Genomic DNA, 57,671 nt, shown 5'->3' on the forward strand with positions numbered 1-57,671 from the left:
GACCATCGGCTCGATGGCCGCGATGGTGCGCAAGGCGCCGGACATACGCGACGCGGCCGTGGCGGCCGCGCTGCTCTCCAGCGTGGCCACGTTCGTGCAGATGCTGCTGTTGCTGGCGGCGACCAGCGCGGCAGCGTTCCGGGCATTGGCATTGCCCCTCGCGGCCGGACTGACGGCAATGGGCCTCTATGCCGGCTTCTGGTTCTGGCTGGCAGCGCGCAGGCCAGCCGCACAGGACGGCGCACAACTGGCAGGTCGCTCGCTGGACTGGCGCGTGGCGGCGGGGTTCGTGCTGCTCATGGCCTTGCTCTTGCTGGTTAACGGCGCTACCCGGGCATGGTCCGGCCCCGGGATGCTGATGGTGGTTGCCGTGGCCGGCGGGTTTGCCGATGCACATGCCGCAACCGTGTCGGTTGCCGCGCAGGTGGCGGCGGGACGCATGTCGGCGGAGGCGGCGGTGTGGCCGGCGCTGGCGGCTTTTTCCGCCAACACCGCTACCAAGATCGTGCTGGCTGCCGCCGGCGGGCGCGCCTTTGCCTTGCGTGTCGGTGCGGGGCTCGTGCTGGCTGCCGCAGTGACCTGGGCCGCGGCGCTCGCGTTGGTGTCGTTGCGCTGATGCAGGCCTGGGCACACTGTACAGCGCGTGTACAGCGCGCAGTTCGTCAGGCGTCCCCCAGCGCGTGATACAGCTCGTCCTCCTGCGCGAAATGCAGGCGCAGGATCGCATTGAGCTCGTAGAGCAGGCGCCGGACTTCCTGTGCGCTTTCCAGGTCGATGCCGTCCGCGGGCTGGTCCGCGGCGATGCGCTCCAGCATGCCCACCAGGTGGAAGATCTCGCGATGCCCGCCGCTGAGCGCAGCCAGCGGGTCCTTGCCGCCGAGGCGCCGCGCGAGTTCCGGATAGAGGTCGGCGTCGTCGTGGAGCTCGTGCGCAAGCAATTGCGCGCGCAGTGCCTCGTTGAGCGCCGCCAGTTCGGCGGCGGCGGCTTCGCCGGGGAGGCTGGCTACGCGATCCGCCATCGATCGTACCTGGTCGAGCACCTGCCCCAGCTCGCTATGCTCGGTCTTCAGTTTGGCGGCCTCGGCCGCCGTGATTTGCGCGGGCTGCCATTCGGGCCCCGGCTTGCGTGCCCGCAGCGCGTTGAGAATCACAACGACGTCGATCAGTTCTTGCAGCAGCGCGCCCGCCAGCGGCGGCAGGTAGCCGAATGCGGCCGCGATCATGGCCGCCAGCGACAGTGCCATGCCCGCCACCACGCTTTGCACGGCGATGCGGCGCGTGCGCAGGGCGATCTGCATCGCCTCGGCCAGGCGGTCCAGGCGGTCGACCAGCAGTACCACGTCCGCAGCCTGCGCCGACGCGGCCGCGCCTGCCGCGCCCATTGCCACGCCGACGTCGGCGGCGGCCAGCGCGGGCGCGTCGTTGACGCCATCGCCAACCATGATGACCGTGTCGTTGCGCTGCGCCTCGCGGATCGCCGCGAGCTTTTGCGCGGGCGTCTGCTGGGCGCGCACTTGCGTCACGCCCAGCATCGCGCCTGTCATCTGCGCCACGTCGTCGCGGTCGCCGGTCAGCATCACCATGCGCTGGATGCCGGCCTGCCTGAGCAGCCTGAGCGCGCGGGGCGTGTCAAGCCGGATCTGGTCCGCGAGCTGCAGCGCGCCACGCATGGCGCCATCGACGCCAAGAAAGACAGCCGATGCGCCTTCATGGCCCATGCGCCGTACCCATGCCGTCATCCACGGCATGGGCGCGGTTGCGCTGGCCACGTGCGCCAGGGAGCCGATGGTGACCACATGCCCGCCGATCCTGCCGCGCAGGCCGGCGCCGGGATCCTCCGCGACCTCGCCCGGCAACGCGAGCGCCAGGCCGCGCTCGCGCGCCGCGGCGACCAGCGCGCGGGAACTGGCATGCACCGAGGCTTGTGCCAGCGAAGCCGCGAGGCGAAGCACTTCGTCCTGCGCGTGTCCCGGCGCCGCCTCGATGGCCGAAACGCGGGCCTGGCCCGTGGTCAGGGTTCCGGTCTTGTCGAAAAACAGCACGCGGCACTGCGCCAGCCGCTCCAGCGCACCGCCGCTCTTGACCAGGATGCCCCGGCTGGCAGCGCGCGACATGCCGCAGACGATGGCCACCGGCACCGCCAGGATCAGCGGGCAGGGGGTGGCTACCACCAGCACCGCGAGCGCCCGGTGCGCGTCGCCGGTCATGATCCAGGCCGCGCCGGCCACGGCCAGCGCCAGCGGCACCAGCAGCAGGGCGTAGCGGTCGGCCAGGCGCATGGACGGGCTGCGGCTTTGCTGCGCCTCCATCACCAGGCGGACAATGCCCGAGTAGGTACTTTGCGCCGCCGTGGCGCCAGCAAGCATCTCGAACGGCGCGCCGGCGTTGACCACGCCGCTGCGCAGTGGCTCGCCCGGCGCGCGGCGCAGCGGCATGGCCTCGCCGGTCAGGGTGGATTCATCCAGTTCGGCAGCCTGGAGCAACGTCCCATCGGCAGGCACCACTTCGCCCGTGCGTACCAGCAGCCGGTCGCCGGGGCGCACACGGTCCAGCGGTACGGGGTGCCATTCGCCGTTTTCGATACGGCTGGCTTCGCGCGGCGCGTGGCGCAGCAGCGCGCTCATCTCGCTGGCGGCGCGCGCTTGCGCGTAGCTTTCCAGCGCGCGTCCGCTGGCCAGCATCAGGGCGATCACGGCGGCGGCAAAGTGCTCGCCCAGCCACCATGCGAAGCCGATGGCCAGCAGAGCCAGGACATCCACGCCGGCATTGCGGCGCCACGCCGCGAGCACGGTGCTGGCGGCCAGGACAATCAGTACCGGCAGGACGCCGATCAGCCACACGGTGCGCGCGAGCGCCGCCGATTCGAACCAGTACAGCAGCGATCCCGCGCTCAGCGTGAGCGCGCAGATCGCCAGAAGCCCGAGGTTGAGCCAGCGGTGGTAGCGAGGCTGCGCGGGCGCCATGTTGCGGTCATCAATCGCGGCGCGCGACCAACATGGCGACAAGCCCCCCGCATACGGCGGCAACCGCCGCGGCCGCGCCAAGCGCGCGCCATGGGTGCGCATGCACGTACGCTTCGCCCGCATCGGCCAGATCGCGCACCTGGCCGCGGCCTTGCGCCTGCAACTCGCGCAGGCGCAGCTGCAGCGCCTCCAGCCGCGCCTTGAACTGCTCGCGGGCCTGGCCGGCTTGCTCGCCGGTCAAGGCGGCAGCGTCGCGCAGCAATGCCTGCACATCGGCTAGCAGGACGTTGACATCGCGCTGTAGCGTGGCGCGGTGTACGGAAAATGCGGATCTGACGTCGTTCATGGCGCACTCCTGGCGGGTGGAAACGATCAAGCTACGGCGGGATGAAGCTAGGCCAAATACCACTATAGATACGGCACCGTCCCGGCGGTTGATCGACATCAAGCCGACGTCAAGCCGGCAGCAAGCAAGCGGATCCGGGGGCCAGCCGCTAGTGCCGGGCCCGGGCTGCGGCCCGCTGCGGCATCAGCAGCAGGCAAAGCGCCATGAAGCCCAGCAGCGCTGCCGAAGCACTGAAGCGACCCAGTGCCAGCCCGCCGGATTGCAGGGGTTTGTCGAGGAAGTCGCCCACCACCGCCCCGAGCGGGCGCGTCAGGATGAAGGCCGCCCAGAACAGCAGCGTGCGTGAGATCCGCGTGCGGTAGTAGGCCAGGGCTAGCAATGCCAGTAGCGAGCCGAAGATCGCCATGCCGCCCACGTAGCCCATCCCGGCCGTGTCGGCAGTCCAGTCTCCCAGCGCCGTGCCAAGCGTCTGCGAGAACATGATGGTGACCCAGTAGCACAGCTCGGCGCGCGGCGAATGCACGCTGTCGACCGAGACCGTGCCAAGCCAGCGATACCACAACGCCAGCGACAGCAGCAACAGCAGCGCCAGCAACGTGGATCCCCCGGCGTAGCCGATGCCAAGCGAGCGGTCCGCGAAGTCCGCCAGGGTCGTGCCGACCGTGGTGGTGGCCACGATGGTGGCCCAGTACAGCAGCGGCTGGAAGCGCCTGGCGCGCACCTGGGCGCAGACCACCACCAGGAACACCGCCGCAAAAATCGCAGTGCTGACCAGGTAGCCCAGTCCCATCGTCATGGACAGCGCATCGCCGCCGGTCTCTCCGAGCGTGGTCGCGGCGATCTTGATCAGCCAGAATGCCAGTGTGACTTCCGGCACTTTGCTGGCCGCTGCGGCGCTGGCCTCGTAGCTGGGGCGTGCTGTCATGTTGAACTCCTTCGACGTTAGGCTTGGCGCGGCGGACTCCTGCCACCGCAAGGATTGCCAGATACTAGTTCGTGCGGGATTAAGGCAGCATTAAGGCCGTGCTGCGGTGCAACAGGCGCAACAGGCGGGACGGAGGAAGAAAGTTGACTATCAGTCGCAGGCGCGTGGTGGCGGGAGGCTTATCGCGCCAAGCCCGAACGTGACGGGATTCGACGTCAAAAGACGCCAAGCGCAAGACCCGCCGCCAAGCCAGCGCCCAGCTCGGCACAGCGCGCCAGGTCCTCGGCGCCGATCTCCTTGGGTGCCAGAATGCGTTCGGGTGTCTGTGCATGGGTACAGACGATCAGGCCCGGCGCCACACACTTGAGCCGCCAGCCGGTAGCGATGCGTTCGACCTGACGCAGCGCGTTCTGCCCGTCGCTGCCGGCGCAGATCATGGCCGCGTACGGGCGGCCGTTCAAGCGGTCAAGCGCCGCGTAGTAGCAGCGATCAAAGAAGTCCTTCATCAGCCCGGACATCGCAGCCAGGTTCTCCGGCGTCGCGAACAGATAGCCGTCGGCCGCCAGCACATCGTCCGGACCGGTCTCGGCCGCCCGCTGCAGCCTGACCGCGACGTCAGGCTGCATACGCGCCGCGTCGGCTGCCGCCTCGGCCATCTGCTTTGTTCCCCCGGTCATCGTGTGGTAGACGATCAGCAGCGTCTTCATTGGTTCCTACTCGCCATCCGCCGGTACCCTGCGAACTCTATCACGCCCCAAACACCGGCTCGCCGACCCACATGGGGGCTGTGAATGCCAATTCCCTAGCTCAGGATCCGTCAGCGCTTGCACGAGAAGAGCGGCCCCATCGTTCTCGACATAGGACTCTGTCGCCCACTTTGGCAGTCTACCGGCCATGCCGCCTCACACCTATGCTCTAGCCGCGACGACACTTCGTGATGATCAGCCAGCAAGACATCTTCCAGGCCTATGCCGACTTCAACAGTAGGCGCTTTGGTCAGATGGTTAAGTCGTTCCTGTTCTGCCGGCACATGGTGGCAGAACATTCAAAACTTGGTGCAGATGCACCTTCACCCCCAAGGAGAAGCACGATGAGCACACCTGCTAACTTCAATGGCCAGCGCCCGATTATTGACCCCAGCGATTCGGCCATGCTGCTGATCGACCATCAGAGCGGTTTGTTCCAGACGGTGGGCGATATGCCCATGCCTGAACTGCGCGCCCGTGCCGCAGCCTTGGCAAGGATGGCTACGCTTTCCAAGCTGCCGGTCATCACCACGGCCTCCGTGCCGCAAGGGCCCAATGGTCCGTTGATCCCGGAGATTCACGAAAACGCGCCGCACGCCCAGTATGTCGCCCGCAAAGGCGAAATCAATGCTTGGGACAATCCGGATTTCGTGGCGGCGGTGAAGGCCACCGGCCGCAAGACGCTGATCATCGCGGGCACCATTACGAGCGTGTGCATGGCCTTTCCCTCGATTAGCGCTGCCGCGGATGGCTACAGGGTTTTCGCCGTAGTCGATGCGTCTGGCACGTACTCGAAGATGGCTCAAGAGATTACGCTTGCCCGTGTTGTACAGGCTGGTGTGGTACCGATGGACACTGCCGCGGTCGCCTCAGAACTGCAGAAGACCTGGCACAGGGATGATGCCATGCAGTGGGCCGAGATCTATACCAAGATCTTCCCGGCGTACCAGTTGCTGATCGAGAGCTACACCAAGGCCCAGAACGTGCTGAAGGACAGCGAGGTGCTGGACTCGGCGCGCTGATGCTTCGCGCCGCCTGTCTTTCGTCATGCTTAGATCTGTCTTCTCCGTCGTCCTGATTTCCAGTGAGGTGACCTGGAGGACTACGCGGCGGCAGTTGTCAATGAAGGCATCGCGGCCCTGACGTTCGATTTCCGGCGGCTGGGCCGCAGCGGCGGGCAGCCCCGGCAAGAGATCGGTCCTGCCTGGCAGATCGAGGATGTCCGCGCGACGATCTCCTACGTGCGCAGCCGGGCCGAGCTCGAGCCCGAGGCGCCGGTCGCCTATCAGGAGGCCGACAGGAACATCGCACGGCGAAGCGCATTCAGGGTGCCGCAAGCAGGCTAAGCACGGCCAGGCTCATGGCGGTGACACCGGTCTTGATCGACGGCTCGGGCACCGGGGCGAAGTAGGGCGAGTGATTGAACACCAGGGGCTTGCCGCCGCTCTTGCTTGCGGCCGAGACGTCTTCAGGGTCAAGCACTCCCACAAGGAAGAACATCGAAGGCACCCCCTCGCCGCCGTATTCCGCGAAATCCTCGCTGGTCGTGAGCGGCAGCGTACGGGCCACCTTGTCCTTGCCCAGGCCCGTCTGCAGCGCGGCCTCGACGCGTGCGACCACAGTCTCGCTGTTCACCACACCGAGGCCATTGTCCGTAATCGTGATCTCCGGCTCGGGGGCAGCGGCCGCGCTTGCCGATGCCTGCGCAACGCGCCGCACCCCGTCGACAAGCAGTGCCCGGACCCCGGAATCATAAGCGCGGATTGTGCCTCGCAAGACCGCGCTGTCGGGAATGATGTTGCCCGAGCTTCCTGCCTGGAGCGCGCCGACGGTGATCACGCCGAATGCCATCGGATCTTTTTCCCGGCTCGTAACGGCCTGCACATCCGTGACGAATCGCGCGGCAATGATGATCGGGTCCAGCGCCTTGTTGGGTGCGGAGCCGTGTCCGCCACGGCCTTTGAAGAGGATCTCGAATGCGCTGGCGGCAGACGTCATCGGGCCCACGCTGTAACTGACCGTGCCGTAAGGCCGGGGATCCGTGTGCAAGGCGAGCGCCGTGTCAGGCTTGGGAAAGCGCGTGAACAGTCCGTCGGCCAGCATGGCCCTGGCGCCGGCGCCGATCTCTTCGGCCGGCTGCGCCACGAACATCAAGGTGCCGCGCCACTGGCCTTTCATGGCGACCAGGGCACGCGCGGCGCCTACCCAGGTCGCCATGTGCAAGTCGTGGCCGCAACTATGCGCAACGAAGCTCTCGCGCCCGTTCCACGTGGTGACTGTCTTGCTAGCATAGGGCAGCGAGGTCTTCTCTTCCATGGGGAGGCCATCCATGTCGGTGCGCACCATGATGGTTGGGCCCGGGCCGTTGCGGTACAGGGCCACCACGCCAGTCTTTCCCACATTCTCGGTCACCTCGAACCCGAGCGTGCGCATCTCCCTGGCGAGCCGCGATGCCGTGCGGGTCTCGGCGAATGCAAGCTCGGGGTGCGCGTGCAGATCCTTGTACAAGGCGTCCAGCTCGGGATACATGGTTGCCACCAGGCCGCTCAGCTGGGTGGCCCGCCCGTCGTCAAGCTCGCTGGGTTGTGCCGACGTTGCGGCACCGGCATTGACGGCGGCAAGCAGCAGGGCGGCGGCCGCCGCACGGCGAGCCAGCGCGCGTTTTTGTTGCACTATGTTTTGCAATTTTCCTTGCGCTTTTTCCTGCATTTGGGATTCTCCTTTCTTCCTGATGTCAGAGTCGGGGATACGAAACCTCACGAAACCTCACGAAGCCTCACAAAACCACGCGCAGCCATAGGCAACCGCGCGTTGGCGTCCTGATTCGATATGGGCGGCTTGGGCCTGGGTGCGGGGCTGTGGTCACCAGCTGTACCTGTAGCCCATGCTGACCGCCCACGGCTTGTCCAGCCTGGTGCCGCTTGCGTACCCGTAGTCGGCGTACAGGTGGTGGTTCGTGCCCAGTGACGCGGCAACGCCCACGCCCAGCTCGGCAAGGCTGCCGGAGAGATCGGTCCGGGTAGCCACGCCGTTGGTGCGTACCGTGCTCCTGCCGTCGAGTTCCTGCGACAGGCTCAGCTTGACGTAGGGCTGCACGGCGTTGCCATTGGCCAATGCAATGCGGCGGCCGAGCAGGGAGCCAACGCGCAAGCGCATCGAATTGCCGCTGCCGGCATCAACCTGCAGGCCGTTGCTGGCGCGGTAGCTGGCGCCGCTGGCGCGCAGCAGCGACAGCTCCACCTGAGGCTCGATGAACCAGCCGACGCCGAACGGCATCTGGCGGCCGGCTTCCACCGACACGCCGATGGCGTTCTGGTGCGAATCGGCCTTCACCGACTGGCCGTCGGTCGCCACCACCGCGAAGTTCTGCTGGATGCTGTTAGCCTTGAACACACTGTCGACGTACCAGCCGGCATCAGCCAGCCAGGTGGCATAGCCGCCGAGGTGGTAACTATCGGCGCCGCCCGTGCCTTTGTCACGAAAGCGACGGTCGGTCGAGCTGTATCCGGTCATGCCGCCGACATACCAGCGCCCGCCTTCGACCGGCAGGTACTTGTCGGCGCCGACCTCCAGGCCGCCCACGGTCTGCTCGAACGAGCGGCCGCCGCGGTTGTCGAGCTTCTGGCGCTCGCCGAAACCCCGCACCCAGACGCCACCTTCGTTCTTGCCCTGGCGCAACTCGCCCAAGCGCTTGGCCAGCGTGCCCTTTTCGGCATACCAGATCGCGTGCGCGGTGCTGGCGCTGGACGTATTGATCGCGGCGTTGGCGGCCGTGGACAGGTCGCTGGGGCCGGGTGGCGCAATCTGGGACAGGTCCGGCGGCGTCACCGCTTCCGGCGACAGCTCGCTGTTATTGACGAGGCTCCAGTCGGTGGGGCGCCCGCCCACCGTGTCGCTGGATTTCAGCGCGTAGCGATAGGTGCCGGCATCTACCAATTGATCGCGGTTGGCGAGCACGAAAGAACCCGGGCCGCCCTCGCTCTGAATGATCCTCAGGGACCCGCCCCCGGCCAGCGGCTCGGCGCCGCTGTTGGCGACCAGCACGCGGTGGTTGCCCGCCACGGTACCGGCGATGCGCAGCAGGTCGCCCTGGCCGGCGCCCAGGTCGGTGCGCATTTCGAACAGGCCGCCGCCGCTGAGGTTGCCGGTCACGTCCAGCACCTTGAACGCGCTGCCCGGGGTGGCGAATGACACCGTGCCGGCATTGTCCAGGCGCGCCACCGTCGAGTTGCCGCGCACGCGCCAGGTGCTGCTGTCGTCGATGCTCATCGTATCCACCGTCCGCCCGGCGTTGTTGAGCAGGGCGCCGGTCAGCACGGAGTGGTCGCGCAGGGTCACGCTGGCCGACCCGCTGTCGAGCACCACGTCACCCTCCAGGTGGCTGCGCTGCGCGTTGAGCTGCACATGGCGTGCGGCAACCACATCGCCGCCCGGCGAGGAGGGGTGCCGTTCGTCCACGTACAACAAGGCGCCATCGCCGCTGCTGGATCTGCCGATGATCGTGGTGTCGACCAGGTTAGCGACGAGGCCGCTGCCTTCGACCGAGATGCCATTGCCGTTCTCGGTCTCGATATGGCTGTTGCGGATCGATATCGCGTTGTCGACGCCGGGCGTGTTCGAGTAGGCCAGGATGCCATTGGCGCCTGTGCCGCCGGTGCGTATGTCGACGCCGTCCAGGCTGGCCTGCGCGCCCTGGTTGCCCATCATCAGCCCGTGGGAGCCGGCGCCAGCGGTGCGCACGATGGTACCTGTTGCGTCCAGGCGCGCGCCGTTGGCGAGCATGCCGTAGGCAGTGTGGCCGTGGGTGGTGACCGAGCCACCTTCCAGCTCGACGTTGGACCCGGACAGGCGCGAGACCACACCGATGGCAGCGTTGCCGAAGGTCTCGATAGCGACGCCGCGCGCGGTGGTCGTCGCGCTGCTGCCGCTGCCGCTATAGAGTTCGGAGACGTAGATGCCGTGCCCGCTTTCGCCACGCGTCGTGATCGAGCCGCCGTCCATGGTGACTGTGCCCGCCCGGTTTTCCACGCCCACGCCTTTTTCCCCGGTCATCTTGATGGAGACGTCCTTGGTCACCACAACGCTCTCGCTCGGAACCCGGATGCCAGCGACGTTCGAACCATTGCTGCTGATCTGCACGCGTTCCAGCCTGGCACGGACGCCATCAGCGTTTGCGTCGATGCCGGAACCCGTCTCGGCATGCACCACCACATCGCGCAAATCGGCTTCGGACGGGGTGAATTCCGCTCCGCCGGCCCTGGTGAGATACACGCCGTCGCGATACGCGTCGATGGTGCCATTGGAGAACGAGACGCTGCCGCCGGACGCGTGAATGCCGGTGCCGCGGACCGAGACGATGTCGGTGTTGGTTGCGGTCACGGTACCACGGTCGACACTGATGCCTTTGCCGCCCCATTGCGTGGTGGCAGTGGCATTGAGCTTTGCCTGATCCAGGACGACGCTGGCACCATCCGCCGCGTGGACTGCCGAGGCGCCCTCGCCAAGGACGGTGATTTGCGTTTTGTGGGCGGTAATCATGGCGTCCGTGCCCGCCGCGTTCAGGCCATGGGCTTCGCTACCCTGGGTGGAAACCGAGCCCCCGGTCATCTCGACGCGCCCGCCGTCGATGGCTTGCACGCCGTGGGAGTATTGACCCTCGGTCTTTATCCGCGTGTCGTTCAGGGTTGCCTTGCTGCCCGCATCGCGAACGACCAAGGCATTGGCATCGAAGCTGCCCAGTGCGGTGATGTTGCTGTCGGACAGTGCCAGTGTGCCGCCGGCGCTGACGGTGACGCCCCGCGCGCTGGCGCTCGTGCCTGCGATGCCGGACTGGATGCTTACGCCGTTGCCCGAGAGGGCATTGTTGGCGCCACGGATATTGACCGCTGCGCCGGCGTCCGCATGCGTGACCGTGTCACCGGGCATGAGCACACGGGTTTCCCCATCGGGTGTGGAAAGATCGATGCCGGGGTAAGCCGTTGCTGCCGTGGCCAGCGGAATGACCGGGAACAGCACCATCAGGATGGCGATGGAAATTGGAGTCGGTTGCAGTTTCATGGCGGAGTGCCTGGCCTATTCCGCCACAGGCCAAATGCACCGGATCTCGATCCGCTACTGAAAATAATGACGTATGTGGAGGCGTTGACGGGTAGCGTTGGGAGTGATTGAACAGCAGGCCATTCTAAATACGCATTCGCCAGATTTGAATCAGACAAGTACGAAAAGCATGGTGCTCAACGACACAGCGCGGCCTCCAGGCACGGGGCATTGCTTAACCGACAGAGAAATCGAAAGCGAAATCGAAGCGGGCGCTTGGAAAAGCCGATGTCGGGATGCTGGCCGGGAGCGACGCGCGTTTCGCTTGGTTCGCGGCGAGTCTCTCTGCCACGGCGACCGGGATCGAGCCGATGAAATCGGCTCGCGTGGAAGGCGGCAGCCTTACTCGTCAATCAGCCGGGGGTGCTCATGCAACGTGATATGCGAGTCGGGCGGCAGATAGGCCACGGCGCTCGGGCGCGAGCTGGCATCGTATGCCGGCACAGCCAACCTGTAGCCGGCGCTATAGCCCGGGTGATCGTCAGCGCTATCGCCCGCGTCATAGGCAGCCGGCGCCCTGGCGCTGCGCGCGGCCGTTTGCCTGGCAGGAACCGGCGCGGCATACGCGTGCCCGCGGGCTACGGCGTACTGGACCGGAGCGGCGATGGGGCTGGTGCTTGCGTGGGTGGCTGTGCTGTTGGCTGTGTTGCTGGTTGCGCTGGGGCTTGCGTTCTCCGCCTGCAAAGGGGCGGGCAGAGGAGCCGCGGGCGCGGGCGAGCCAACCGCGGCCGCCACGGCTTCGGGCTGCTCGGCCACCGCGGCCTGCAGCCCGGCATCCGGCGCGGACGATCGCTCAGGCGGGGACACGGGCGAGGGCACAGGCATGGACACCGGCTTGAATGCGGGCAAGGGCGCGGGCAAGGGCGCAGGCGCGGGGCCCGTCAACCAGGTCGCCACCAGCCACGCCGCCACCGCCGCCGTGCCACAGCCCACCGCGCCGGCGGCCAGCCCGCGCAGCCGCTCGCGGCGCAATGCCCGCATCTGGGTGGGGCGCGTGGCGGCAAGATGGACTTTAACGGCCTCGGCACGGTACGCAGCGAGCGTATCGCGTATATCGAAGCGCGTGCCCCATGGTGGCGGCACATCGAGTTGGGAAGGAATAACGGAATTAGACAAGGCTTACCTCCGAAGCGCAAAAGCGACGCAACGCTGCCGGCCTATCCGGGCGAAGCTGATCAGTGGAACGATATTAGCATCGCTAACATGAGATGAAAATCGGACAAATCCGATTCTGCATCACGGCAGGATCGGCTCTTGATTTCCTCCTTTTTGGCGTCAATGCGCGCCTGGACTGAGGAGAAAGGCAATCGCACTGGCTTGATCAATTCGGACTTATCCGATTACGAGCGCCATAAAAATCAGACTTATCCGATTTCCTGCACCGTGAAATCTCGTTAGACTTTTGTTTGTCGGCATACCCCTATGTGTCGATGATCTACCTTTGCAGAGTGGGTGACCCCCTCCAACCCGCAATCGCGCCCCAGGCTGTTATCCCCGTGACAGTCTGGGTTTTTTTGCTGGCGCCGCGAAGGTCAGCCAAGTCAACGGTCGCATCGAAGCATGCCGACCTGCTTCGGCTCTTGGCCACAACGCAGCGGATGCCTGCGTGCATGCCATTTCTGAATTTCTGAATTCCTCAATCTCTGAATTTCTGATCGAGATCCGACGAGGGCGCGGCAGAAGGTCGCCGCCCTGAGCGGCAGCGTTCGAATGAACGGGCAGCAAGGCTGACATGCGATCTGCCCCGAAAGGCGGGCGTCGTGTCGGCGCCCGCCTTGCCTTGGGTCATCCGTGCCGCGTCATGCGGCGGATGCCTTCAGCACCTCTTTGCGCACCTCAATACCAGCGCGTGTTCCAGCTGACGGGCGTCGCTGGCCACCAGGGGTTAGCGACCGGCGCCGGCGCGGCCCACTGCTGCGCAGGTGCGGTCCACTGTTGCGCAGGCGCGGAGGCCCACTGCTGCGTAGGCGCGGTCCACTGCTGCGCAGGCCAGACCTGCTGGACGGGCCACTGCTGTGCGGGCCAGACCTGCTGAGCGGACCACTGCTGCTGTCCGGGCCAGACCTGTGCCGGCAAGACCTGCGCGGGCTTGGCTTGCTCCACCGGCTTGGCTTGCTCGACAGGCTTCGCCGGCTCCACAGGCTTGGCTTGCTCCACGGGCTTGACCTGCTCCACAGGCTTCGCCGGCTCCACGGGCTTGGCCGGCTCCACAGGCTTGGCCGGCTCCACAGGCTTGACCTGCGCCACCACCTGGGCCTGCTCGATGGTCCCGGCGTTGGAGTAGATCATCGACTGCACCTTCACCTTGCCCTCTTTGGCGGACAAACTGTTGACGTTGGTGAACGTGAGGCTGGAGAAGTCGAGGTTGCCGTGCTCGCTGGACAGCGTGCCTTCGTTCCTGGCGGTCGTGGTATTGACCGAAAGGTCCCGGCTCGCGGTGATCTTGCCGGCGTTCGTGAACGTCGTCGCCTTCACCTTGGTGGTGCCAGTCGCGCTAGCGAGCGTACCCTTGTTATTGGTGGCGGTGGCATCTACGTTGAGGTTCCCGGCGTTGGTGCGGATCACGCCATCGTTGATCAGGGTTGCGCTCTTGACCGAAAGATCCTGCTCCGATTCGATCGTGCCGTCGGCGCTATTGCCCATGGTGGACGTATTGGCCGTGAGCGCGCCGCCGGCCTTGATGGTCTTCTTGTTCTGCAGCGTGGCCGTGTTCAGCGTGACGTTGCCGTCCGAGGCGATGGTCCCGTCATTGATCAGCACCGCCGACTTGACCGAGACGCCGGATTTGCCGCTGATGGCACCGGCATTGTCCACGCTGTTCGAACGGATATCGGTGGCGCCCGCCGCCAGCAGTTGCGCGCCGGACTGTACGCTGATCTTGTCCTCGGTGGCCTTCTCGGCTACGACGAAGCCGGGCGCGACTTCGGTGTTGACCGTCTCGCCGCTGGCCTTGTCGTCGCTGACCTTCTCACCGCTGACCTTCTCACCGTTCTGGTCCGGCGTCGTGATGACCAGGCCGGTCTTCTCGATCTTCAGGTCACCCGTGAGCGCCTGCACCTTGCCCGCGATGTTCACGCCGGCGCCACCTTCGGTGCTTCGCAACGAAATGGCGTTCGCGTACATGCCGCCAAGCGCGGCCACGTCGATCGCGTGCACGGGCACGTGATCGGTCCCCTTGGTTTCCACGGCATCGATACGGTCGCCGTCATAGGCGATATCGTTGCGGCCCGCCACGGCGCGGATCAGGTCCTTGGCACGGACCGCCGCGTCGATCTTCATGGAACGCGACAGCAGGTCCACCTTGTCCACCGTGCTGGCATCGAAGCCCCTGCCGGTGATGGCGATGTCGCCGCCATCCACCACGAAGCCGGACACGGAGCCGCCGCTGGTCAGCGTCGGGGTGCCCGTGGTCAGCGTGACGCGGGAGGCGTTCAGCACGCTGCCGCCATCGACGGAGATGCCGTTCGGGTTGGCGACGATCAGCGCGGCGCGCTGCCCGGCAATTTCCGTGGCGCCGTTCAACATGGTGCGGGAGCTGCCGACCACCTCGTTCAGGATGACGCTGGCGGCGCCATTGGCGAGCGCGGCATTGCCCGCGACGTTGCCGCCGATCTGCGTGGCAGCGCCGTTGGCGCTGTTGTTGAGCACCAGGCCATTGGCGCCCACGTTGTAGTTCTGGAACTGGTTGTGCGATACGCCGGCGGCGTTTGGCGCGTTGATCTGCACGAGCGGCACACCATTGGCGGTCGCGCCGATTGCCGGGCCACCAGGTGCCGCGCTGATCTGTGCGGAAGCGATGGAGGCGTGAAGTGCCGGGACGGCCAGCAACAGGGCGCGCAGCAGGGTGCTGCAGCTGGGCGGGCGGGCAATCATGGATGTCTTTTTCATCATTTGGGCCATGGTAAGTAGAGTGAGAGACGGCAGGCCGCCGGCATACGGAGATCCGTGCCGATTGGGGGCGGGCATGCCGGGTCAGGGTGCTGGAGATTCAGTGATGGCTGTGGTTGGCTTCCTCCGTCAGGTTGTGGATCAATGCAATTTCGGTTCGTCCGGTTTTGGCGTGGGTCGATGCATCGCTGGGCTAAATCCAGCGCTGTCGCGGCTCCCCTCTCCCATTTCATGGGAGAGGGGAGCAAAACAGCGTTCTGCTTCCGGCAACGCGTGCTCGCATGCAGTACCCACACGAAACACGACACGCAACACGCAACACCCGAAACCCGGACGAACCCAATATCAAAGCTTCATCGATAGCTGCACGGCCACCGTCACCCGGGCGGCCTCGAACCCGGCCGGCTTGGCCACCGGCATGCCGACCGACACGTCGTAGCCAACCTTGCCGTACGCGCCCCGGATCCCGAGCGCCGCGCCAACGAGCGTTCGCCCGGCGAGTTCGCGCGTCACGCTGCCGCCCACGGCGCCCGCGTCGGCCGCGGCATAGGCTTCCTGCCCGGTGTTTCCGATCGCCAGCGCGACTTCATTGCGCAGCACCCATCCGCTTTGCCCCACCAGGGTGCGCGAGCCATCGAAGCCGCGCACGCTGTACCGGCTGCCGATCGAGAGCATTTCGGTTGCTGGAATCGCATTGGGCGCAGCCTGCGCATTCATGCTGGCGCGATAGCCCAGCCGTTGCCGGCCGACAGAGAAGGGCACGTCGACGCCAGCGTTGGCGCTGAGGATGCTGTAGCGGCCGTTCCATTGCGTTCTGCCGCTTACATAGCCGCTGTTGGCCGACCACGCGGGAATGCTCCCGCGCAGGCTAAGGCCGCCGGTGAACGTCATGCGGCGCGCGCGTTGATAGTGGGCGTAGCTGAGCGTGTAGCTGGTGATGTCGCGCGTCTGCACGCCGATCGGCCATTCGCCAAGCCGGACGTCGTCCGAGCGCCGCGACAGCTTGGCGCGCACCGTGCCCTTCATGGTGCCGGTGCGGTAAGCCACGTGGCTGGCGCCCACCTCGAACGTGCGCGTGCGGCCCGTGTAGGGCAGGTTGCCGGCGGTCGTGGCGATCGTCTGCAGAAAATCATACTGGTTCGCGCCCAGCCAGAAAGAGCCATAGCCATACGGCACCGTCCATTGCAGGCCCATCGCGCGCGATCCCACGGTATGGTTGCGCAAGTGCGCGTCGTTGTTGTAGGTGGCGATGAGCTGGTCGTACAGTCCCAGGGGCGAGTCGACCACCAGCACGCCGCCGAGCTGGTTCTTGCCTGTCGCGTCGATGCCGGAGTTGTCGGCGGTGACGACGGCGCGCCAGCGGCGCACCGCTGGCGCATGGTGAATGGCGAGATCGGTCTGGCCAAATTCCTTGCCGGGCTCCATCACCATCCGTACCGATGCGTCGCCGGCCACGGTGCGGATGTTCTCCAGCGTCTGGTCGAGATCGCGCAGATTGAGCACGTCGCCCTCGGCCATCGGCATCGCCATCTGGCGGCGGCCCGGCGCATCGCCGGTCTCGGCGATGCTGCCGATGCGCCCTGGCACAAGCTCGATCTCCAGCTTGCCGGCGCGCAAGTCTTGCTGGCCGATCAGCACCTGTGTGGTGACATAGCCGCGCTCGATGAGCAGGTAGCGCAGATGGTCGCGCAGGCGCGTGATGCCCTCGGACCCGACGCACACGTCCTGTACCTGGACGGCGCGCACCAGCCATGCGAACGCCTCGGCGTTCTTCCATTCAAGCTGCGAGATATGGAAGCAGGGCGACTCCGCAGGAAAGACGAGTGTCGCGTGCGCGGACGCCTCGCCGCCCGACAGCACCGGCGCCGCGGACGAGGCGCGCGTCAGCGCCTCGTCGACCTGCTGCGCCTGGCGGCGTGTCGTTTCTGTGGTCCCGGCAGCCGCATGTGGCGTCAGTGACTGTGCGGTGGCCGCGGGGGACCGAAGCAGGAGCAGCGCCACTGCGCCGCCGATCATACGGATGGATTTCATGCTGCCCATGCTGCGCGCGTTGCCTGGAACGCAGGCGCAGGTTTGTTGCGGAAACGCTAGCCCGCCAATGCCTGAGCCGCTTGATGGGCCAGGGTGGCAGTCGCTGTGTGTTGCGTTTGGTGTCTTGTGCCGCGCGTGCGGGTCGTGCATCGCGCGTCGCTGCTGTCGTTAGCGAAGTGACAAGATTCTGAGTGTCTTGGGCAGGGAAGACAATCGGACAAGTTTGAAAATGCGGCGGAATTTGCAAGAAAACCCGGCGCGGCAGGCGATGCGTGCTGCCGCATCGCCGGGTGAGGGCGGCGGCAGCGGGGGCGGCAGGGCAGACCGGGCCGAAAGCGGTTGATGCCGGTTAATGCCGGTTGAGGCCGGTTGAGGCCGGTTGAGGCCGGTTGAGGCCGGTTGAGGCCGGTGGATGTTACTGATACGAAAACGTGATCGTGCTGAGCGCGCTCATGGCACCCGGCTTGATCGTTTCCTCCGTCTTGATATAGCGCGCTTCGAAGGGCACCGAGATCACACTGCCAGATGCCGCCGATGTACCGACCAGCCACTGATTCTTATTGCCCTTGGCCGATGAATCCGGCCCAAAATTCAACGGACTGGTCGTACCCTTCTTCATTATTTGAATACCCAAGCCAGTTGCCGTCGAATTCTTCGCCAGGCTAAGGATATTGCCGGTATTGGCGGGATTGGTTGCATCCGTCAAGGTTGCATAGACACTGACGCCCGCATCGCATTTGAGTCCCAACGAAAACGGCGCCGACTTGGCGGCAGAGACATCTCCTACCGCTTTCAGGCTATACGTCACCAACTGCGGCATGACCACCGTGTTGGTCGCGCCGGACGTGATCGTGCATGCTCTTGCCGTAACGGTGATGCTCAATGCAGGTATACCTATCGACAGTCGATTCGACACGACAGTTCCATTCAGCATGGCGCCTAGGGTCGAGGTGGTTTGAGCCGGGACACGATAGTTTCCCGTTGGGACAGACCCCGTTACGACGAGCGTCGCTTGCTGGTGGTAACCCCAACCGCCAGAGCCATATGGCCCGGCCGGAAACACAGTTGGCCCAGCCCCAATAGGCACCCATGACTCGTTTTGATTTCTTGTTTCCAGTGCGTAACCTATGCCGGGAATTCCGGTTTCAAATACAGCCGCGCGGCCGTTTTTTCCCTGATACGTCACACCCGGAACCACTCTGCCGAGCGGCGTTACGACGATTTGATCGATCTGGCAGCTGGCCATTTCGATTGATGCAACATATGCGCTTCCGGCAGTCGATGACGGAAACTGAATCCCTGGGGCCAACGAATCTCGAATATGGCTGATCGTGGTCGGAAGCGCCGGCGACGGAGTAAGACGCTGATTTACCGTACAACCAGCAAACGCTGATTCAGACACAAACATGACGCCCAGGATTAGAGCGCTCGAAGTAATTTTAAATAGCATAAGAAGTCCATTTACCATATACGTGTCGGATCCATCAAAGTTCCCAATGCCATCCGAACGCCGCAATGCACCATCGGGTGCATGTTCCCATCTCTGCCTGGGCTAGATGCCCGCGTTGGTGTCACATCCCGTGCGACGCAGCGGCACGACTCGACACGGTCGGCGCATCGTCGTACGCACGGCAGATCGAGGCTCTGGGGCGGCGCCTGCTTCGCCGTGCGTTTGCGCACCGGCAGCGAATACATTAGCAAGGCAGCGGGCCGGTGTGATTAAGCTGGCGATAGGCAAATTGCAGGCTCCAGGGCGCGTAGACGTAGTGCAGCGCTCGCCCCACGGCTGTGCTGGCGGCTCGCGGGCGGCCCGCATCGCGCACCTTATCGCCCGGCTCGTCGCCCAGCTCCATCGCGACAAGGACCAAGAGCGCCGCCTTGACGTCGGAGTAACGGTCGCGTGGCAAGAGCCTGGCCGCGATGGTCTGGGCCATGTCCTGCTGTTGCGGCGGCAGGCTTGCTAGGGATGCGGTAGCCAGCGCGCAGTATCCGCTGCCCTTCGAGGCAAGCTGCCATAACTGCCATTTTCTCGGGGAATTCATCTTCATCTTCATTGGAGAGTCCTTATGTCTTCAAGTCGTTGTCAACGGAGCGGCAGGGCTGACGCTATTGATACGAGAACGTGATCGTGCTGCGCGCGCTAACCGAGCCTGGCTTGATGGTCGGCTCGGTCTTCACATATTTTGCGTCCATGGGAATGTTGAAGGTGTCGCCCGACGCCGACGAGCGGCCGACATACCATTGGTTGGTGTTTCCCTTTGCCGACGAATCCGGACCGAGCGCCAGCGGCTTGGTTTCGCCAGACCGGAACATTTGAATGCCCACGCCGGCTGCGGTGGAATTGCCGGCTAGCGTCAGCGTATTGCTGGTATTGGCGGGGGCCGAGGCGTCCGTGACTGTCGCGTACAACCGCACGTTGGCGTCGCACTTCACCGCGATGGAGAAGGATGCCGATGCATCCGACACCGCGCCGACCGCCTTCAGGCTATGGGATAGCAAGGTGGGCAACACCACGGCATTGGTCGCTCCGGATGTCACCTTGCATCCACTTGTCGCCACGTTGAGCGTCCCTGAGCCGATAAAGAGGGCATTCTTGGGAAAGCTGGTGCCATCTCCAAGGGTCGCCGTCAGGGTGGACAGCGTCTGTCTTGACAGGGTGTAATTGCCCGCCACAAGGCGTCCTGTTGCAACCAGGCTAACCCGATGGTAGACAGTCAGCGCCCTCGAAGCGCCGGAAAATATCTCCGTTATCCCGGGCTTGACCGCGTTCCATGGGCCGTTGTATTGAAAACTCCAGCCAAAGGCATAACCGATTCCGGGTACGTTTGTTTCATAGACAGGATAAGTCTGGCCCCCATCCGTATAGGTTACCCCGCTGACCACTTGCCCAAGCGGCTCAATCGTTAAATTCTGGAGATCCTTCTGGGCGCACTGGGAAGTGTAGTCGTACATGATGACGTATCCTGAAACAGGGCTCGTCGATGGAAATAGCATTCCCGGCAGGAGGTTGTCAGCCGAACCGCTGAGGGTGGCCGGTAAAGCCATGCTGAGTGCGCTGGTAGTTTGTATGCCACAACCGGCATTGGCTATCGCCGGGAACATGGTCACCAATGGCAAAAGCCATTTCAACAACCGCTTCGCGCGCGCATACGATCCAGCGATGCGCATTAGTGTTCCCGGATCACTCATCCCGTTTCCCCTATATTCTTTTCATCTCATCGATTTTGCGTTGCTCAAACGTTGCTCAAACGTTGCTCAAACGTTGCTCAAACGTTGCGCGGCGTCCCGCGCGTCCTATCCTTTTTTTCCAGCGACGCACTTGCATGGCCTTGCGGCGGCAAGCGGTGCTCCTCTGATCAAGTCAGGGTTTCCTGCGCCGCTCGAAAAGCCAGCGCATCCCTTTCAAGCACCGTCACCGGTTGGCGTCATGGATACGAGAACGTGATCGTGCTGCGCGCTAACCGTGCCTGGCTTGATGGTCGCTTCGGTCTTCACATATGTTGCTGCCAGGGGGGTGGGCAACACGACGGCATGGGTGCTCCGGATGTCGCCTTGCATCCACGCGTCGTCACCTTGATCGTCCCTGGGGCTGAAAGATGGATGGGTTCTTCAGTGCGCTGCTTACCGTCTGCATCCCGCGGCCTTGCGACGGCCATAGGCCGAAGCGGCATGGTGCAGGTGCCAGCGACAAGGCGTCCTGAAGCAACAAGGATATCGAGATTGCACGTCGTTTAAAATAGGACGAGTACTAAAATGCGTGCCATCGGCGAGGCTACGCTTCGTCGTTGGCGCATCGAGGGCGGGTCGATGCCGCCGGCGGGCAAGGCGCCCTCGATCGGTGGGTTTTCAAGGAGACATTAAGGCATTGTGGGCGGCAGGGTGGTCGGACACCAGGGCGGTAAGGCGGGACCGTTGGCAGAGCCACCATCAACGGCCGCTTGCCGTGATCACTGGTAATTCATCGTGAACGTGGCGAGAGCATCCACCACTCCCGGTGTCACGTGCGCTGCGGTCTGGTAGTACCGTGCCTTGAGCGGGATCGTCACCGCGGTATTGCCGTACTCGCCAATGAACCACTGATTTTGATTGTTGCTCTGGGAGGAATCGGCGCCAAACCAGACCAGGCTATCGTTGGCGCGAAGAATCTGAATGCCGATGCCGGTCGCCTTGGACTTCGACGACAGGGACAGCAAGGTGGATCGATTCGACGGCTCGCTGGCGTCCGTCATCGTCATATACATCCGCGTGGCCGTGCCTTGCGAGCCGCCCGAGCACTGCAGCCGGATCTCGAACGGCCGGCTTTCGGTCTTCGGGCCAACGGCGGTGAGTGTGTAGATCGAAAGCGAGCCGAGCGGCACGGTCACGGAAGGCGTGGTCACCCTGCATGTCGGCACCGTCGGCCTGATGGGAAGCGAGCCGGTGATGAAGATGCGCCGGATTACCTGGTTCTGTTGATCGACCAGCGTCGTTGTGCCGATTTCGCCAGTCAGTAACCCCGCCGCTGTAATCCGGCCGGTTTTGACCAGTTCCACGGTGAAGCCGCCGCCGCCGCCGAATTCGATCCTGTTTTTCTCCCAGCTGGATTTTTGTGGCCACCACTGGTCGACGTTAACGCCGCCTTTGATGCGCACACCGATACCATTAACCGACGTGGCATAGGTGCTAAAGGCCCCCACGGGCCCCTTCCCCTCATAGCTGCCTGTGCCCAGATTGCCAGGACAGCTGATCCAGCTGCCTTTTCCCGTTGCTTGCCCCGAACGGGAAAAGATAACCGTCCCGTCGGGAACGTTAGGATCAAACGCGTCGGAGTCCCAAGCGGGAAGATCGACCCTCAGGTAGTCGCCGCCGGATTCGATCGTACAAGGCCCCGCCTGCGCCGCCGAAAAATGAAAAAATAGGAAACTGGCTGCTGCGAAGCCAAGCAGGGCCTTGCGGCGGGAAACGGTGCGTTTCTTGTGATCCATGTCTGGATCGTTCGGGTTACTCATCTTGTTTGCTCCTGTTCTCTGTCGCAGATTCTGAAGTGCTCAAGCGCTGCATGTCCGGTCCGTTTCTTAGGTGCATCCGATTTTCGTGTGGGTCGATGCATCGCTGGGCTGAATCCACCGCTGCCGTAGCTCGCAGGGGTGGGGGAGAGGGCGGGCCTGCGCAAGAGCGAGGCGCATCACGTTGAGCGAGCGCCCGCCCTCTCCCCCGGCTCCTCTGCCGTTTCGTGGGAGAGGGGAGCAAACCGGCGTTTTGCCAGGCGCTTTGTTGACCGCCACTTGCATCCGCGTGCGGTACCCCTACGAAAGTCCGAAGCCTCGTTTTTAGCGACGCGGCTGATTCGATGCGTAGTTCGGACGAGACGCGCCATCCGCGCAGGCTGCGTCGATGCGCTGCAGCGGTTGCAGCCCTGCTTTTTTCTTTCGCTCCGGCAGGGTGTAGGGGACGTGGCATACCGACGATTCGTCCTTGCCCCACCTGACGGTGAGTTCGCCCTGCGACTCCAGGCCGCGCGCGAAGATCTTGCCCATCTGGCCGACGGAGCCGACTTCCTTGCCTTTCTCGTTGACCACGGTGGCGCCAAACGGGAGCGGCTTGCCATTCGGCCGGCGGGGCTGGATCAGCGCGGAGCGTCCGGACTCGGTGGCAAATTTCAGCATCGGGACGGATCCCGCCAGCGGCGCCACGCGCTGGCTCGTTTCCTTGAGTTCCACATCGGTCGACAAGCCCTTCGGGTCCAGCTCGACCATATTCATGTTGAACGGCGTGAGATACGGCACGATCGCGTAGCCCCGGCTATCGATCCGCACGCCCGACGCGTTCGTCACGCGCGCGCCTTCCGCGCCAGGTGCTTCGACAATCGCAAACGTTTCCGAAAGCGGCTGGGACAGCGTGACGCCGCCCGGATGCGCCACCATGGCGCCGCGTGCGGACACGGAGGCCTGCTGGTAATCCGCGCCGCCGCTGACGCTGGCGCTGAGTTCGCCATTCGGGGCGCGATACATCACGTTGGCGCCGCCATTGGTCGTCGCACTGCCGTTGCCGCTCGCGTGATTGGCGTTCAGGCCGTAGGAGAAATTGTTGTCCACCCCGGCCGCGCCGGAGACCGACGTTTGCAGCTGGGTGCGCCCGGCGGTATCGTGCAGCATGTTCCCGGTCATCGTCACCGGCGCCTTGCGGCCCAGCGGAATCGTCAGGCCGACGTAGTACAGCGTGCTCATCTGCCCGCCCGAGTTGCGCTGGCGGGTGGCGGATACGCTGTAGCCAAGATTCTTGTAGGCGTTGCTGTAGCCCACCGAATAGCTGACGTCCGAGCCGCTGCGGTTCCAGTACGTTGCCGTGGATGCGGTGGCATTGATGTTGCCGCCGCGCTCGCCGAGCCGCTGGTTGAGCGTGAGCGAGGCGCGATTGCGTTGCCGGTAGACCGTGTCGATGGACAGCCCGCGCTCGGCCTGCTCGCGGGCGAGCATGGCGTCGTTGAGCCCGAAGTAGCCGGCCGTCGAATAGCGGTAAGCCGCGATCGAGACGTTGGTGCCGGTCGCCACCACGTTCTTTGCATAGCTCACCCGCACGCTGGAGCCGTCGAAGCGCTTCACGCCCGGGATCGAGGTGCGGGCCTGCGTGATGTCGCCCCCGAGCGCGCCGTAGGAGGTATTGAGCACACCGCCGGCCATCACGGACACATAGCCTTCGGCCACGGTAATACCGCCGTAGCCGGTCAGCAGGTTGGTGAAGCCGTGCTGCCAGGTGCCCTGGGTGAAGAGCGGGTTCTTCGAGCTTTGCTGATTGCGCACGGCGCCCGCCACCACGCTGTAGCGGCTGGTGCCGGGGCGCAGCGACAGCGGCACGGCCGCATACGGCACGGTGAACGAATGCACGGAACCGTCCGCTTCCGTGACGGCAACCTGCAGGTCGCCGCCGTAGCCGGTAGGGTAGAGGTCGTCGATTTCGAACGCACCCGGCGCCACCGTGGTTTCGTAGAGCTTGACGCCGTTCTGCGAGATCGAGACTTTTGCGTTGCTGTTGGCCACGCCGCGCACCACCGGCGCGTAGCCGCGCAGCGAATCCGGCAGCATCCGGTCGTCCGTGGAGATGCGCACCCCGCGGAACTGGGTGGAATCGAACAGGTCGCCGGAGGTGTAGGACTCGCCGATGACGAGCTGCGACGACAACGACGGCAGGCTCCGTTGCAAATACGTGGCAACGTTCTGGTACTTCTGGCGGCCCTTGTCATCCAGGCTGTACGAGCCGTCGTGACGGAAATGCCAGCTTCCCAGGTTGGCGCCCACGTTCAGGCCCAGGTATCCCTGGGTCTGCGCGGCGCTGCCCTGGCTCTTGGTGCTGTAGACGTTGGCGTTGTAGCCGAGCATGCCGACGGGGACGCCGGCATCCCACTGGTCGGGGCTGACGTATCCGCGTGCGTTGCGCACCAGCGAAATCTGCGGAATGCTGAGATTGAGTCGCTGCTCGCCGAAGTCGAAACTGGAGCTGGCGTCCGGAATGGCTTGCCCGAGGCGCACGCAGGCATCCGGATCGGCGAAGGAGGCCTTCACATGGTGAGGCAGCTTGCCGAGATTGACCCCGGCCTGCTTCAGCAGCGCTTCGTTGAAGCAGGGCTGGGCATCCGCCGTGCCGGGCACGGCCTTGAACGGCACGCTGGCGCGCCCCACCCAGTTCTGGTCGACATAGATATCGACGCTGTACGTGCCAGGCGGGACGATATTGCTGCGCTGGAACTTCGAGAGATCCACGGTGCCGCCGCTGTTGTTGAGAAAACCGCTCTCGAACTCAAGTGGCTTGGACTGGATCTGCGCGATCTGAAACGCCTCCGGCGTCTCCGGCGTGCTACCGTCCGCGTTCGCATTGCTCTGCCAGCCGGCCAGGCTGGTCAGCAGCAATGCGCATATTGGCCGCAACTGCGGCATGTGGCCAATATCGGAATTCGGACGCTGAATCGGCGGCATGGAAAACACTCCGGAAGTAGATCATCAGGCGAGCATGGATCGGACCACGCCATCGGCTCTACGGTCCGACCTTGCCGCCCGACATTGATGCGTGGCGCACGGATGCGCGACGCTTACTTGTGTGAGATTTCTGTTGAGCCAGCAGTGAAGCTGGTCAGGACGCGCTAACCGCGCTGGCCGGCCAGGCTAGTGGCGTGGGTCCATGGCGACGGGCACTTGCGCATTCTTGTTGCCGCCCCAATCGTCGATGCTGCTGAACTCGACCGTCGCATCCGCGGCTGGCGCCGATTCCAGGCCCTTGACCGGAAAAGTCTGCGACCCACCGGGGGGCACATAGCCCATGCCTGCATCGAAGGTCTTGCCACCCATCTTCAGCTGGACACTGCCGAGGCTGACGACATAGGGGCTTGGGTTGACGGTCTTCAGGACATACTCGTTAGCTTGCGGGTCCCTGGCGATGTGCCACTTGAGCAGTGCTGGGGCTTCCTCGGCTTTACCCGGCAGTCCGGCCGGCCGGTACATCAGCTTGATCCGTGTGCGAAAGGCAACCTGGAGACGGTTGCGTTCGTCTTCGGCGGTTGGCTTCGGGGGGACGTCCAGCACGTTGAGCCAGAACAGCGATTCCTTGTCGGTCGGCAACGGCTCGTTCGTATAGATGATGCGCAGGGTCTGGCCTTTGCCGGGCTCGACGCGGAACATGGTCGGCGTGAGCGTGAACGGCACGTCGATCTTGTCCGGGGAATCGTTTTCGTTCCCGGTATCGATCCAGGTCTGGACCAGGGAGGGGATGCGGCCATCATTGGTGACCTTGATGGTCATCTCGCGCTCTTCCGCGGGAAAGACGACGCGCGTGCCTGACACGACGACGGCTGCGGCGGCCGTTGTCGCGATCGATGCGGACACGATCGATGCGGAAACAATCGCCATCGCCCTCGATAACTTCGACTTCGGAATGCTGAGTGTCATATAAGTATCCTTTGCGTTGTTACCTCCTGTCGCAAGCCGCTGGCCGGGGCCGGCCAGACGGCTTGCAAGCTCGTACGTCAATCCCCGGAGATCAGAGATTCGTCCTCGCGCGTTCCCGCGCTTACGGGTACATCAGGGTGTATTGCACGAACGAGTTCGCGGTACCCCCGGTTGCCACGCCGGTTGCCGTGTATTCGGCGGCGTAGCTCATCTTTGCGACACCGGTCGTGCCATCGATGGCCACGATCTGCGAGTTCTGGTCGCCGCTGGCAGCGCCTACCTTGATCGGCATGGACTGATCGTTCAGGATGCCGATTTCCACGTTGGTCGCGGCGTCGGCGCCTTGCAGCTTCAGGCGGCCCGTGTCGGCGTTGACGCTGGTGCCCGGTTCGAAGGAAACGGAGACCTTGGTGGGCGCATCCTTGGAGACGGCGCAACCCGTCAGCGAGAGCACGAAGGGCGTACGGCCGGCGGTGGCGCCTGCCTTGGCCAGCGTGCTGGTGCTCACGCGCGGCAGCGCCACGGCCAGGTCGTTGGTGCCGGCGTTGATCTTGCAGGTGGAAGCGATCACGCTGCCGGTGAAGTTGATCGTGCCGTCAGCAGCTTGTGCCGAGCCAGCTGCGGTCATCAGGCCAGCCGTTGCGAGGGTGATTGCCAGAATTTTCGTTTTCATTTTTCAGTTTCCTCTAGGAGGTTGTTAAAAGTAAGTTGCAAGGGTTGCCTGATATGCATGGCCACTCAGCAATATCGCGAGCGAATGGCCTTGCATTCATGCAAGGGTCGAGGCTGCACACTCTTTCATGAGTGATTACCTCGCTACTGAGTGCCTCACAGCCGGTACTGTGGGCGACCCGGTATCAGGGAAGCCAGCCAGAAGATGGCGGGGTGCCGCTGCGAATGCGGTTCATCAATGCTGGCTATGACTAATGTCATTGCCATACTTGATGAGATCAACATTGCTCTTTATTCCGAGCTTTCGCATGGCGCTCATCTTTTGGCAGCTGATTGTCTGCTTGCCCTTCTTGAGGAGGACTGCGATTTCACCGACGGTCAGGCCCGATATATAGAGGCGCATCACCTCGGTTTCACGGGCCGTGAGCGGTTGTGACCGATCGATGCTGGACTGCAGGCAAGCTAGCGCCAGGCGGACCCGTGGAGAAATATATTCCCCGCCGGAAGCACTAACATGAATGGCAGTGATTACCTCTGTTGCATCATCATGCCGACTCACGATGGCGGAAACGCCAAGGGCTAAAACGGACTTGATGATGGCGGGCTGCTTGTACCTGGTCAGTACAGCAATCTTTGTATTCGGGTAAAGACGGCGGAGGCGGGATAGATAAGACAGCCCATCTCCGGATTCTCCTCCCCGAATGGAGTAGTTGGTTACAATAACGTCGCAACTGATTTCGGATAAAGTACTGAAGAGTTCAACTGACGATTCACACGACGCCAGGATGTTTATCGTGGAAATTGAATTTAGTGCGCATTTCAAGCCATCCAGTATCAATGGAGTGTCGTCGGCTATCACCACGTTTATATTTAACTTACGCATATTAACCATGGCCCCTTTGTTTGCTGATTGTGTCTGGTTATCCCCTATAGCGATGTTGGCGTGTGGAGTTGCAATATGTGTATCTTCCCCGATTCTTGGTCCCAGATACATAGGACATGTACGAAATTTTCAGGACTTAATAGGACAAGTCCTAATTTTTACAATTGTTGACACTTTTTCATCCCCAGGGTCGCAGGCCGGAATTCCATCAATCCTTCATCTGCGCCCCGGCGTCTCCGGCGATGTCAGGGCGCGCTGTGCCGCGGGTTTCCGGGCGTCGGTCCGTGTTGCGGGCGCTACATAACAGGGCGCAGGTGGCTGTCATGGCGGGCTTGCGTTTCGCTGTGCCCTTGGGGCTGGCGCTGGATCGAGGCGCAAGGATGGCTGGCAGGGCAGTCGCGGCGAAGCGTTCAGGGTGGTTCATGAGGCAAACCTTGTTGCGGCTGATGAGAGCCGGGAGGCGGTCAGGAAAGGCTGGGCGTGCGGCTGCTCATGCAGAAGCCACCGCGAGATCGATAGCGATAGCGAAAACGACAGCGCCAGCGCCAAGGGGGAGGCCACACCACGGATCGCCACAAATCACCACGATCCGCTTCCGCTCAAAGGTCAAGGCGACGAGAGGCAACCGTAGGCGACCCTAAGTGACCCTAAGTAAGTGACGGTAGGCGCAGCGCCATGCGCCGTATCAGCTTGCGGAGAAGAAGCGGACGATGGCGTCTTGCCGGATGGCGGGCGATATCAGGAAGCCTTGCGCTCTGTGGCAGCCACATTCCTGGAGAAGCCGCAGTTGGGCTTCGGTCTCGACGCCTTCAGCCACCACGGTCAGGCCCATCTTGCGCCCAAGCTGCACCACGCTCGAGAGGGCGGCACGGAAGGCATCGATCATGATGGCGTCCTGGACCATGGACCGGTCCAGCTTCAGCTCCGTGAAGGGCGTCGCCACCAGTCTGTAGAACGAGCTGAAGCCGCTGCTGAAATCATCCTGGGCCAGGCCAAAGCCGTGCATGCGCAAGCGGCATGCGCCTGCGTAGTAGTTGCTTTCCTGCGCCTCCATGGAGTCTTCGGTCAACTCGAAGCAGATACGCCGTGGATCTCCGTTTGCCGCTGTGACCTGCGCATGCAGTCGATCGGGAAGATCCGGGTCATCCAGCAGCCTGGTCGTGAGGTTCACGGAGACGGCAATATCGTGGCCGCAGGCTTTCCACGCTTGTTGCGCGGCGAGCGTCTGCGCCAGCATGGCCTGCAGCAACCAGGCCTCGAGTCCCTCGCGCTCGATGGCGGGCAGGAAGGCGCCGGGCAGCAGCAGCCCGAACTTCGGGTGTTCCCAACGCACCAGCGCCTCCGCTGCATGGCCCAGGTCATCGACCAGCGCGTACTTCGGCTGGAACCAGGCTTGCATTTCGCCGTTTTCCATGGCGGCGATCAGGGCATCGCGGTGAAAATCCGGGGTGTTGCCGGGACGGGCGGGACGTACGCGCTTCACGCTCTCGCCATACGCGCCAAGCGCGGCATGCACGCCTTGCTGGGTGAGCGGCTTCGGCAAGGTCGCCATTACCGCGATGCCCCGCGACTCGGCGACCTTGCGGGCGCCGACCAGTATCGGCCGCGGCGCGGTGCTGGTGATGACCAGCGCCGGTGCGATCGCGGACGTAGGCAAGCTCTGGATGATCTGAATGCCGTCAACGCCGGCGACATTGAGGCCGGTGACAACCAGGTCGAAATGGCATTCGGCCAGGCGCTGCAAGGCTTTGGCGCCGTCGGTGTAGCCTTCCACATGATGGTCGCCCTGACAGGCGAACATTTGCATTGTGGTGGAGAGGTGCAGCGGATTCTCTTCCACTACCAGGATGCGATGGCGGCTCGCGCTGCCCGGACCTGCTGGCTTATCGTGGGCGCGCGCGCCACAACCATGCAATGGGGTGCCAGGAAGTTGGGCTTGATGCAGAGCGAGGGTGCTGAGAGATCCTTTCATGCCGACAGGATAAAAGGATGGCCGGCATAAAAAAATAGGACGAGTCTGAATCTAGCGCTTGGCGTGAAAGAAATCTGCGCGGCAGCCATGTCCGGCTGGCATGTGAGGGGGCGTACCCACGGATCGTATACCATTGATATGGTCTACTTCGCACTTATAGGCGGAAAAGTGATCGAAGAGCATCATTGCGACCAGGGTTGGGGCCTTGGCGCCGTGTGGACCAAGAACGGTGGGGGGCGACGTTGCGCGATGTGCCATTCGCCGTTCGCCATTCGCACCTTGGGGTCTTGTGCAACTTTCTACAAGCGTGGGCTTGATGGATGACTTTCATTTACGTGTCATGGTGGCGGACGATCACCCAGTCACGTTGCTTGGCATTGCCCATTCGCTGCAGGGGGCCGGCGGCATCGAGGTGACCGGGACAGCCTCGAGTTCCACGGAACTGATCGATGCGCTCGGCAAGCAGCCGTGCGACGTTCTGGTGCTCGACTATGTCATGCCGGACGGCAAGTACGGCGACGGGCAGGCACTCATCTCGATGATCTTGCGGCGCTTCCCCGAGGTGCACATCGTGACCATCACCATGGTGGACGATCCCGCGGTGCTGCGCGCCATCCAGACGCTTGGCGTGACCTGCATACTGAGCAAGTCCGATGCCATGGCGCATATCGTCACCGCTGTGCATGCCGCCTATACCGGTGGGCAATACGTGTCGCCCACCGTTGCGTCCTTGCTCGAAGACCAGGAGGACCCTGGCGCCACGCGCAGGCTGAGTGCCCGGGAGGCGGAAATCGTGAGATTGTTCCGGGCGGGCTACAAGGTGGGCGAGATTGCTGCCCAGCTGCATCGTAGCAAGCAGACCATCAGCGCGCAGAAGGTTGCGGCCATGAAAAAGCTCGGGGTCACGCGCGATGCGGATCTGTTCCGGTACAGCGGCAACGAGGCGCAGCCGGAGTCGGAGCCGGAAGGCGGCCAAGAGGAAGCTTGAAGCCGGTGCGCGTTGCGTCGCGCGCTGCCTGGCCGAGCGCCTGATAGATCCAACAGAAGCAGAACGATGTCGATTTCGCCGTGAAACTGAAGCCCCTTGTCAGGCACCGCATTTCCCGCGGCCGCCGCGACTTCAATCCTGAGCTGATGAAGCGGTATCAGCTTACCCTGCTCTACGGCGGTGGCGCCGCGCTATCGGCTTTCATCCTGCTGTGCTCGGTGCTGGCCTTGTGGATGGCAGCCAGTGACTACAATGCGGCGGCGCGCGCAGGTTTTCTGACGCAGGAGTCCAGGCTGCTGGTCAGCATGACCGGGGCCGGCGCGATCCTCAAGCGAGGCACGGGCTATGCGGAAGGCGTGTGGGACCGCCAGGCGCTGCCGTCGCCGGCCTTGCGCGAGCAGTACCTTTCCAACAATGGCCAGCTGCGCATCAGCCAGGATTCGGGCCGCCGGGTCTATGCCGTGACTACCGAGGTCAGCGACGCCCGGCCCGCGTCGAGCTTCTTGCCGCTTCTGGCCATGGTGGAGAAGCAGCTCAAATCCAGTGTCGTGCTGACGCGCACGCCCGAGCTTTCCGCGAACACGTATTTCCTTTCCGTGCAAGGGGATTTCCTGGCCACGCTGCTCCGGTCGGGAAGCGGCTACGGTGTGCCGGTGTCCCGCCTGCCCGATGCGCTCAGATTGTTCAAGGAGACCTGGCCAGACATCGTCAGCCTCATGCAGGCCGCGGTAGCCCATCCCGAAGCCACGCCGACGGACGTGATCTGGATGGAGCCGCAATTTGATCCGCTCTCGGGCGAGCTGGTGGTCCGCTTCGTCCAGTTCCTGTTTGACAGCGATCGCAAGCCGCTCGCCATCGTCGTCGCCAACAGGCGTCCGGGACGGTTCCTGAATGGCCTGGAGAATCCGGAAGAGGGGGGCGAGTTCGCCATTCTCGATGGGAACGGCAAGGTGCTGTTGACGCCTGACGCCGAGCGCAGCGCCTTTATCAACCGTGTGGCAGCCACGCATGTCGTCGCGGCGCGGCCGGGCGTGCAACAGACCTTCAAGGATGGCATCTTCAAGATCAGTGACCGCCTTCCGGGGACGGACTGGAGCCTCGTCTACGCCTATACGCCTTACACGATCCTGGCCGGCCTGAAGTACCGCCTGCTGACGATCGGTGCCCTTGCCTTGACGGGATGGTTGTTGCTGTGGGTCCGCATTGTCATCTATCGCCGCAATATCCTCCTGCCCTCGTATGCGCGCGCGGTGCGCCTCAAGGAAAGCCAGAAGCTCAACCGCGCGCTGATCCATACCGCGCCGGTGGGCCTTAGCCTGCTGGCGCAGGCCGATGGCCACGTGATCGTGGACAACAACGTGATGGCCCGCTATGCCGAGCAGGTTGGCGAGCCGCCGCTGAACCAGCGCATGTGGGAACTCTATCAGCGCGCGTCGGCAGCGTGTGGGGACCGGCCGAACAGGAACCGGCCGTTGCTCGGCCAGGAGCTGACCATCGGGGCGGGCACCCAGGCCTTGACGCATCTGCTGGTGAACTTCACCCGTGTCAAGTATCGAGGCGAGGCGGCGCTGCTTTGCGCGCTGCTGGACATCAGCGCGCAGAAGAAGACGGAGCAAAAGCTCAGGGAGGCGCGCCAGGCGGCGGACCAGGCCAACAAGGCCAAATCCACGTTCCTTGCCACCATGAGCCACGAAATCCGTACGCCGCTCAATGCGATGATCGGCTGCCTGGAACTCATGGGGCGCTCGCCATTGTCCGCCGGCCAGCGGCGACGGCTGGAGATCGTCGAGTCGTCGTCCGCTTCGTTGCTTCGCATCATCAATGACGTGCTGGACGTGTCCAAGGTCGAAGCGGGGCAGCTGACGTTCGAATCCATTCCTTTCCGTTGCGACCAGCTGCTGCAGAACGTGCGCGACACGTTCGCGCCGCTTGCGGAGGCCAAAGGCCTGGCGCTGACTTGTGACATCTCTCCCGATGCCGCCGGCTACTTTCTTGGCGATCCGACCCGGCTCCGGCAGGTGATCGCCAACCTGGTCAGCAACGCCATCAAGTTCACGGAATCCGGCCATGTGGTGGTTCGCGCCGCCTTTGTGCCAGACCACGAAAGATCTGTCGTGCAGTTCGATATTGCGGATACCGGTATCGGGATCGATCCGTCCGCCGTGCCAACCCTGTTCGCGCTCTACACGCAGGCCGACAGTTCCATCCATCGACGTTACGGTGGCACTGGCCTCGGGCTGCCACTGTGCCAGCGAATCGTGGAAGCAGCGCAAGGCCATATTTCAGTCGAATCCACGCCGGGGCAGGGCAGTACCTTCACGGTCAGGTGGCCATTGCAACGCACGGAAGCGCCCCTCCAGGGCGCACAGGACGGCGCAGCGGCATCGGCCAAGGCATCGGACGCTGCAAGCGCGGTGGAGTCCAGTGACGGCGAGCCGCCCATCCAGGTGCTGGTCGCGGAAGACCACCCGGCAACCCGGGCCATGCTGGCCGACCAGTTCGAGCAACTCGGCTTTGACGCGACGATCGTCGAGAATGGCGCGAAGGCATTGGAGGCGCTTGCGCACGGGCAATATGACGTCGTGCTGACGGATATCGGCATGCCGGTGATGGACGGCTATGCCCTGGCCTCGGCCATCCGGCGGCAATATCCAGGCCTGCCTGTCATCGCGATGAGCGCGCATAGCACACCGGAACAGGCGCATCGCAGCCTGGAAGCGTGCATTTCCACGGTGCTGGTCAAGCCCTTGCCGCTCGCGGTGCTGGGGCGCGTTCTGCGGTCGCATGCTGGCCGAAGCGCACCGAGAGAATCCGCTAGCGACAAGACATTGCCGGAATTGCCGGAATTGCCAATCACCCCGCAGGTGTGCGAAGCGATGCACGCCGCCACGCGGGAGACAACGGCGGCAATGACAGAGGCCTTGCGGGCGGGCAACGCCGACGCAGTCCTCAATGCATTGCACTCGCTGAGCGGAGGCTTCGCGCTGGTGGGAAATGCGACCCTGGCGGAACTATGCATCGGCCTGCAGCAGTTGATTAGAAGCGAGGGGCTCGAGAGCTTCCAGGGACTGTGGCCGGCATTTCAGCAGGAAATAGAAGAGGCGCTGGGGGAGTTGAAAGCCTGAAGCCGGTTATCGCGGCTCCTTGCGAATGCAGTCGCGGCAAATCGGCTCGTGGCGCGCACTCGATCATGGGTGGCTATTGCGTTACCATAGGCAGCTTTTTTCCTGTTCTGCAAAGAGCTGGCGGGCCTGTCGGCACACGTTTGCCGGGTCATGCTCCCCGCTCTTGCAGCACCCCACTCAAGGATCCTTTCATGTCGCTTCGCCTGTTTCTCCGACGCGCGCTGCTCTGCGCCGTCACACTTGTTCCGGCTGCGCCGGCTCTCGCCTATTTCGACACGTTCATCCATGGCACCGTGATCGGGAGCATGAGCCAAAAGGAAGCGGCCGCACTATACAAGGCGGTCAGCAAGACGCTGGACGATGGCACCGACGGTGCGGTGGTGCCATGGACCTACCCAGCATCAGGAAAGCGCAAGCCGATCGAGGGAAATCTAACGCCGATGAACGGTAAGACCGACAAAGGCCAGTCCTGCCGCCAACTGAAGCTTCAGTTGAAACGCGCCGACCAGGAAGACAACTGGACCGGCTGGTTCTGCAAGCAGGGCGACGGGCGCTGGCGCTCGCGCAAGCTCAGCGACGGTTGAGCATCGGTCGGGTTCGCTGTCCGCATTGACGCCGTCTGGCATATTTGGCGTCGTTGGCCAACCGCCTTCGCGATGTGAGGGGGGCGGTTTTCCAACACGAGGCGATGCCCCGGCTCACGCCCGATCCGTAGTCACACAAGATAGAAGAAGTGCCTGTCAAGGCATGCCGCGCCAAACGCGCTTCGTCGATTTTCGCGCTAAAAGTGCTCGCCGGCAGCGGCGAAACCAAATCGCTTCCCCTCCGCATAGCTTGTCACGTGGCGATCTAAGCACTGCATCGCGATGTGAAGTACAGCTTTCCATATCTCGCGCCTAGACTGCAACTGTGTTCTATTTCGACGCACTCATGTGTGCTTCTTATGAATACAGCTTCGCCCCTACTATTCCTTCCAACAAAATCACGCGTAGCCAGTTCCAGTCCCCAAGGCTCGGCGACGCGCATTCATTGGAGCTACCGTCGTGAGAGACGAAGCAGGGAAGATAAGCGAACTCCGCCCCCAACTTGTCGCCGGGTTGCACCTCGGACGACTCGACAGCATTGCGCTGCCCGGCACCAGCGCCTTCAGACTGGATACATGCAGTTCGGCCGCGCAGTTGCATTCGGACGGTCAAGACTTCTTCCGCCACCGCGATGCACCTGCCGGTGACCCGGTTGGAGGGCGCGTCCAATGAAGCTCTACGAGAAGTTCGCCGACGATATCGAGCGGTTGATCCAGCAGGGCGTCTACCGCCATGGCGAACGATTGCCTTCCGTACGGCAGGCTAGCCAGCAGCACCGGATCAGTATCACCACGGTACTGCATGCTTACCTGCTGCTGGAGAGCCGCGGCCTGCTGGTGAGCCGGCCGCAGTCCGGCTACTTCGTCGACCTGCAGCGCGGAAGCGACGAGCGGCAAATGCAAGAATTGCGAGCATCGAAGCCGATAGCCATGTCTGCCTCGGTGGACGTCAGCCGGCTGGTGCTTTCGACGTTGCGCTCGATTGGCGCCGGCGATGCCGTGCCGCTCGGCTCGCCGTACCCGGATCCCGTTATGTTCCCGTTCGAGAAGCTGAACCGGTATGCCTATATGTCAGGCCGCGAAAAGACGCTCTGGAACGTGACGAACGCGCTTCCGCCCGGCAATCCGCGCCTGGTCCGGCAGATCGCGCGCCGCTACCTTGAGAACGGCATGCCGGTCGACCCGAATGAGATCATCATCACCGTCGGCGCGACCGAGGCGATCAATATCTGCCTTCAGGCAGTGGCAAAGCCAGGGGACGTGATTGCCGTCGAATCGCCAACGTTCTACGCCATGCTGCACGCGATCGAGCGCATGGGCATGAAGGCGATCGAGGTATCGACGCATCCCGAGTACGGCATCGATATTGCCGCCCTCGCAGGGATCATGAAGTCGCAGCCGATCGCGGCCTGCATGGTCATGCCCAACTTCCAGAATCCGCTTGGCTTCCAGATGCCGGATGAACGCAAGCGCGAACTCGTCGAGTTACTGACGAGAGCGGACATTCCGGTCATCGAGAATGCCGTGTACAACGAACTGTATTTTGGCGATACGCATCCCAGCACGTTGAAGACCTATGACCGCAAGGGCATCGTTTTGCATTGTTCATCGTTCTCGAAGAGCCTGACGGCAGCCTATCGCATCGGCTGGGCGCTGCCAGGCCGCTATCGCGATCAGGTCGAGAAGCTCAAGTTCCTGAACACCTTGGCAACCCCGACGGTGCCGCAGCTTGCCATCGCGGAGTATCTCGAGCGTGACGGCTTCGAGCATCATCTGCGGAGGATTCGCAAGGCCTACGCGCAGCAGGCCAACCTGATGCGAGCCATGGTTTCCCGCTTCTTTCCAGAGGGAACGCGCATGTCCAGCCCGGCCGGAGGCTACGTGCTCTGGATCGAGCTACCCGCGAAGGTCGACGCCATGCAGCTCTATCAGCTAGCGCTCGACCGCGGCATCACGATCGGACCAGGGTATATGTTCTCGAACTCCGGCAGCTACCGGAACTTTATCCGCCTCAACTACAGCAGCCCGTGGTCGAGCCGGATCGAGGAAGCGGTGATCGAGGTCGGCAAGCTCGTCGCGATGTGTGCCCGCTGACCGCAGCCGGGTGGCAATGCCGGGGCGGCCCTCCGTCCGGGGCCCTGCTGTCAGGCATCGATCAGCCGCCCGTGACAGGCGGAAAGAACGCGATCTCGCTGTCCTCGCGCACCACAAAGGCACCATCCACCAGTTCCAGGTTGACAGCGGCCCGTACCGGCCGATGGGTCTGCAACGCTAGCGCCGAGCGTGCGTCTCGCGATGCGAGCGTTTCCCTGATGCCCTCTACGGTGATGCCGGGCGCATGGATATCGACGATCTCCTGCGTGACGCCAAGATGTTCACGAATGCTAGCGAAGTACCTGATGGTGAGTTTCATGTGCGCCGTCCTACTTCTACTTCTACTTTCGGTTTCTGGCTGGATGGGCAGGGGATCAGCCCCAGCGGTTCACAGCCAGTTCGTCACGTGCCTTGGATTCGACCCATTCCGATGTGCCGTCGCGCCGGATCTCCTTTTTCCAGAAGGGCGCATAGGTCTTGAGGAAATCCATCAGGAACTCGCATGCATCGAATGCTGCCTCACGATGTTGAGACGCGACGATGACCAGGACCACTGGATTGCCGAGCGTGATACGACCGATCCGATGCACGATCTTCACGGCATCCAGTCGCCAGCGCGCGTTCGCCTCCTCGATGATGCTCCATAGTGCCCGTTCGGTCATCCCTGGATAGTGTTCGATCTCGAGCGCCGCAACATCGTCGGCATCGCCGAATTGGCGCACGACCCCCAGGAAGTTCACAACCGCACCCACATTGGGATTGCGCATGATGGGATCGACCTCCGTTGCGAAGCCGATCGGCTGCTGCTGCACGCGCACCTCGAAGCCAGCGACGATGGCGCGCTGCGCAAAGTCCGCGTTTTCTGCGTTTTCCGCCGCGTCCGCGGCGTCCTCGGCTGTCATCTTTGAATGGAACGTGGATGTCATTGTTGTTCTCCAGGTATCGGCTCGTTTCGTGCCCATTGGTGAAGATTCAACCCCCGACGAGCGACATGCGGACAGTCGGGTAACGCTTACCTTGCCTATGGCTGCGAGCCGCTGCGCGCAGCTCGGAATAGCGGTCGGCGCGGCTGGTCCACTGGTGGCGGATCGCCTGCGCCAGTTGTGCCTCCGACGCGCTCTCCGACAACCATGGCCTGAGGCTGGTCCCATGACTGGCGAACAGGCAGGTATAGAGCTGACCATCAGCCGATACGCGCGCGCGTGAGCACGATCCGCAGAACGGTTGCGAGACGCTTGCGATGAAACCTACCTCGCCGCCGCCATCCGTGTGACGGTAGCGGACCGCGGTGCTCGCTCCCGGCCCCTGTTCGACGGGGGTCAGGGGAAACTCGGATTCGACGATATCGCGAGTCTGCCGAGCCGTGAGCACCGCGGCATCGGACCAGAAGTCGGCCCCGCCGACGTCCATATATTCGATGAATCGCACCACCACGCCAGTGCCTTTGAACAGGCGCACGAGCGGGAGGATCTGGCTTTCGTTCACGCCCCGCTGGACCACCGCGTTGACCTTGACCGGCGCAAGCCCAGCCGCGGACGCGGCCTCGATGCCGTCCAGGACGCGCGACACCGGCACGTCGGCGTCGCTCATGCGACGAAATACAGCGTCATCTACCGCGTCGAGACTGACGGTCACGCGGCTCAGGCCGGCATCCTTCAGCGCGGGGGCTTTGGCGGCGAGCAGCGTGCCGTTTGTCGTTATCGCGATTTCCAACGGCTTGCCGGACACGGTCGTCAGCTTCGCAAGTTGCTCCACCAGTGTTTCCAGGCCACGCCGCAGCAGTGGCTCGCCCCCGGTAATGCGGATCTTCTCGACACCAAGCGACGTGAATGATTTTGCGATCTTGACCATCTGCGTAAACGACAGGCGATCGGCCGACGGCATGAACGCGTAGTCGGCAGGGAAGACTTCCCGTGGCATGCAGTAGGTACAGCGGAAGTTGCACTGGTCGATGACCGAGAGGCGCAGATCGCGCAGCGGGCGACCGAGCTTGTCAAGGACACCGGCATCGACGTCAGTCGATGTGCGGGTGTCGGCAAAGAGGGAGACAACGTTCTGCTTGATGGCGCTCACGATCTATCCGGTGGCATACGAGGCGAGACTGTGGAAGGGCCGGTCTCCGGCATCTGCCTTAAGGCTTCGGGCCGGAGGGCGAAAGCGGCCGGTCCGCCAATGCGGGTGGCCTGCACTCAGCATAAGCCGGACCCGGGCGGGGTCGGGCATACAGTTCGCCCAGGATCCGAAGAGTACAGTTACACATCGCGAAGCTCGATAGTGCCCTGCGGGAAGCGCATCGGCGCATGGTCCTTCACCGCATTCCGTGATGTTGGCTCTCAGCCGCGGCATCGATTGCCGCATCGCCGGCCACTGGTGAGTACTCCACGAAGCCGTCGCCACGGCAGAAACAGAGCAGCCGTATCCCCGCCTGGCGCGCGATGTCGATCGCGAGGGTCGTGGGGGCCGAGATTGTCGCGATCATCGGGATATGGAGGCGCGCGGCCTTGCGCACAAGCTCGTAGCTGGCACGGCTGGAAAGCAGAACGAAACCGGCACGCGTGTCTGTCTTGCTTCGTGCAAGCTGGCCGATCAGCTTGTCGAGTGCGTTGTGCCGGCCGACGTCCTCGAAGACTTCGAGCACGGCGCCGTCCCTGGCGCACCATGCCGCGGCATGGACGCCCCCTGTCTTGCGCATGAGCACCTGGTGCTCGGGCAGCTCGCGCGTGGCGCGCCAGACGGATTCGATGCCGATGTCAGCCGCCGAGCCTGCGTGAACAATGCGCGCCGGCTCCAGGTCCAGCAGCGCGATGCTCTCGATTCCGCAGACGCCACATCCCGAACGCCCGGCGAGGGATCGCCGCCTTCCTTTCAAGGCGGCGAACGCCTCCTGCGAAATTGTCAGCCTCACTTCCGCGCTGCCGGCATGGAAGAGCGCCTCGATATCGAATACGTCGGAGACGCGCTCGACAATCCCTTCGCTGAGCGAGAAGCCCAGCGCGAATGCTTCCAGATGGATGGGCGTGGCCATCATGACGGCGTGCGAGATGCCGTTGAACACCAGCGCAACGGGCAGTTCTTCCGCAATGTGATCCGAGATTGGATACGCGTCGCCGTGGCTGTGGCGTATCACCGTGCACTCGACGCTACCGGTTCGATCAATGACGGACGGGCATTGCAACATGGGGACCCCTTGAAGGCATTAAGTCAGCAGTTCAGATCGTGCGCGGGTGCAGGCGCCGCCGTTCCAGAGCACGGGCGTGGCGCATGCCGTGGACAGTCCGCATCAATCCTGACAGTTGGATTTATATGCGCCGCCAGGCCGAATCGCTAGAGCACAGATCCGATGACCATCGCCGTTGCCGCGCGCTGTATGCGAACGCCACGACTTCGGTCAGGCAGGGCACAGTTTGCATGCTATCGCGACGCGTACCCGCTTTTCGGGCACAGCTCAATACGAATCGACGGAATACAGTTCTCGTGCAGCGACATTCGTTTGCATGCCCTCTCAAAACTGCACTATCGTCGTATCCAGATTTGGTGCCCTCGCAGTCTCGGTGCGTCTCCGGTCAGCTGGTTCAGCGTGCCCCCGGCCTCGCGCGATCCGGGTGGGCGATCTTCGATTTGAATCGCGCGGTCCTGGCCGATGCCGTGGACCTTTCCCTCCAGGTGCAAGTGAGAATCATGGAAATCTTCGATGCCTTACATCTTGCCAGGCTGCAGTTTGCCTTCACCGTTTCATTCCATATCGTCTTTCCAGCGATCAGCATCGGCATGGCGAGTTTCCTTGCCGTGCTGGAATGGCGCTGGCTGGCGACGGGGGATAGCAGCTACAAGGACATGTTCCTGTTCTGGTCGAAGGTATTCGCGGTCAGCTTCGGCATGGGCGTGGTGTCAGGCGTTGTGATGGCCTACGAGTTCGGCACGAACTGGAGCGGGTTCTCGCAGGTCGCGGGCAACATCACGGGACCGCTACTGACGTATGAGGTACTGACGGCCTTCTTTCTCGAGGCAGGCTTTCTCGGCGTGATGCTGTTCGGCTGGCAGCGGGTGAGTGCCCGCGCGCACTTCTTCGCGACACTGATGGTTGCCTTGGGCACGCTGATCTCCACATTCTGGATCCTTGCGTCAAACAGCTTCATGCATACCCCGCAAGGATTCGCCATGGAGAACGGCCGCATTGTCCCGGTCGACTGGCTGAAGGTGGTGTTCAACCCGTCCTTTCCCTATCGTCTTGCGCACATGACAATCGCGGCGTTCATCGTGGCGGGATTCATGGTCGCCGCCTGCGGCGCCTGGCATTTGTTGCAGGGGCGGCGCGATGTGCCGGTCAAGCGCAGCTTCTCGATGGCGCTGTGGATCCTGCTCCTGGTGACACCGGTCCAGATCGTCGTGGGCGATGCGCATGGCCTCAACACGCGCGAGTACCAGCCGGCCAAGATCGCAGCGATCGAAGGCCTTTGGGAAACGGAGAAGGGCGGCACGGCGCTCAATCTGTTCGGTCTTCCTGACATGGAGTCGGAAGAGACACGCTACGCGCTGAAGGTCCCTCATCTCGGCAGCCTGATCCTGACGCACAGCTGGGATGGTGTGATTCGCGGCCTGAAGGAGTTTCCGCGGCAGGACCGGCCATATTCGCCGATCCTGTTCTGGACGTTCCGGATCATGGCGGGGCTCGGCATGCTGATGCTGCTGACCGCGCTGCTCGGCCTGCTGCTGAGAAAGCGTGGCCGCCTCTACGAAACGCGCTGGTTTCAGTGGCTTGTGCTGTGCATGGGGCCATCCGGGCTGATCGCGCTGCTGGCGGGCTGGATCACGACCGAGGTCGGCCGCCAACCCTGGACCGTGTATGGCGTGCTGCGCACGGAAGATTCCGTCTCTCCGATCAGCGCCCAGCTTGCCGGGGTTTCCTTGCTGATTTTCGTCATCGTGTACTTCCTGGTCTTCGGGATGGGCGTCTACTACATGATGAAGCTGATGACGCGCGGGCCGGTGCTGAACTCGCATGCCGCCGCATCGCTCAGACACCCAGGATTGCGCAGCCGCGCACTGGCCGCACCATCCGATGCGCTGGAAGGAGAATGATTCCATGTCAATCGATCTGCCCGTGATATGGGCCGCCATCATCGGCCTCGGCGTTTTCATCTATGTGATGCTGGATGGATTTGATCTTGGCATCGGCCTCCTGTTTCCATTCTTCGAAGCCAAAGGCGACCGGCAAGTGATGCTCAATACCGTCGCGCCGGTCTGGGATGGGAACGAGACCTTCCTGGTGCTCGGGGGGGCGGGGCTGTACGGCGCCTTCCCGGTCGTCTACGCTACGCTGCTGCCGGCAAACTATCTGCCGCTGATCCTGATGGTCGTCGGCCTGATCTTCCGAGGCGCGGCATTTGAGCTGCGGGCGAAGGCAAACCGGACGCAGCATCTGTGGGATCTCGCCTTTATTGGCGGCTCCGCGCTGGCGTCCTTCTGCCAGGGCATCGTGCTGGGTTCGCTCCTGCAGGGGATCCGGATCGTCGATGGCCGCTTTGCCGGAGGACCGTTCGACTGGCTCTCGCCATTCAGCGTGTTCTGCGGCATCGGCGTTCTCCTTACCTACGCCGCGCTGGGCTGCGGATGGCTGATCCTGAAGACGGACGGTGAACTGCAGCGCAAGATGCGCTTGCTGATGCGGCCTCTGGTGTGCGTGCTGCTGGGTGCCATCGCGATCGTCAGCCTCTGGACGGTGCTGGGATTGCCCGCGGTTGCCCGTCGCTGGTTCGGCAGCGGCAACCTTGGCTGGTTCCTGCCGGTGCCTGTCCTGGTGCTGGCCTGTGTCTGGGGCATCTTTCGCGCAGTCCGGCTGCGGCACGAAGCGACTCCCTTTCTCCTGACGCTTGCGCTGTGCTTTCTCGGCTATAGCGGCTTGATCATCAGCATCTGGCCGAACATTCTTCCGCCGTCGCTGACGATCTGGGAAGCTTCTTCCAGCCCGTCCAGCCAGCGCTTCGCGCTGGTTGGCACCGTCATTGTGCTACCGGTCATCCTGATCTACAACGCGCTGCAATACCGGGTATTCCGGGGCAAGGTGCGCGAGGGCGACGCCGGCTATCACTGACACATGCCAGATACCGGCCGCACCGGCGTTCCGGTCCTTTGCCGGACGGCATGGCCGCACCGCAGTTTGCTCCAGCCAGCCCTGGATAGCCCTGGAGCATTCCCCCATCCGCACCAATGCCGGAGAGTAAGCCGCCATGATTGTGAGGCCGAGACAAAACTGGTTCCTGATGCTGTTCGTCTGGAACGGTTCGGTATTGCAAACCATCATTCCCCAGCTTGTTTTCATGGGAGCTGTCAGCAGCCTGGCCGTGTTTACCCATGGGAAGGTGTTTGGCGAAAAGATCCCGCTCAATACGGCGCCATTCACGCTGTTTGGCCTGGCGTTGGCCATCTTTCTCGCGTTCCGGAACAACGCGAGCTACGACCGTTTCAACGAGGCTCGCCACCTGTGGGGCAACCTGCTGATTGCATCGCGCTCGCTCACTTCGCAGATGCTTTGCTACCTGCCGGAACACCTGGCGGCGGCGGATCGCACCCGGCTCGCCAATACGCTGATCGCGTTCATCTATGCGCTTAAGCATCGGTTGCGCACGACCGATCCGACAGAGGACTTGCGCCGCTTCCTCGGCCCTGAGCAAATGGCGGCATTGCATGGGAAATCCTACACGCCGACGGCCTTGCTGAATGAGCTTCGCCGCAGCCTCGCCCGCTACCAGGGACAAGCCGCCGCAGCCGACACCACGCGCTGGATACTCGACACCCAGATCAACGAGTTGGGCAAGGCGCTTGGGGGATGCGAGCGGCTCGTCTCCACGCCAATTCCATTTGCCTATAACGTGCTGCTGCACCGCACGGTCTACGCTTATTGCGTACTGCTTCCGTTTGGCCTGGTCGACTCGACGGAGTTCTTCACGCCATTGCTATGCGTCTTCATCTCCTACACGCTGATCGCACTGGAGGCGATCGCAAGTGAAGTCGCCGAGCCCTTCGGGCTGGCACCGAACGCGCTGGCGCTCGATGCCATGACGCGCAATATCGAGCGGTCGATTCTCGAGCTTTGCGATCGCGAGATACCGGCGGAAACGGTGGCAGTCCGGCCTTATCAATTCACGTAGCCGATCTTCCTGATCGGCGGGAGTCAGCAGGTGCCGAGCATGCCGACCAGGTCAACGAGGTCAACGAGGTCAATCGGCTTCCGACGCCGCTTTGAGCGAACCAATCTTCAGGGAACCGTCCTGGCGTTGTTCCTCGGACGGCGAAGGGGAGCCTTGCCCCCCACTATCCGCTTGAATGGCGTTTGGGTGACGCTCGGCAAGGGCTTCCAGCAGCGTGGCCGATGGAATGAAGAACAGGCCTCCGGTGACTGCCCTGCTGAAGTCAAGCAGCCTGTCATAGTTTCCAGGCGGCCGCCCGACGAACATGTTCTCAAGCATCTGCTCCAGCGGCTTGGGCGAGCGGGCGTACCCGATGAAGAACGTGCCAAACTCGCCTTTGCCCGGCTGTCCAAAAGGCATGTTGTCGCGCAGGATCTTCACCTCCTCTCCGTCTTCCTCGAGGGTGGTGAGCGAACTATGCGACGACGACGGCTTGACCGCTGCATCGAGCTCGATGTCCGACAGTTTCGTGCGGCCGATGATTCGCTCTTGCGTCTCGACGGAGAGATTATTCCAGCCAGCCATGTCATGCAGATACTTCTGCACCATCACGTAGCTGCCCCCGGCGAACGAGGCGTCCTCATCACCAATGATCGTGAAGCGGACGGATTCGGCTCCCGTCGGATTCTCGGTGCCATCGACAAAGCCGACCATGCTGCGCATGTCGAAGTAGCGAAAGCCATGTACTTCGTCAACCACCGACACGGCCGCGCCAAGCCGGCTCATCAACTGTGTTGCGAGTTCGAAGCACAGATCCATCTGGTCGGCGCGAATGTGCAGGAGCAGGTCGCCCGGCGTCGCCATGGCGCGGCGATCGCCGTCACCAAATTCGCGAAAGGCGTGCAAGCTGGCCGGACGGGGGTCCGCGAACAGTCTGTCCCAGGCATCCGAACCAAATCCGCAGACGCACGAGAGGTTGCCGCCGGGGACTCGCTTGCCCACGGCACGAACGAGGGCGCCGATATCCGCGCACAACGCGCGCACCGTATCTGCGCTGTTCTCGCCCGGGGACACGACCGCGACGATGAAGATCGCGCTACGGGTGATCGGACTACTTACGGCTTGCTGCTCGGGGACGATGTTTGCCATGTTGACGAGTGTCTTCCAGGACGAGTTTCAAGAATGGTGGAATGATCAATGACTGTTCGCGATAACCTCGAAATAACCTCGCGATAGCTGGACCGCTGTCTATCCTATCATTCAAAGGTGCCTATGCCCGGTGGATGGCCGACTTGTTTCACGGAAAGCTAGGTTCGCCGAACGCAAGCGTCGCCAATCACTCGTGAGGATCAAAGAGATGAACAACAAGATGAACAGCAAGATGAACAACATGCTCGATCGGGCTTCAAGCCGGCGCAGCCGCTGGCCACAATTATTTTGGCTAATCGGGCTCTGGGCCGCCGGCGTGCTTTCAGTTGCTTTGGTCGCGGCGCTCATCCGGCTTGCGATGGAGGCAATTGGATTCAAGTCTCATTGAAGACAAGGATGGACCCTGTGTTCATCGATCGGCGGTGTCTATTGACGAGTGCGTTTAGTGGGGAGCGCGAACATGCAGGAATTTGACTTTTACATCCATCTCAAGAAGCCGACGCTGGGGCTCTACGTGCTGAAGGGGGCAGGCCTGCCCGACCTCCAGGATGCGAGTAAGTGGCAGTTCGAGGGGCATGTCTGGCAGAGCGATCTGCCGCCCGGGCTCCTGAAGGAACTGCAAGCCAATGGCCACGCGTTTCAGGAGCTGGGCGGGTGAGTGTGGTCCCGGTTCCGGGTGGTCGACAGGCATACGCGCCGCCCGGCGGATTATCTACCGCTCCGAACGTCCAAGTACGACGGCTGCCTCGGCGGTCAGCATGAGAAAGGTGAACGTTTCCTGAAAATACAATCGAACGGTGGCGTCGGTATGGTCAAGGTAGCCGATGGATACGTCCTGACCGATGTGCAGTTCGAAATCGCCGCCCCGCTCGGTGAGCACCACGCCGCCATCCATCGCCGGCGCCCAGATGATATCGCCGTCCACAAGCTGGCGAATGTCGCGTAGAACAGGATAGCCGTTGTCAGTGGCCCCGCTCACGGCAGTGAATGGCTTGTCGCCCAGAAGTAGCCTGTAGGGCCCATCGACGCCGGCACGGCGCAACTGGTCTACCGCTTGCGCCACCGCGGCTGGATATCCGGCGATATCGGGTGGAAGATCCAGCGCGACATTGCTGGCACCCTGAGAGATTCCCTGAATCCCGGCCGCCGCATAGCCCTCGAAGACAATGCGATCTTCGGCCTGTGCGAGCTTGCGCGCCGCATCTTTCAGTGGCTGCAGGTCGGGATTGTTTGACCCACGTTCGACGCCATCCATCTCCAGGCGCGACAGCGCAAACGGGACCCGTAGTTCCACCAGCGCCCGCACATCCCGTTGGACCGCTTCGATGCCTTCGCCCGGCGGCGCGATTTCCCGCAGTTGGCCAGTGCCGACCGCGGAGAGTGCGAGACCCTTCGGTCCAATCACATCGACAACGCGCCGAGCCGCGAAGTAGCGTTTGAGGGTGCGGGATGCTTCCTGCTCAATCTGCTCCCAAGCAACGTCGGAGATTGGCGCCAACTGCCGATGGAGATTGTTCATTTGGAGGCTTCCTTTGACTGGCCGCTATGCGTCGGTGCTCGAGCATTCTCGACGAACGTCACGGGCCGGGCAAGAGCACAGCAAGGCTTCTGCCGCATCGCATCGTGCAAGCCGATCCCACTGTGCTCTAAACGGTCTCTCTGCCATGCCCGGCGATCAGGAGCCGTGCCGCCGCACCAATCGCATGCCATCCAATTTTCCTTCACCGAACGGACGGAAAAAAGGGAGAGCACAGTCGACGCGCACCGATCGCTATCAACTGTATCTTTGCGGCGGCCTGGCGATCAGCTATGTTAGCCACAGGCTGATCTTACTGCGACGAAGTCGGAAACTCACCAAGACAGGGGCGGAAAAATCAGTCAACAGCTGGATGATTCCAGTGGCTTGGCTTGGCTTGGCTTGGCTTGGCCTCGCAACGCCAGCACAGCCCGGCTGCCATGCCGCATCCGATTCGAACAGTCTCTACGCTTCGACCAACAGGGATCCTCACGCCATGCCAGACCTCTGCGATATCTGTAATGCACGCCCCGCGGTTGCCCGTGTCACCGTGATGGAGAACGGCGAGCGCAGGACGCTCTCAATCTGCGACTATCACTACCGGCAGATGTTGCGGCACCAGAACATGCTGAATCCGTTCGATTCCCTGCTGAGCGGGGGAGGCGGATTGTCCCATCTGTTTGGGGGCATGGGTGGCGAGGCCGACGATGCGAGCGCGTTCTCCGCCGAGGTGCCGCGCGAATCGGTCGATGCCACTGACGCCTTCAGCGAGCAGACGCTAGAGCTGTTGCAGCGCGCGGCAGAAAAGGCGCATGAGTTGCGCCGCACCGAGCTCGACACGGAACATCTTCTGTACGTGCTTGCCGACAATGACATTGCCGGCGCGCTGCTTAAGGAACTCAAGATCTCGTCGCAGGACATCAAGGCCTATATCGATGAGCACGCGCGCACGGGGGAGGCGGCCCCCGACGCGCCGCTCGACCGGATGACGATATCGCCGCGTTTGAAGAAGGCCTTTCAGTTTGCCTTCCAGGCGTCGCACGAGCTGGGCCACTCGTACGTCGGGCCCGAGCATCTGCTGATCGGCCTTGCCGCGGTTCCCGAGAGCATCGCGGGAGCCCTGCTCAAGAAATATGGCGTGACACCGGAAGGCTTGCGCCAGAAGGTCGTCAAGGTGGTGGGCAAGGGCGCGGAGGATGGCCGCATCGAAGGCGGAACAGGCACGCCCAACCTGGACAAGTTTGGCCGCGATCTCACCGCGATGGCGCGCCAGGGCAAGCTCGATCCGGTGCTGGGCCGCGCGCAGGAGATCGAGAGCACGATCGAGGTGCTCGCCCGGCGCAAGAAGAACAATCCCGTGCTGATCGGCGAGCCGGGTGTCGGCAAGACGGCCATCGTGGAAGGACTCGCGCAGCGGATCGTCAACGGCGACGTGCCGGAAGTCCTGCGCGACAAGCGGCTCGTCGAGGTGAACATCAACGCGATGGTTGCGGGAGCGAAGTACCGCGGCGAATTCGAGGAGCGCGCGCAGAAGCTGATCGAGGAGGTCACCGCGAAGCAGGACGCGCTGATCCTGTTCGTGGACGAGTTGCACACGATCGTCGGGGCCGGGCAGGGCGGGGGCGAGGGCGGTCTCGACATCGCCAATGTGCTCAAGCCTGCGCTGGCGCGCGGCGAGCTCAGCCTGATCGGTGCAACGACACTGAACGAATACCAGAAGTACATCGAAAAGGATGCGGCGCTTGAGCGGCGCTTTCAGCCGGTCCTCGTGCCGGAGCCGAGCGTCGAGCAGACCATCGTGATCCTGCGCGGCTTGCGTGACAAGCTGGAGGCACATCACCAGGTGACCTTCTCCGACGATGCCTTTGTCGCGGCGGCCGAATTCGCGGATCGCTACATCACGTCGCGTTTCCTGCCCGACAAGGCGATCGACCTGATCGACCAGGCTGCGGCACGGGTGCGGATTGGCGCGACATCTCGTCCGGCGGCGATCCAGGAACTGGAAGCGGAAGCCGCGCAGCTCAAGCGCGAGCAGGACTATGCGTCGTCGCGCAAGCGCTTCGACGAGGCGAAGCGCTTCGAGGAGCGCATCGGCGAGAAGCAGAAGCAGCTCGACGAGGCGATGGAGGCGTGGCAGCGAAAGACAGGCTCGGAGACGCTCGAGGTGACGGTGGCGACGGTGGCTGAGGTCGTGTCTCGTCTCACCGGCATTCCGGTCGCGGAGCTCACGCAGGCGGAGCGGCAGAAACTCCTTGCCATGGAGGCGAAGCTGCGTGAGCGGGTGGTTGGCCAGGAGGATGCGGTGGTCGCGGTGAGCGACGCGGTACGTCTCTCGCGCGCGGGCCTCGGCCAGACGCACAGGCCGATCGCGACCCTGCTGTTCCTGGGACCCACCGGCGTGGGCAAGACGGAGCTCGCGAAGGCCTTGGCCGAAACCGTGTTTGGCGACGAGCAGGCGATCATCCGCATCGACATGTCCGAGTACATGGAGCGCCACGCGGTGGCGCGGCTGATCGGCGCGCCGCCGGGCTACGTGGGCTACGAAGAAGGCGGCCAGCTGACCGAACGTGTGCGGCGGCGCCCGTACAGCGTGATCCTGCTTGACGAGATCGAGAAGGCGCATCCCGACGTCTACAACGTGCTGCTGCAGGTGTTCGACGACGGCAGGCTCACCGACGGCAAAGGCCGCGTGGTCGACTTCAGCAACACGATCCTGATCGCCACCAGCAACCTTGGGGCCTCCATCATCATGGAGAACCTGGCGCGGCCCGAGGCCGCGCGCAAACCTGACAAGGCAGTCCGCGAGGCGCTGATGGACGTGCTGAAGGGGCACTTCCGTCCAGAGTTCCTGAACCGGATCGACGAGATCATCGTGTTCAACGCACTCGCCAAGGAGAATATCCGCGCGATCGTGCACATCCAACTCGATCGCATCGTGCGTACCGCGGCGGCACAAGACATCACGCTCAGTTTTGGCGAGGCGCTCGTCGACCATTTGGTCGACGTCGGCTACCAGCCCGAGTTCGGCGCACGCGAACTGAAGCGCCAGATTCGCCAGATTATCGAAACGCGTCTGGCGAAGGAGATTCTCGGCGACGCGCTGAAGTCGGGCGACAGCGCCACGATCGACTACGACAAGGACAGCGGTGACGTACGGTTCGACAAGCTCCAGGCCGAGCCCAGGGCAAAGGACACCCCGCTTTCCGCCGGATCAAAGCCGAAGAAGCCGGCCGCATAGTAGATAGAGATAGCGAGGCGCGTCAAATCGGCTCGATCGCATAGCGCCACAGTTTTCATCCATGGAGTTCATCAAATGACCAATCGACGCGAAGTGCCCGGCATCAGGGAATACGACGGCCCTGCTGGCGGCTGGGGAGCGCTGCGAGCGACGGCCCAGGCCATCCGGCTGCAGATGGAAACCATCAAGGCCCCGATCACGCTGCTTCGGACCAATCAGCCGGACGGCTTCGATTGCCCGGGTTGCGCCTGGCCCGACAAGGAGCACCGCTCCAACTTCCAGTTCTGCGAGAACGGAGCGAAGGCCGTCACGTGGGAGGCGACGACCAAGCGCGTGCGCCCCGAGTTCTTCGCGAACAACACCGTGTCGTCGCTGCTGCAGCGCTCGGATTTCGAGCTGGAGGACTTGGGCCGGCTGACGCATCCGCTCGCGTACGACCGCGCCACGGATACGTTCCGCGCCGTTGAGTGGGAGGAGGCATTCGGCCGGATCGGGCAGATCCTGCGCGGCTTGCCGCCGGACCAGGTGGAGTTCTATACGTCCGGCAGGGCGTCAAACGAGGCCGCCTACCTGTACCAGCTCTTTGTGCGGGAGTACGGCACGAACAATTTCCCTGACTGTTCGAACATGTGTCACGAGCCGACCAGTGTCGGGCTGCCGCAATCGATCGGCATCGGCAAAGGCACGGTATCGCTTGACGACTTCGACAAGTGCGATCTCATCATCGCGATCGGCCACAACCCGGGCACGAATCATCCGCGGATGATGGGCACGCTGCACGAGGCATCACGGCGCAACGTGCCCATCATCGTATTCAATCCGCTGCGCGAACGTGCCCTGGAGCGCTTCGCCGATCCGCAGAACTGGCTTGAGATGGCCACCTACGGCTCGACCCGGATTGCCTCGACCTATTTCCAGGTCAACGCCGGCGGCGACGCGGCAGCACTCAAGGGCATCATGAAGTCGCTGATGGCGATGGAGGCGGAGCAGGGCAACGTGCTTGACCGCGAATTCATCGCCACGCACACGGCCGGCTTCGACGCCTTCGCTGCGGATCTTGAGGCCACGACATGGGAGGACATCGAAAAGGCGAGCGGACTATTGCAAGCCGATCTCGAACAGGTGGCTATCGCCTATGCGAAGTCGAACGCCGTGATTGTCACCTACGGCATGGGCGTCACTCAGCACAACAAGGGCACGGCCAATGTCCGCCTGATCGCCGACCTGCTGCTGTTGCGCGGTAATTTCGGCAAGCCAGGCGCTGGCATCTGTCCGCTGCGCGGGCACTCCAACGTCCAGGGAAACCGCACGGTCGGCATCACGGAGAAGCCGTCGGAGGACTTCCTCGGGCGGCTCGAGGGCGTCTTCGGCTTCCAGCTTCCCCGTGAACACGGGCACGACGCCGTCAACGCCATGGAGGCGATGATCAACGGTTCCTCGAAGGCCCTGATCTGCCTGGGCGGGAACTTCGCCGTGGCGCTTCCGGATCCCGAGCAATCCTTTCCGGCGATGGCAAAGCTCGACCTGAGCGTGCACGTCGGCACCAAGCTCAATCGCACGCATCTGCTGGTGGCGAAGGAAACCTACATCTTCCCGTGCCTTGGCCGTACCGAGCTCGATGTGCAGCGCAGCGGGCCTCAATCGATCACGGTGGAAGACTCGATGTCCATGGTCCACGCATCGGCCGGCAAGCTTGCTCCCGCTTCCGAGCAGTTGCGCTCGGAGCCGGCCATCGTTGCCGGCATCGCGCACGCAACCTTGCCGGACAGCAAGGTGCCATGGCTGGAGCTGATTGCCGACTACGACAAGATCCGTGACCTGATCGACAGGACCATCCCGGGGTTCGAAGCCTTCAACGAACGCATCCGGACGCCGGGCGGATTCCGCCTTCCATTGCCGCCGACCGAGCGCAAGTGGTTGACGCCCTCGGGAAAGGCCGAGTTCTCCGTGTATGGCGGCGTGCACGAGGATGCCGAGGTTCTCGGGGGGGAGAACGTGCTGCGCCTGATCACGATCCGCAGCCATGACCAGTACAACACCACGATCTACGCCCTGGATGATCGCTATCGTGGTGTGTTCGGGCGCCGCGATGTGCTGTTCATGAACGAGGCCGACCTGACGTCGCATGGACTGGAACACGGAGACCTGGTCGACATCGAGACGATCGTCTCGGACCGGCCGCTGCGGCTCAAGAACATCACGGCGATCGCCTACAGCATCGCGCGGGGATCGGTGGCCGCCTATTATCCGGAGGCGAACGTCCTGGTACCGCTTGACTACATCGACAAGGAAAGCGGCACGCCGTCATACAAATCCATTCCCGTTCGCGTGACACGCGCGGCTGGCAATTGAGCATGGATGCGCCGGGCATAGCCTGGCGCATCACGTTGCCACGCCCTGGCACCGATGCTATTCCTCGCCCGCCTTGTATTCCTGCTCGAGGTGATCGAATAGCGCCTTGTTCACCAGTCGCTGGCGTTCGTTGAACGATGCGACCAGCGACGGATCCTCGTCCAGCCGCCCGCTGTCGCGCAGCACGGCCAGCGCCTGCTGCATGCCGTGGACCGCGCCTTGCAGCGCCGCGTTCGCGTATAGCACGATGCCGTAGCCCAGTTTGCCGAGTTCGTCGCGTGGCAGGGTCGGCGTTTTGCCGCCGATCACGACATTGATCAGTTGGGGCGTGTCGAACAGCGCGGGCAGGCGCTGGATATCGGCGAGCGACTCGGTCGCCTCGATAAAGAGAACATCCGCGCCGGCCTCGACGAAACGATGGCCGCGCTCGATCGCCGCTTCGATGCCGTGCCCGGCGCAGGCGTCGGTGCGGCCCACGATCAGCAGGTTGCTGTCTTCCCGCGCATCGACGGCCGCGTGAAGCTTGCCGATCATCTCGCTGGTCGAAATCACCGCCTTTCCGGCAAAGTGGCCACATTTCTTTGGCAGCACCTGATCCTCGATCTGGATCGCGTCGGCACCTGCGCGCTCGAGCGTGCGCACCGCATGGCGCACGTTCAGCGCATTGCCGAAGCCCGTGTCCGCGTCCACGATCAGCGGCAGGTCAACGGCATCGCGCACGCGGGCCGTATGCTCGGCAATATCCTGCAGCCCGATAAAGGCCAGATCGGGCAGGCCGAACGACATATTGGTCACGCCCGCACCCGTCAGGTAGAGCGCCTCGAAGCCGGCGTCCTCGATGATGCGGGCGCTTAGCGCGTTGAATGCGCCGGGCACCAGCAGGCCCCTGCGCTCGTCGACCTTGCGGCGGAATGCCGCGCGGCGGATGGCTGAATGAGATGACATGGCACTTACCTCTGGAATCGGAATGAAGGAGACACCTTTTCAGCACAATCCATGCCAATGGCCGGCATTTCCATATTTCACGATAAATCAATAACTTACGCGCGTTCTCCGGCGAATGATTCGTGCGAGAATGTTCCTCCATTTTTTTGAAACGTTTCGCGAGACGTGTCGTGAAACACTTGAAACACTTCACAGGCCAGCTGGAGGATCCCTTACGTGCCGACGCTCTCCCAATTCACTGCCGTTTCGCGGCATGACGCGCATCGGCCCGGCATTGCCCTGGTCAGCATCAGCCGCCTGCAAGCGTTGTGCGAAACCGTGGCGCCGCGCTACAGCGACCGGGCGAAGATACTTGCGGTACGAGAAGGGTACGGCGCCGCGGTCGCCGCGCTGCAGGCATACGTCGACGCGGGCACCGTGGATGTCGTGCTCGCGGCGGGCTCGAACGGCGCCTATCTGCGCGATCACCTGAGCGTGCCCGTGGTAATGGTCAAGGTGAACGGCTTTGACGTGCTCAGCGCGATCGCACAAGCCGCTTCGGCCAGGCCGGGAGAGCGGATCGGGCTGGTCCTGCATGAGACGGTTTCGCACGAGCTTGACGATCTGCGGGCCTGGTTGAAGGTGGATCTGCTCCAGCGCGCCTATCGCTCGATCGACGAGGTACGGACCGCGGTGGATTCGCTTGCCGCGCAGGGTTGCACGGTCATCATCGGACCCGGCATGGCGTGCGACTTCGCACAGCGGGCGGGCCTTGAAAGCGTGTTCCTGTACTCCCTTGGGGCGGTCGAGGAAGCCTTCGAGCGCTCTATCGAGCTGGCAAGGGTCAGCCGGCACAAGGAGTCGAAGCGCGTGCGCTTGAACACGATCGTGGCGCACCTGCGCGATGGCGTGGCCGCGTTCGACGACGCCGGGCAGCTCGAAGCCGTCAATCCCGCCATGGTCGGCCTGCTCGGACTGGCTGGCGACAAGGATATCCCGCGTCAGCTGACGGCTGCGGTGGGGCCCTTCCTGCGCGAATCCATCAGCACCGAAGGCCCGCTCGAAGAACGGATCGCGCGCATCGGCGGGCGGGCGCTGATCGTGACCTGCCTGCCCATTGTCGAGCATGGCCTGCGCACCGGCTCGGTGGTGACGATGCAGGACGCGCAGGCCGCGCAGCGGATCGACCGGTCATTGCGGACCACCCAGCGCCCGACGCAGCTGGTCGCACGGCACAGCCTGGATGACCTGACCGGCAGCTCCGCCGCGCTGGAGAGGGTGCGGCGCCTCGCGCGTGCCGGCGCGGTGCACGACGCCACCATACTGTTGACGGGCGAGAGCGGGACAGGCAAGGAGCTGGTCGCGCAGGGCATTCACAACGCGAGCGGGCGCCGCGGCAACCCCTTCGTCGCCTTCAATTGCGCAGCCTTGCCGGAAGGCCTGATCGAGAGTGAGCTGTTCGGGCATGAGGACGGCGCGTTCACGGGCGCGCGGCGCGGAGGCAGGCCTGGATTGTTCGAGACCGCCCACACCGGCACGATTTTCCTCGATGAAATCGGCGAGATGCCGGCCGCCCTGCAAAGCCGGCTATTGCGTGTACTGCAGGAACGCGAGGTCATGAAGCTAGGTTCGGGGCGCTCCACGCCGATCGACGTGCGCGTGATCGCGGCGACGCACCGGGACCTGCACGGCCTGGTGGCGAAGGGCCTGTTTCGCGCAGACCTCTACTTCCGGCTGAACCTGCTGCAGATCGAGCTTCCGGCGTTGCGCGACCGGCGCAGCGACATACCGGAACTGGCGCGCCGCCTGGTCAAGCGGAGCATCGCGCAATATGGCTTGCCGGACGAAGTCATGGCGCGTGCGCTGGAACTGCTGGCACCGCTGTTCCACGGCTATGCATGGCCGGGCAACGTGCGCGAACTGGAAAATCTGCTGACCCGCGCGGCGATCTACCTTGGCGATCCCCAGGCCGGATCCATGCAGGAGATTCGCGCGGTGTTTCCGGAATTCGAGCGAATGCGCCCAGAGCCGCCGGTGCTTGGCAACGAAGCGCAACGGTCCGCGCCGACCCGCGCCGACGTACTGCTTGCGCTTGAACAAGCCGGCGGCAACCGCGCCGAGGCCAGCAGGCAACTGGGGATCGGGCGCACCACGCTGTGGCGGATGCTGAAGACGGGAGGGTAGGCGGAATCTGCGCTCAATGCCGGCCTGACTCCGCGTCGCCCGGCCATTCTCCGCCGAGCGCCCGATATAGCTGCACGGCCGCCAGCGCCTGCGCCGTTTGCGTCTGGATCAGTTCGTCCTCCCGCTGCAGCGCGCCGACGCGCGCGTCCAGCACATCCTGCAGCGTGCGGCGGCCGCCTTCGTACAGGCGCGTGGCGTTCTGGCTGTTGCGCTGCGCGGTGGCGACCACGTCGGCCAGCCGGGCGCCGCGCTGGTCCAGGCTGCTGCGCTGGCTGTAGGCGTTATCCACTTCCTCCAGCGTGCGCAGCACCGCCTGGTTGTATTCCGCCTGCGCGGCCTGCAGGCGGGCGTCGCCGGCATCGATGCCGGCCTGGACGCGGCCCGCGGTGAAGATCGGCAACTGCACGCCGACGCCCACCAGCCCGCCGGTGCCGCTCAGCGCCGGCAGCCCGTCCACGTGCAGGCGCCCGTCCTGGCCGAGGAACGTCAGGTAAAACCGGGGGAACCGTTCCGCCTTGGCGCTGCCAAGCCGGGCAGCCTGCGCGTGGACCAGCGCGGCCATGGCGCGCACATCCGGGCGCCGCTCGATCACGTCGGACGGCAGCTGGCCGGCAGGCGGCGCCGGCACGAAGAGCGCGGGCGGCGGCGACAGCGCCGCCGCGGCCTGCGGCACCTGGCCGGCGAGCGCCGCAAGGCGGCGTTCCCGGATCGAGATCTGGCTGGTCAGCACCGGGCGCTGCGCCTGCAGCGCGCCAAGCTGTTCGCTCACGCGGTCGACATCGTAGGACAGCGCCTGTCCGGCCGCATAGCGCGCGCGGGTATAGCTCAGCAACTGACCGACGATTTCCGTGCTCCGGTCCAGCTGCTGCAGGCGGCGCTGCAGGCCGCGCGCCGCCAGGTAGTTCTCGGCCACGTCGGCGGCGATCACCAGGCGCGTGCCGCGCAGGCGCTCTTGCGCGCTGAGGGCAACGGCCGCCGCGGCTTGCGCGTCGCTGCGGCGGCCGCCGAAGACGTCGACCTCCCAGGCCACGGTCAGTCCGGCAAGATGTCCGTCCAGGCCGGGCGAGGTATCCGGCAGGCCCCTGGGGCTGCGCAAGTCGGCCACGCCGCGCGCCGCGCGGGCCTGCGCCGACAGCGTCGGGTAGAACGCCGATTCCGCAACCTGCCCGATCGCGCGTGCCTCGGCCACGCGCGCCTGGGCCACGCGCAGATCGAGATTGGCCGCCAGCGTCTCGGTCACGCGCTGCGTCAGTTCCGGGTCGTTCCAGTTCCGCCACCACTGCGCCAGGTCCTGCGCCGCAGCCGGCGCGCCCTCGGCGGGGGCTTCCCTGAACGCGGCCGGCGCCGCGATGCTGTCGGGCACGGTGACGTCGACCGTGGCGCAGCCGGCCAGGCCGGCGGCGGCGATGCTTGCGAAGCTAGTAATGAGGCCGGCGAGGATGCCGCGTCGTGGATAGGTACTCAAGGCGGGAATCCGTTGGGTGAGCGGGCTGGCGGAAAAGCGTGCGTGGTAAATGTGGCCAGTGTGGTCAGAGTAGTCAGGCATGGCGGTCTATCCTTGCTGCGCCAGCATGGAGCGGAACCGCGTGAGCGCCAGGGCCAGGAAGATCCCGCCTGCCGCTGTCACGCCGAGCAACTGCGGCCACACCACATCCACGCCCGCGCCGCGGAACAGGATGGCCTGCGTGAGCGTGACAAACTGGGTGGTCGGCAGGAACTGCACCGCGTGCTGCATGGCCTGCGGCATGCTCTGCACCGGCGTGGCGGCGCCGGACAGCAGGTAGGCAACGGCATAGGTCGGCACCGCCAGCAGGCCGAACTGCGGCATCGCCGGCGCGATGGTCGCCAGCCACATGCCCAGCGCCGTCACCGAGAACAGGTAGAGCGCGGTGCTCAGCGCAAAGAGCCCCATCGAACCGGTGAGCGGCACATCCAGCCACAGATGCACCACCAGCCACAGCGACAGCAGGGACGCCAGGAAGATCACCGCGCCATTGGCCAGGATCTTCGCCACCGCGATCTCGCTGGCGCGCACCGGCATCACCAGCAAGTGCTCGATGGTGCCGTGCTCGCGCTCGCGGATCACCGCTGCGCCTACCAGGATGATGGCCAGCACCGTGATATTCACCACGATCTGCATGGTCGACGTGAACCAGTGCGACTCCGTATTGGGATTGAACAGCACCGTGCTCTCCGCGCGCACGGGCAGCTGCGCCTCGATGCCCCGCGCGTGCAGGAATTCAAGTGCCTCCCGCGCGAAGATCTGCTGCAGGTAGCTGGCCCCGAGGCCCGCCTGGGTCATCGCGGTGGCATCGACCAGCACCTGCACCGCCGGCGTTCTTCCCGCCAGCACGTCGGCTTCGAAGCGCGGCGGGATCTCGATGGCGAAGATATAGCGTCCCCGGTCCATTTCCGCCTCGACGGCGCGCCGGTCCACATCCACCGGCGTCTTGAAATACGGCGGCCGGATCGCATCGCGCAGGCGGCGCGAGAGCTCGGAGTGGTCGGCATCCACAATGGCCACCGACGCGTTCGACACCTCGGCCTTGATGCCCTTGGCGACCGAATGCACGGCCAGCGTGAAGGCAAAGACGATCAGCGCCATCAGCGTCACATCGCTGAACAGGCTGCGCAGTTCCTTGCCGCACAGCCGGGCCACGTTCTTGCACCATTGGTTCATCGCGGCATCTCCTGGCTACGCTTCCTGCTTGCGCAGAAGCAGACGCGCGCCCGCCAGGTACAGCAGCGCGAAACCCAGCAAGGCCAGGTACATGGCGCCGAAGCTGCCCGCGCCAAGCCCCTTGGTAAAACTGCCAAGGCTGACCAGCTGGAACCACGACGACGGAAACCCCAGGCCGATCCAGTAGCTGCTGCCTGTCAGCGTCGACACCGGATACAGCAGGCCGGAGAAGTTGACCGACGGAATCAGGCACAGGATCGCGGTGCCGAAGATG

Annotated in this window: 43 protein-coding genes (2 of these 43 running past the window's edge); 15 read left to right on the forward strand and 28 right to left on the reverse strand. The window is 63.7% G+C overall.

Annotation, left to right across the window (positions count from 1 at the left end; translation table 11 throughout):
- Window positions 1-616 carry the 3' end of an MgtC/SapB family protein gene (locus ACX12D_RS08785; protein WP_459373695.1) on the forward strand. 632 nt of this gene lie to the left of the window's left edge, so the window shows 616 of its 1,248 coding nt (coding positions 633-1,248); the start codon falls outside the window, past its left edge; it ends in the stop codon at window positions 614-616.
- Between the two features lie 46 nt (window positions 617-662).
- Here ACX12D_RS08785 and ACX12D_RS08790 read toward each other — a convergent pair whose 3' ends face one another.
- The 4 genes from ACX12D_RS08790 to ACX12D_RS08805 form a co-directional block, all read right to left on the reverse strand.
- Entirely contained in the window at window positions 663-2,963 is a 2,301-nt protein-coding gene (locus ACX12D_RS08790) for a heavy metal translocating P-type ATPase (protein ID WP_459373696.1), read from the reverse strand.
- A 10-nt stretch (window positions 2,964-2,973) separates the two neighbouring features.
- Complete coding sequence (locus ACX12D_RS08795) at window positions 2,974-3,309, reverse strand: DUF883 family protein (protein ID WP_459373697.1); 336 nt, start codon at window positions 3,307-3,309, stop codon at window positions 2,974-2,976.
- Between the two features lie 148 nt (window positions 3,310-3,457).
- A complete protein-coding gene (locus ACX12D_RS08800; protein ID WP_459373698.1) occupies window positions 3,458-4,234 on the reverse strand; it encodes a COG4705 family protein in 777 nt (258 codons plus the stop codon).
- Window positions 4,235-4,449: 215 nt separating this feature from the next.
- Window positions 4,450-4,941 (reverse strand): NAD(P)H-dependent oxidoreductase, encoded by a 492-nt coding sequence (locus tag ACX12D_RS08805; RefSeq protein ID WP_459373699.1) that lies wholly within the window; start codon window positions 4,939-4,941, stop codon window positions 4,450-4,452.
- Window positions 4,942-5,324: 383 nt separating this feature from the next.
- Here ACX12D_RS08805 and ACX12D_RS08810 point away from each other — a divergent pair, with 383 nt between their 5' ends.
- Window positions 5,325-6,002 carry an isochorismatase family protein gene (locus tag ACX12D_RS08810; protein WP_459373975.1) on the forward strand — a complete coding sequence of 226 codons (678 nt, stop codon included), beginning with the start codon at window positions 5,325-5,327 and terminating at the stop codon, window positions 6,000-6,002.
- Between the two features lie 301 nt (window positions 6,003-6,303).
- Here ACX12D_RS08810 and ACX12D_RS08815 read toward each other — a convergent pair whose 3' ends face one another.
- The 8 genes from ACX12D_RS08815 to ACX12D_RS08850 form a co-directional block, all read right to left on the reverse strand.
- A complete protein-coding gene (locus ACX12D_RS08815; RefSeq protein WP_459373700.1) occupies window positions 6,304-7,653 on the reverse strand; it encodes an amidohydrolase in 1,350 nt (449 codons plus the stop codon).
- A gap of 189 nt (window positions 7,654-7,842) precedes the next feature.
- The gene (locus ACX12D_RS08820) at window positions 7,843-11,037 is read right to left on the reverse strand and encodes an autotransporter outer membrane beta-barrel domain-containing protein (protein ID WP_459373701.1); all 3,195 of its coding nucleotides are present in this window, start codon (window positions 11,035-11,037) and stop codon (window positions 7,843-7,845) included.
- Between the two features lie 381 nt (window positions 11,038-11,418).
- The gene (locus ACX12D_RS08825) at window positions 11,419-12,192 is read right to left on the reverse strand and encodes a hypothetical protein (protein WP_459373702.1); all 774 of its coding nucleotides are present in this window, start codon (window positions 12,190-12,192) and stop codon (window positions 11,419-11,421) included.
- 720 nt (window positions 12,193-12,912) lie between these two features.
- Entirely contained in the window at window positions 12,913-14,949 is a 2,037-nt protein-coding gene (locus tag ACX12D_RS08830; protein ID WP_459373703.1) for a filamentous hemagglutinin N-terminal domain-containing protein, read from the reverse strand.
- Window positions 14,950-15,309: 360 nt separating this feature from the next.
- Entirely contained in the window at window positions 15,310-16,995 is a 1,686-nt protein-coding gene (locus tag ACX12D_RS08835) for a ShlB/FhaC/HecB family hemolysin secretion/activation protein (protein WP_459373704.1), read from the reverse strand.
- Window positions 16,996-17,410: 415 nt separating this feature from the next.
- On the reverse strand, window positions 17,411-18,445 hold the full coding sequence (locus ACX12D_RS08840) for a fimbrial protein (protein ID WP_459373705.1): 1,035 nt from the start codon (window positions 18,443-18,445) through the stop codon (window positions 17,411-17,413).
- 244 nt (window positions 18,446-18,689) lie between these two features.
- A complete protein-coding gene (locus tag ACX12D_RS08845; protein WP_459373706.1) occupies window positions 18,690-19,049 on the reverse strand; it encodes a hypothetical protein in 360 nt (119 codons plus the stop codon).
- A gap of 52 nt (window positions 19,050-19,101) precedes the next feature.
- The gene (locus tag ACX12D_RS08850) at window positions 19,102-19,947 is read right to left on the reverse strand and encodes a fimbrial protein (RefSeq protein WP_459373707.1); all 846 of its coding nucleotides are present in this window, start codon (window positions 19,945-19,947) and stop codon (window positions 19,102-19,104) included.
- Between ACX12D_RS08850 and ACX12D_RS08855 the strand changes: the two genes are divergently transcribed.
- Window positions 19,946-20,440 carry a hypothetical protein gene (locus ACX12D_RS08855; protein ID WP_459373708.1) on the forward strand — a complete coding sequence of 165 codons (495 nt, stop codon included), beginning with the start codon at window positions 19,946-19,948 and terminating at the stop codon, window positions 20,438-20,440. The two genes, ACX12D_RS08850 and ACX12D_RS08855, sit on opposite strands and share 2 nt — an antisense overlap.
- Window positions 20,441-20,942: 502 nt before the next feature.
- On the opposite strand, the gene ACX12D_RS08860 is transcribed toward ACX12D_RS08855, so the two are convergent.
- The 6 genes from ACX12D_RS08860 to ACX12D_RS08885 all read right to left on the reverse strand — a co-directional run bounded on the left by ACX12D_RS08860 (window position 20,943) and on the right by ACX12D_RS08885 (window position 29,266).
- Window positions 20,943-21,983 carry a fimbrial protein gene (locus tag ACX12D_RS08860; RefSeq protein ID WP_459373709.1) on the reverse strand — a complete coding sequence of 347 codons (1,041 nt, stop codon included), beginning with the start codon at window positions 21,981-21,983 and terminating at the stop codon, window positions 20,943-20,945.
- Between the two features lie 321 nt (window positions 21,984-22,304).
- Window positions 22,305-24,944: a fimbria/pilus outer membrane usher protein gene (locus tag ACX12D_RS08865; protein WP_459373710.1), complete on the reverse strand. Its 2,640-nt coding sequence runs from the start codon at window positions 24,942-24,944 to the stop codon at window positions 22,305-22,307.
- A gap of 186 nt (window positions 24,945-25,130) precedes the next feature.
- Entirely contained in the window at window positions 25,131-25,910 is a 780-nt protein-coding gene (locus ACX12D_RS08870) for a fimbria/pilus periplasmic chaperone (protein WP_459373711.1), read from the reverse strand.
- A 121-nt stretch (window positions 25,911-26,031) separates the two neighbouring features.
- The gene (locus ACX12D_RS08875; protein ID WP_459373712.1) at window positions 26,032-26,583 is read right to left on the reverse strand and encodes a fimbrial protein; all 552 of its coding nucleotides are present in this window, start codon (window positions 26,581-26,583) and stop codon (window positions 26,032-26,034) included.
- 234 nt (window positions 26,584-26,817) lie between these two features.
- Window positions 26,818-27,576: a response regulator gene (locus ACX12D_RS08880; RefSeq protein ID WP_459373713.1), complete on the reverse strand. Its 759-nt coding sequence runs from the start codon at window positions 27,574-27,576 to the stop codon at window positions 26,818-26,820.
- Between the two features lie 574 nt (window positions 27,577-28,150).
- The gene (locus ACX12D_RS08885) at window positions 28,151-29,266 is read right to left on the reverse strand and encodes an EAL domain-containing response regulator (protein WP_459373714.1); all 1,116 of its coding nucleotides are present in this window, start codon (window positions 29,264-29,266) and stop codon (window positions 28,151-28,153) included.
- 487 nt (window positions 29,267-29,753) lie between these two features.
- On the opposite strand from ACX12D_RS08885, the gene ACX12D_RS08890 reads away from it, so the two are divergent.
- The 4 genes from ACX12D_RS08890 (at window position 29,754) to ACX12D_RS08905 (ending at window position 36,227) form a co-directional block, all read left to right on the forward strand.
- A complete protein-coding gene (locus ACX12D_RS08890) occupies window positions 29,754-30,425 on the forward strand; it encodes a response regulator (protein ID WP_459373715.1) in 672 nt (223 codons plus the stop codon).
- Between the two features lie 80 nt (window positions 30,426-30,505).
- Complete coding sequence (locus ACX12D_RS08895; protein ID WP_459373716.1) at window positions 30,506-33,550, forward strand: ATP-binding protein; 3,045 nt, start codon at window positions 30,506-30,508, stop codon at window positions 33,548-33,550.
- Window positions 33,551-33,741: 191 nt separating this feature from the next.
- A complete protein-coding gene (locus tag ACX12D_RS08900; protein ID WP_441632047.1) occupies window positions 33,742-34,134 on the forward strand; it encodes an RT0821/Lpp0805 family surface protein in 393 nt (130 codons plus the stop codon).
- A gap of 668 nt (window positions 34,135-34,802) precedes the next feature.
- The gene (locus ACX12D_RS08905) at window positions 34,803-36,227 is read left to right on the forward strand and encodes an aminotransferase-like domain-containing protein (RefSeq protein ID WP_459373718.1); all 1,425 of its coding nucleotides are present in this window, start codon (window positions 34,803-34,805) and stop codon (window positions 36,225-36,227) included.
- 61 nt (window positions 36,228-36,288) lie between these two features.
- Here ACX12D_RS08905 and ACX12D_RS08910 read toward each other — a convergent pair whose 3' ends face one another.
- The 4 genes from ACX12D_RS08910 to fdhD all read right to left on the reverse strand — a co-directional run bounded on the left by ACX12D_RS08910 (window position 36,289) and on the right by fdhD (window position 39,405).
- A complete protein-coding gene (locus tag ACX12D_RS08910) occupies window positions 36,289-36,546 on the reverse strand; it encodes a MoaD/ThiS family protein (protein WP_459373719.1) in 258 nt (85 codons plus the stop codon).
- 55 nt (window positions 36,547-36,601) lie between these two features.
- Window positions 36,602-37,153, reverse strand: a complete 552-nt coding sequence (locus ACX12D_RS08915) for a molybdenum cofactor biosynthesis protein MoaE (protein WP_459373720.1) — start codon at window positions 37,151-37,153, stop codon at window positions 36,602-36,604.
- 46 nt (window positions 37,154-37,199) lie between these two features.
- Window positions 37,200-38,291, reverse strand: a complete 1,092-nt coding sequence (gene moaA / locus ACX12D_RS08920; protein WP_459373977.1) for a GTP 3',8-cyclase MoaA — start codon at window positions 38,289-38,291, stop codon at window positions 37,200-37,202.
- A gap of 244 nt (window positions 38,292-38,535) precedes the next feature.
- On the reverse strand, window positions 38,536-39,405 hold the full coding sequence (gene fdhD, locus ACX12D_RS08925) for a formate dehydrogenase accessory sulfurtransferase FdhD (RefSeq protein ID WP_459373721.1): 870 nt from the start codon (window positions 39,403-39,405) through the stop codon (window positions 38,536-38,538).
- A gap of 500 nt (window positions 39,406-39,905) precedes the next feature.
- Between fdhD and ACX12D_RS08930 the strand changes: the two genes are divergently transcribed.
- From ACX12D_RS08930 to ACX12D_RS08940, 3 genes are all read left to right on the forward strand, one after another.
- Window positions 39,906-41,306, forward strand: a complete 1,401-nt coding sequence (locus tag ACX12D_RS08930; protein WP_459373978.1) for a cytochrome ubiquinol oxidase subunit I — start codon at window positions 39,906-39,908, stop codon at window positions 41,304-41,306.
- A gap of 4 nt (window positions 41,307-41,310) precedes the next feature.
- Window positions 41,311-42,318 (forward strand): cytochrome d ubiquinol oxidase subunit II, encoded by a 1,008-nt coding sequence (gene cydB, locus ACX12D_RS08935; RefSeq protein ID WP_459373979.1) that lies wholly within the window; start codon window positions 41,311-41,313, stop codon window positions 42,316-42,318.
- Window positions 42,319-42,454: 136 nt separating this feature from the next.
- The gene (locus tag ACX12D_RS08940; RefSeq protein ID WP_459373722.1) at window positions 42,455-43,375 is read left to right on the forward strand and encodes a bestrophin family protein; all 921 of its coding nucleotides are present in this window, start codon (window positions 42,455-42,457) and stop codon (window positions 43,373-43,375) included.
- A gap of 69 nt (window positions 43,376-43,444) precedes the next feature.
- Here the strand turns inward: ACX12D_RS08940 and ACX12D_RS08945 are convergent, their stop codons facing one another.
- The gene (locus tag ACX12D_RS08945; protein WP_459373723.1) at window positions 43,445-44,503 is read right to left on the reverse strand and encodes a Dyp-type peroxidase; all 1,059 of its coding nucleotides are present in this window, start codon (window positions 44,501-44,503) and stop codon (window positions 43,445-43,447) included.
- Window positions 44,504-44,711: 208 nt separating this feature from the next.
- Here ACX12D_RS08945 and ACX12D_RS08950 point away from each other — a divergent pair, with 208 nt between their 5' ends.
- Both ACX12D_RS08950 and ACX12D_RS08955 read left to right on the forward strand, forming a co-directional pair.
- A complete protein-coding gene (locus tag ACX12D_RS08950; protein ID WP_459373725.1) occupies window positions 44,712-44,891 on the forward strand; it encodes a DUF2474 domain-containing protein in 180 nt (59 codons plus the stop codon).
- Window positions 44,892-44,963: 72 nt separating this feature from the next.
- On the forward strand, window positions 44,964-45,161 hold the full coding sequence (locus ACX12D_RS08955; protein WP_459373726.1) for a hypothetical protein: 198 nt from the start codon (window positions 44,964-44,966) through the stop codon (window positions 45,159-45,161).
- A 54-nt stretch (window positions 45,162-45,215) separates the two neighbouring features.
- Here the strand turns inward: ACX12D_RS08955 and ACX12D_RS08960 are convergent, their stop codons facing one another.
- Window positions 45,216-46,022 (reverse strand): family 1 encapsulin nanocompartment shell protein, encoded by an 807-nt coding sequence (locus ACX12D_RS08960; RefSeq protein ID WP_459373727.1) that lies wholly within the window; start codon window positions 46,020-46,022, stop codon window positions 45,216-45,218.
- Window positions 46,023-46,515: 493 nt separating this feature from the next.
- On the opposite strand from ACX12D_RS08960, the gene ACX12D_RS08965 reads away from it, so the two are divergent.
- Together ACX12D_RS08965 and ACX12D_RS08970 are read left to right on the forward strand one after the other, a co-directional pair.
- On the forward strand, window positions 46,516-49,257 hold the full coding sequence (locus ACX12D_RS08965) for an ATP-dependent Clp protease ATP-binding subunit (RefSeq protein WP_459373728.1): 2,742 nt from the start codon (window positions 46,516-46,518) through the stop codon (window positions 49,255-49,257).
- A 75-nt stretch (window positions 49,258-49,332) separates the two neighbouring features.
- Entirely contained in the window at window positions 49,333-51,609 is a 2,277-nt protein-coding gene (locus ACX12D_RS08970; RefSeq protein WP_459373729.1) for an FdhF/YdeP family oxidoreductase, read from the forward strand.
- A gap of 57 nt (window positions 51,610-51,666) precedes the next feature.
- Here the strand turns inward: ACX12D_RS08970 and ACX12D_RS08975 are convergent, their stop codons facing one another.
- The gene (locus ACX12D_RS08975) at window positions 51,667-52,554 is read right to left on the reverse strand and encodes an isocitrate lyase/PEP mutase family protein (RefSeq protein WP_459373730.1); all 888 of its coding nucleotides are present in this window, start codon (window positions 52,552-52,554) and stop codon (window positions 51,667-51,669) included.
- 216 nt (window positions 52,555-52,770) lie between these two features.
- Between ACX12D_RS08975 and prpR the strand changes: the two genes are divergently transcribed.
- Entirely contained in the window at window positions 52,771-54,717 is a 1,947-nt protein-coding gene (gene prpR / locus ACX12D_RS08980; protein WP_459373731.1) for a propionate catabolism operon regulatory protein PrpR, read from the forward strand.
- A 13-nt stretch (window positions 54,718-54,730) separates the two neighbouring features.
- On the opposite strand, the gene ACX12D_RS08985 is transcribed toward prpR, so the two are convergent.
- The 3 genes in view from ACX12D_RS08985 to rbbA are tightly spaced (at most 15 nt apart) and all read right to left on the reverse strand, a layout consistent with a single transcriptional unit that may run on beyond the window.
- The gene (locus tag ACX12D_RS08985) at window positions 54,731-56,263 is read right to left on the reverse strand and encodes an efflux transporter outer membrane subunit (RefSeq protein WP_459373732.1); all 1,533 of its coding nucleotides are present in this window, start codon (window positions 56,261-56,263) and stop codon (window positions 54,731-54,733) included.
- A gap of 6 nt (window positions 56,264-56,269) precedes the next feature.
- Window positions 56,270-57,397, reverse strand: a complete 1,128-nt coding sequence (locus tag ACX12D_RS08990) for an ABC transporter permease (protein ID WP_459373733.1) — start codon at window positions 57,395-57,397, stop codon at window positions 56,270-56,272.
- A gap of 15 nt (window positions 57,398-57,412) precedes the next feature.
- Window positions 57,413-57,671, reverse strand: partial view of a ribosome-associated ATPase/putative transporter RbbA gene (gene rbbA, locus ACX12D_RS08995; protein WP_459373734.1) — the end only. It continues 2,528 nt past the right edge of the window; only the last 259 of its 2,787 coding nucleotides appear in the window; the start codon falls outside the window, past its right edge; it ends in the stop codon at window positions 57,413-57,415.

The organism is Cupriavidus sp. PET2-C1 (assembly GCF_054515855.1).

Bases quoted from the DNA above. Each gene is read 5' to 3' on its own strand.
- ACX12D_RS08790 (WP_459373696.1), bottom strand. From the start codon at position 2,963: ATGGCGCCCGCGCAGCCTCGCTACCACCGCTGGCTCAACCTCGGGCTT.
- ACX12D_RS08795 (WP_459373697.1), bottom strand. From the start codon at position 3,309: ATGAACGACGTCAGATCCGCATTTTCCGTACACCGCGCCACGCTACAG.
- ACX12D_RS08800 (WP_459373698.1), bottom strand. From the start codon at position 4,234: ATGACAGCACGCCCCAGCTACGAGGCCAGCGCCGCAGCGGCCAGCAAA.
- ACX12D_RS08805 (WP_459373699.1), bottom strand. From the start codon at position 4,941: ATGAAGACGCTGCTGATCGTCTACCACACGATGACCGGGGGAACAAAG.
- ACX12D_RS08810 (WP_459373975.1), top strand. From the start codon at position 5,325: ATGAGCACACCTGCTAACTTCAATGGCCAGCGCCCGATTATTGACCCC.
- ACX12D_RS08820 (WP_459373701.1), bottom strand. From the start codon at position 11,037: ATGAAACTGCAACCGACTCCAATTTCCATCGCCATCCTGATGGTGCTG.
- ACX12D_RS08830 (WP_459373703.1), bottom strand. From the start codon at position 14,949: ATGATTGCCCGCCCGCCCAGCTGCAGCACCCTGCTGCGCGCCCTGTTG.
- ACX12D_RS08835 (WP_459373704.1), bottom strand. From the start codon at position 16,995: ATGAAATCCATCCGTATGATCGGCGGCGCAGTGGCGCTGCTCCTGCTT.
- ACX12D_RS08840 (WP_459373705.1), bottom strand. From the start codon at position 18,445: ATGCTATTTAAAATTACTTCGAGCGCTCTAATCCTGGGCGTCATGTTT.
- ACX12D_RS08845 (WP_459373706.1), bottom strand. From the start codon at position 19,049: ATGAAGATGAAGATGAATTCCCCGAGAAAATGGCAGTTATGGCAGCTT.
- ACX12D_RS08855 (WP_459373708.1), top strand. From the start codon at position 19,946: ATGATGACGTATCCTGAAACAGGGCTCGTCGATGGAAATAGCATTCCC.
- ACX12D_RS08850 (WP_459373707.1), bottom strand. From the start codon at position 19,947: ATGTACGACTACACTTCCCAGTGCGCCCAGAAGGATCTCCAGAATTTA.
- ACX12D_RS08860 (WP_459373709.1), bottom strand. From the start codon at position 21,983: ATGAGTAACCCGAACGATCCAGACATGGATCACAAGAAACGCACCGTT.
- ACX12D_RS08865 (WP_459373710.1), bottom strand. From the start codon at position 24,944: ATGCCGCCGATTCAGCGTCCGAATTCCGATATTGGCCACATGCCGCAG.
- ACX12D_RS08870 (WP_459373711.1), bottom strand. From the start codon at position 25,910: ATGACACTCAGCATTCCGAAGTCGAAGTTATCGAGGGCGATGGCGATT.
- ACX12D_RS08875 (WP_459373712.1), bottom strand. From the start codon at position 26,583: ATGAAAACGAAAATTCTGGCAATCACCCTCGCAACGGCTGGCCTGATG.
- ACX12D_RS08880 (WP_459373713.1), bottom strand. From the start codon at position 27,576: ATGTATCTGGGACCAAGAATCGGGGAAGATACACATATTGCAACTCCA.
- ACX12D_RS08885 (WP_459373714.1), bottom strand. From the start codon at position 29,266: ATGTTCGCCTGTCAGGGCGACCATCATGTGGAAGGCTACACCGACGGC.
- ACX12D_RS08890 (WP_459373715.1), top strand. From the start codon at position 29,754: ATGGATGACTTTCATTTACGTGTCATGGTGGCGGACGATCACCCAGTC.
- ACX12D_RS08900 (WP_441632047.1), top strand. From the start codon at position 33,742: ATGTCGCTTCGCCTGTTTCTCCGACGCGCGCTGCTCTGCGCCGTCACA.
- ACX12D_RS08905 (WP_459373718.1), top strand. From the start codon at position 34,803: ATGAAGCTCTACGAGAAGTTCGCCGACGATATCGAGCGGTTGATCCAG.
- ACX12D_RS08910 (WP_459373719.1), bottom strand. From the start codon at position 36,546: ATGAAACTCACCATCAGGTACTTCGCTAGCATTCGTGAACATCTTGGC.
- ACX12D_RS08915 (WP_459373720.1), bottom strand. From the start codon at position 37,153: ATGACATCCACGTTCCATTCAAAGATGACAGCCGAGGACGCCGCGGAC.
- fdhD (WP_459373721.1), bottom strand. From the start codon at position 39,405: ATGTTGCAATGCCCGTCCGTCATTGATCGAACCGGTAGCGTCGAGTGC.
- ACX12D_RS08930 (WP_459373978.1), top strand. From the start codon at position 39,906: ATGGAAATCTTCGATGCCTTACATCTTGCCAGGCTGCAGTTTGCCTTC.
- cydB (WP_459373979.1), top strand. From the start codon at position 41,311: ATGTCAATCGATCTGCCCGTGATATGGGCCGCCATCATCGGCCTCGGC.
- ACX12D_RS08940 (WP_459373722.1), top strand. From the start codon at position 42,455: ATGATTGTGAGGCCGAGACAAAACTGGTTCCTGATGCTGTTCGTCTGG.
- ACX12D_RS08945 (WP_459373723.1), bottom strand. From the start codon at position 44,503: ATGGCAAACATCGTCCCCGAGCAGCAAGCCGTAAGTAGTCCGATCACC.
- ACX12D_RS08950 (WP_459373725.1), top strand. From the start codon at position 44,712: ATGAACAACAAGATGAACAGCAAGATGAACAACATGCTCGATCGGGCT.
- ACX12D_RS08955 (WP_459373726.1), top strand. From the start codon at position 44,964: ATGCAGGAATTTGACTTTTACATCCATCTCAAGAAGCCGACGCTGGGG.
- ACX12D_RS08960 (WP_459373727.1), bottom strand. From the start codon at position 46,022: ATGAACAATCTCCATCGGCAGTTGGCGCCAATCTCCGACGTTGCTTGG.
- ACX12D_RS08965 (WP_459373728.1), top strand. From the start codon at position 46,516: ATGCCAGACCTCTGCGATATCTGTAATGCACGCCCCGCGGTTGCCCGT.
- ACX12D_RS08970 (WP_459373729.1), top strand. From the start codon at position 49,333: ATGACCAATCGACGCGAAGTGCCCGGCATCAGGGAATACGACGGCCCT.
- ACX12D_RS08975 (WP_459373730.1), bottom strand. From the start codon at position 52,554: ATGTCATCTCATTCAGCCATCCGCCGCGCGGCATTCCGCCGCAAGGTC.
- ACX12D_RS08985 (WP_459373732.1), bottom strand. From the start codon at position 56,263: ATGCCTGACTACTCTGACCACACTGGCCACATTTACCACGCACGCTTT.
- ACX12D_RS08990 (WP_459373733.1), bottom strand. From the start codon at position 57,397: ATGAACCAATGGTGCAAGAACGTGGCCCGGCTGTGCGGCAAGGAACTG.